The sequence below is a fragment of the Deltaproteobacteria bacterium genome, assembly GCA_016875225.1.
In the GTDB taxonomy this organism is placed as follows: domain Bacteria; phylum Myxococcota_A; class UBA9160; order SZUA-336; family SZUA-336; genus VGRW01.
The window spans coordinates 1-51688 of record VGRW01000019.1; the positions used below are offsets into that span (position 1 = coordinate 1).

Consider the following 51688-nt stretch of genomic DNA (forward strand, 5'->3'; position numbering starts at 1 on the left):
GGTCGACCCTTTCTGTTGGCCCGTTTTGTCTTGCAACTCAACGGTTAACAGAAGTCAGCCGGCCTGTGCTCGTTTGAGTGGTGAGAAATCCAGGCTAGGTCTTCGACCCGCGCGGCTTCCTCGCGAGCACGCGCGCGTAGGCATCGCGCCGCGCGAGTCCGGTCTCTGCGGCGAGCCGGCGCGCGGCATCGCGCGCCGAGAGCCCGGATTCGAGCAGGCGATCGACGCTCGCGTCGACGTCCTCGGCGGTCGTTTCCGGCGGCGCCTGCTCGGCCGGACCCTCCACCACGATCGTGAGCTCGCCGCGCAGATCGTCGAGCGCGAGCTCGCCCAGAACGCCGCGCAACACCGTCTCGTGTCGCTTGGTGAGCTCTCGGGCGAGCGCCACGCGGCGCGGTCCCAGGGCGGCGCGGAGATCCGCGAGCGTCGCGGCCGCGCGATTGGGCGCCTCGAAGAGCACCAGCGACCCGGAGAACGCGGCCAGTGCGGCGATCGTCCGCGAGCGGTCTGCGCCCTTCCGCGGCAGGAACCCGAAGAAGGCGAAGCACCGCGTCGAAAAGCCGCTCGCGACCAGCGCGGCGAGGATCGCCGATGGCCCCGGAACGGGGACGACCGGCACGCCCGCGTCCAGCGCCGCGCGCACGAGCCGCTCGCCCGGATCCGAGACGAGCGGCGTCCCCGCGTCGGAGACCAGCGCGATCGACTCGCCGCGCGCGAGCCTCTCGAGCAGCTCCGGCACCCGCCGGGCCTCGTTGTGCGCGTGCAGCGAGACGCGCGGCGTCGCGATCGAGTAGCGCTGACAGAGCAGCGAGGTGTGGCGGGTGTCCTCGCACGCGATCAGCGAGACCTCGCGCAGCAGGCGCTGCGCCCGCGGCGACAGATCCTCGAGATTCCCGATCGGCGTGGCGACGACGTAGACCGTCGCGCCCGGGTCGGGTACGGTCACCTCGCCTCACCCCGAAGACGAGGCACGTCCATGTCCGAACGACCTCCGGGGCGCGCTCCCGGGCAGCTGCGGGCGCGAGGCGCCGCTGGCGAGGCACTCGCGGCGCGACATCTCGAACGGCTCGGTTTTCGCATCGTCGCGCGAAACGTACACCTTCGGCACGCGGAGCTCGATCTGATCGCGCTCGACGGCACGGCGCTCGTGATCGTCGAGGTCCGTCTGCGCTCGAGCGACCGCTTCGGCTCGGCCGCGGCCTCGGTGGACCGGCGCAAGCAGGCCCGCGTCGCCCGTGCGACCGCCGAGCTGCTCGCACGCGGCGGTCTGCCGCGCTTCTCGTGGGTTCGCTTCGACGTGGTGGCGATCGACGCGGGCGCGACGCCGCCGGTCGTCACGCACTTTCGCGACGCCTTCACGGCGGACCGCCGCTAGAGCTCGACGCTCCTTCCGGCCTGCTCCGTCCACGGCGCCGACGTCGTCACGATCTGGATCACCTGCACGACCGAGGCGAGGCGTTTGAACGCCCGAGCCAGCGCGCGCTGCTCGGCATGGCCGCGCACCGGCAGATCCGGTCCGACCAGGAGCGGGACGCGCCGATCGGCGGCGAGCGCCTCGAGCAGCGCGAGCTGCACGGCGAGCCGCACCAGCTCGCGCTCGCGGTCGGGAAGCGCCGTGTACGGCTGCTCGTCGCGGTCGGCGCCGCGCAGGATCCAGCCGCCCGCGTCTCCGACGCGCGCGCTCGCGAAGACTCCCATCGAGAGCGCGCGCAGGTAGACGGGCAGCACCGGACCCAGCCGCGCGCGAAGCTCTGCTTCGCTGCGATCCAGGAGGCGGGATGCAGCCGAGAGCAGACCCTCGGGGCCGATCGACTCTGGAGCCGGCTCGGGCTCCTCGTCGGGCTTTTCGAACAGATCGACGGCCGTATCCGCGTCGAGCGGCGCCGGCTCGGGCTGGGCGGCTTCGGCCGGCAGAGGGGCGGCCGGGAGCTCGGGGGGCGGAACGTCGGCCGGGCACGCTGCGAGCGCAGCCCGGGCCGCGCGCACCGCCGGAGCCTCCTCGCCGTCCCGAAGCGCTTGCTCGAGCTGCGCGCGTTCTTCGCGACGCTCGGGGGGATAGACCTGCTCGAGCTCCGCGATCCGCCACTTGCGCGTCTGCACGGCTTCGAGCTTCTCCGCGAATCCGCGCGCGGCGGCGCCGAGCTCCTCGGGCGAGCCGACGCCGAGCGCGACCATGATTGCGCGGACCTCTGCCCCCTCGCTCTCGAAGCGCCGCTCCGAGGTGCGCTCCCGGACGCGAAGCACGGCGAGCAGCGTCTCGATCCGGGCGAGCTTCGCGCGCACGACTCGCGTGGTGACGAGCGCGGCGAGAAGCGAGACGACGCCGATGCCGGCGAAGACGTAGCCGACGGGATGGCCAACCGCGCCCGCGGCTCCGCCCGCGATCCCCAGCGCGGAGCCGAGCGCGATCGGCACGAGCAGCCGGCGCGGCGTAGCCCGGAGCCGGGCGCGATCGGCCAGCAGAGCGGAGCGCGTGTCCTCGACCACCGCGCGCTCTTCTTCGTGCTGCGTGGCCAGCGTCCGAAAGGCCCGCAGTCTGGACTCGAGCTCGTCTTTCGGGCCTGCGAGCGCGGAGTGCTTCTCGATCTCCGCCAGGGCACCCTCGTGCTCGCGCTCGAGCTCGGAGAGCTCGTCTTCGAAGAGCTGCAGCTCGCGCAGCCTGGCTTCGTCGCGGACCCGATCCACCGCCGCGCCTCGAAGCGCGCGAGCGAGCTCCGCTTCCAGCCGGGCACGCTCGCGCGCGAGCGCGCCGGCGCGTTGCTCGTGCTCGGCCAGGAGCCGCGCGCGTTCCGCTTCGAGCCGCGCGGCCGTCGCCTCCGGCGTCGGGCCCGGCCGGCTGGCCTCGATGGCCGGCGGGTAGATCGGCTCCCGGCTCGGACCGTTCGGGCCGCGCCCGCCCGCCCCGGCCGAGCCCGAAACGTGGAGCAGCTCGAACTCCTCCGCCGCAGGAAGCCCCAGCGCCGCGAGCTGCGCCTCGATCTCGTGCGGGTCGCCCGAGATCGCCTTCGCCGGCCCCCCGCCCGCCTCGATCCGGCCGAGCGATACGCGCCCGCGCGCGAAGTCCGCGGCGATCAGACAGCCATCGGAGCGGAGCGCGAGCGTCAGCACCGCGCGCCCGCGCGAATCGAGCCGGGTCGCCTCGTTGCAGGCCGGATGCAGGAGCCCGCGAATCAGCGCGAACAGGGCTCGCGCGGCGTCGGGTCCGGAACCACGCAGAACGGTGTAGCCGGGATCGAGAACGAGCTGGTGATCGCCGGTCAGCGAGGTCAGCCCGCGCAGCTGGATCCCGTGGATCCTCATGCGTCCGGAGTCGTCTCTTCCTTCGCCGACGCTGCCGCGGCCTCGCCGCCAGCGGACGCGAACGTGTCGCGCTCCTTGATCCTCGCGGCCTTGCCGGAGAGCTGGCGCAGATACGTGAGGCGCGCCCGCCGGACGCGTCCGCGCGCCTTCAGCTCGATCTTGGCGATCGCAGGCGACTGAAGCGGGAAGATGCGCTCCACGCCCACGCCGTAGGAGACCTTGCGCACGGTGAAGCTGGCCGAGTCGCCGCCACGCCGGCGCTGCAGCACCACGCCCTCGAAGACCTGGATGCGTTCCTTGTCGCCTTCCTTGATCCGCACGTGCACGCGAACCGTGTCACCCGCGCGGAACTCGGGGTGTTCTCGGAGTCCGAGCCGGCCGACTTCGGAGATCTGTCTCATCGCTTCGCTCCCTTGGATTCGAGGAGATCCGGCCGGCGTTCGCGCGTCAGCCGCTCGGCTTCTCGCGCGCGCCAGCGCTCGATCTCTGCGTGATTGCCCGAGAGCAGGACCTCGGGAGTTCCGAGCCCGCGAAACTCGCGCGGGCGGGTGTACAGAGGATATTCGAGCCGATCCCCCGAGAAGGAGTCCGCCTCGGCCGAGATCGGATTGCCGAGCACGCCCGGCACCAGACGCGTCACCGCTTCGGTCACGACCAATGCCGCAAGCTCCCCCCCGGCCAGGACATAGTCCCCGATCGAGAGCGGCTCCGCACCCGTGGCCGCGAAGATTCGCTCGTCGAACCCCGCGTAGCGCCCGCAGAGCAGGACCAGCTGCCGCTCGCCGGCGAGCTCCCGCGCGAGCGCCTGATCGAAGCGGCGGCCACGCGGGCAGAGCGCGATCACCCTGGCGCCGGGCCGCGCGATCGCCTCGATCGCCGCCACGACCGGCTCGCACTTCAGCACCATCCCGTCGCCGCCCCCGAACGGGGCATCGTCGACGCTGTGGTGCCGGTCGCTCGAGAACGAGCGCAGGTCCGTGACCCCCACGTCCAAGAGCCCGTCCCTGCGGGCCTGACCGAGCAGCGAGCCCGAGAGGAAGTGCTCCACCAGCTCGGGGAAGATGGTGACGACGTCGATCCGGGGGCCAGCGCTCATGATCGCGCCTCGGCGATCAGCTCGCGCGGCGGATCGAGCCAGAGCTCGCCGTCCTCGCGCTCGAGCCGCAGGATCCACTCCGAGACCACCGGCAGGAGCAGGTCGGCCCGGCCCTCCCGGCGAATCACCAGCACGTCGGCGCCCGCGGTCGCGAGGATCTCGGCCACGACGCCGAGCTCCGATCCGTCGGCGGCGCGCGCCACGAGCCCGATCAGGTCGCGCCAGTAGTACTCGCCCGCAGGCAGCTCGCGGATCGACTCGGGTGGCACGAGCACCGCCGCGTCGTTCCAGACCCGCGCGCGGTCGCAGGAGTCGATCCCGGAGAGGAAGAGCCGAAGTCGAAGCCGGCCACGGGGGGCGCCGACGGGCTCGGCGCTCTCGACCCTGAACGGGATCGTCCCGGGGCGGGAGCGCAGCGCGATGGTTTCAGCCGAGAGGAGATTCGAGGGGTCGTCCCCGTGCAGCGCGACGAGCAGGCCGCCGTCCAAGCCGTGCGGCCGGAGCACCCGGCCCAGCTCGACCCAGTCCCGGCCGGCGACGCCAGGCGTCGCTTCGATCTCGTTCACTCGTCCGCTCGCTGCCACGGCTCAATCCCGATCGTCCTCGTCGACGTCGCCGTCCTCGTCCTCATCGTCCTCGCCGTGCCCGGCGATGTCGAGGTCCCAGCCATCGCCGCCCACGGCCAGCAGGGTCCGGATGGCCTTGGCCGTCTTGCCGCGCCGGCCGATGATCCGGCCGACGTCGTCCGGGGCAAGCCGAAGCTCGATCACGTGATCCTCGGCGGCGTGGACCTCGACCTCTTCGGGCTCCTCGGCCAGCGTGCGCGCGATGAACGTGACGAGCTCCTTCATCGGCTCGACCTAGCTCGCGCTCGTCGCGCTGGCCTGCGTGGCCTTCTGACGCTTGACCAGCGACGCGACGGTGTCGGAGAGGGTCGCGCCCCGCTCGACCCACTTCGCGAGCGACGCCTCGCGAAGCTCGACCGCGCCCCCGCCGCGCGGGTCGTACGTGCCGAGCTGCTCGAGCACGCGTCCCTGGCGCTTCTTGCGCGAGTCCATGACGACGATGCGATAGGAAGGCGTGTTCTTGGCGCCGGTGCGATAGAGGCGAACGGTGACCATGGCAAGACTCCGAGAGCGTCGAGTTGGCTCGGCCCGGGCGGGCGAAGTCGCGAAGCTATAAGGGCTTCTGGCGGGCGTCAACCTTGGCCGCCCTGGCCGCATCCTTCTCGCGCGAGCACCTCTCGCAGGCGTAGCGGACCACGTGGCGTTGGCCGAGCCGGTCGTAGCCGGTATCCAAGGCGATGCGGCGCACGCGCCTGGCCTCGTGGCCACAGAAATCGCACTTCAAGGTGGTCGTCTTGCGCTCGCCCATCGTCGGCGCGGACGGTAGCACGTCGGATACCATGCCGACCGTGCCGAATGCTGGCGATCCCCGTCGTCCCCCGCGAGGGCGCACCTCCGACGATCCGAAGCGCCGGCGGGGCCCGGCGGAGTCGATCGCCGACCTGCTGCCGCGAATGCTCGAAGAGGTCGGTCTGGGCGCGACCGCGATCGCCGTGCAGGTGATCCGCGCCTGGGACGAGGCGGTCGGGCCGGAATTCCACCCCCACTGCCGCCCGGACGGGGTGCGAAACGGCGTGATCCAGGCGCGCGTGCGCGATTCGTCCTGGATGCAGCGCCTGCAGCTGGAGAAGCCGCGAATCCTCGCGCGTCTGCGCGAGCGACTCGGCGAGACCGCGCCGAAAGACCTGCGGCTCCGGATCGGGCCGGTCGACTAGCCGGGGCCCGCGAGGACCGCCTCGAGCTCGGATCTGGAGAGCGAGCCCTCCCGAAGCAGCTGGAGCCCGCCACCGCCTCGGATCGCGACGACGGTGGACGGCGCGAGCCCCGAGGCGGGCTCGCCGCCGAGGATCGCGAGCTCGGGTCCGAACTCGCGCTCGACCTCGGCGGCGGTCGCGCACGGCTCCTGGCCGCTGCGATTGGCGCTGGTGGAGACGATCGGGCGCCCGGATGCGCGCGCGAGCGCGCTCGCGCTCGACTGCGAAGAGCAGCGGAACCCGACACCGAGCGGTGTGCGAACGCCGGCGAAGCGAGCGTCGGCGACCGGCACGACCAGCGTGAGCGGCCCGGGCCAGAAGCGTTCGGCCAGGAGCCGCGCTTCGGGCGCGAGCGGCGCGGCGAAGCGCTCCAGGGCGGCCAGGTCGGCGATCAGCACCGAGAGGCCGCGCTCGGCGTCGCGGCCCTTCAGCGCGCGCAGCCGCGCCAGCGCTTCGGCCGAGAACGCGTCGGCGCCCAGGCCGTAGACGGTCTCGGTCGGGTACGCGACGAGCTCGGAGCGCGCGAGCCGGAGGACCGCGTCCGCGAGCGGGACGATCAACGCCGAGGCGACGTCGCAGCGCCGGCCGCGATGTCGCGCCGGTAGTGGGCGCCGTCGAAATGCACCCGCGCGGCGAGCTCGTAGGCGCGCGATCTCGCGGCTTCGAGCGTCGCGCCGCGCGCCGTCACGCCGAGCACCCGGCCGCCCGCGGTCTGCCAGCGGCCGGCGACGCGCCGGGTCCCGGAGTGAAACACCTTTGCGTCGGGAAGCCCGGCGAGCGCGTCGAGCCCGCTGATTTCGCGTCCGGTCGGGTAGCCGCGCGGATAGCCCTCGCTCGCCAGCACCACGCAGACCGCGGGGTCGCCGAAGCGCACCGGCGCGGGATCGTCGGGCAGGCGCCCCTCGGCCGCTCCCACGAGGAGCGGCACCAGATCGCTCTCGAGCCGGAACAGCAGCGCCTGCGTCTCCGGATCGCCGAAGCGCGCGTTGAACTCGATCACGCGCGGCCGTCCCTCGTCGATCATCAGGCCGACGAAGAGCGCGCCGCGAAACGGCCGCCCCTCGGCGCGCATTCCGGCGACGGTGGGCCGCACGATCGTCTCGACGATCTCCCGCTCGAGCGCCGCGTCGATCGGGCGGGCCGGCGAGTACGCGCCCATTCCGCCGGTGTTCTCGCCGCGGTCCCCGTCGAGCGCGCGCTTGTGGTCCTGCGCGTGCGAGAACACCGTGAAGCGCTCACCGTCGCAGATCGCGTAGAAGCTCGCCTCCTGGCCCTCGAGCCGCTCCTCGATCACGATCTCGGCGCCCGAGGCGCCGAAGCGCCGCTCGCGCATGACCTCGCCGATCGCCCGCAGCGCCTCGTCGGGTCCGGCGCAGACGAACACGCCCTTCCCCGCCGCCAGACCGTCCGCCTTCACCACGCAGGCGCCGCCGCGAGCGCGCACGTGCGCCTCGGCCGCGTCGGCGTCGCGAAAGCCCTGGAATGCGGCGGTCGGAACTCCGTGCCGCGCCATGAACTCCTTGGCGAAGTGCTTGCTCGACTCGAGCCGCGCGGCCTCGGCGCTCGGGCCGAAGACCGCGACGCCGGCGTCTGCCAGACGATCGGCAATGCCCGCCGCGAGCAGGTCCTCGGGTCCGACCACGACGAGCGAGACGCCCTCGCGCTTCACCGCCTCGAGCAGCGCGCGCGGATCGAGCGGATCGACCGCGAGCCCCTGCGCGTCCTCTGCGATCCCGTCGCTGCCCGGGGCGCAGAGCACCGCGTCGACGAGCGGGCTGCGCGCGATCGCCCAGGCGAGCGCGTGCTCGCGGCCTCCGGAGCCAAGGACGAGCACGCGCATGGTTCCCTCCGAGTGAGGCCCCGATGTACGCGGGTGCGGCGCTGGAATCAAGTCGCGATGCGCGGCACCCGTTTTCCGATCCGCGCCAGAATCTCGTACGAGATCGTGCCGGCCGCCGTCGCCACCTCTTCGACCGGAATCGCGAGCTCGCCGCGCCTGCCGAAGATCAGCACCTCGTCGCCCGGGTCGATCGGCTCGCTTCCGGGCACGGCGGCGGCCGCGAGATCGCACGAGACGCGCCCGACCAGGGGCACGCGACGGCCGCGAAAGCCCACGTCGATCTTCCCGCCGACCGCGCGCGGCAGACCGTCGGCGTAGCCGATCGCGAGCGTCAGGATCCGCGTGGTCTCGCGCGCGACGAAATCCCCGCCGTAGCCGATTCGCGTGCCGGCCCGGACCGTCTTCGCGTGGCAGACGCGCGCGAAGAGGCTCATCACCGGCTCCAGCCGATGCTCGCCCGCGAGCAGCGGCTCGGCGCCCCAGAGCCAGATTCCCGGGCGAACCGCGTCGGTGCCGGGCGCGGACCCGCGCGCGATGCCGGCGGAGTTGTCGAGGTGGACCCAGTCCGGCGCGAAGCCCGCCTCGCGCAAGCGACGGACGAGCTGCGAGAACAGCGCGCGCTGGCGCTCGGTGGTCGGGGCGTCCAGATCGTCCGCTTCGGCCAGATGACTCATCACTCCGTCGAGGCGCAGCGCCCGCGAGGCGCGAAGCCGCTCGAGGAACGCCGGCAGATCCTCGGGCGCGAGTCCGAGCCTCCCCATTCCGGTGTCGAGCTTCAGGTGGAAGCCCGCGGCCCGCCCGACCCGCGCCGCGGCGCGATCGAGCCAGTCGAGCGTCTCGAGCCGGCCCACGACCGGCGAGAGCTCTCGAACGAGCGCTTCGTGCGCCTCGTCGGGCGCGAGCAGCTCGCCGAGAATCAGGATCGGCTCGCGAATTCCGGCGTCGCGGAGCTCGAGCGCCTCGTCGAGCGAGATCACCGCGAACGCGTCGCAGCCGTCGGCGGAGAGCGCGCGGGCTACGGGCACGGCGCCGTGCCCGTAGGCGTCCGCCTTCACGACCGCGATCAAGCGGCGACCGCCGGCGCGCGCGCGGATCGCGCGCGAGTTGCGCACGAGCGCACCGAGGTCGATCTCGGCCCAGGCACGCGTCTTCGCTCCCCCACTCACGCGCTTCAATCTAGGCGAGCTTTCCGCTAACGTCCCGCGCGTGAAGTACGTGCTGAACGGCGAATCACTGGAGACGCCGGAGCCCCTCCGCGTACTCGACCTGCTCGATCGCTTCGATCTCCGGAAGCAGCGGGTCGCGGTCGCCGTGAACGCCGAGGTGGTCCCGAAGTCGCGCTTCGCGGAGGTCTGGATCCGCGACGGCGACAAGGTCGAGGTGATCCACGCCGTCGGAGGTGGAGCTTGAGCCCGTCGTTTCGACTCGGTGACCTGGAGCTGCGCTCGCGGCTGATCATCGGAACCGGCAAGTACAAGTCGTTCGAGGAGAACCGCCGCGCGCTCGACGCGAGCGGCGCCGAGATGATCACGGTGGCGGTGCGGCGCGTCGATCTCGCTTCGCGCGGAGCCGGCTCGCTGCTCGAATGGATTCCGCCCGACCAGTTCCACATCCTGCCCAACACCGCAGGGTGTACGACCGCGAAGGAGGCCGTGACGACCGCGCAGCTCGCGCGCGAGCTGCTCGACACGAAGCTCGTGAAGCTCGAGGTGATCGGTGATCCGCGCACGCTCTTCCCCGACACGGCCGCGACGCTCGAGGCGGCGCGGATCCTGGTCGCCGACGGATTCACGGTCCTGCCCTACATCAGCGACGATCCGGTCGCCTGCATGCGCCTGGAAGAGATGGGCTGCGCGGCGGTCATGCCGCTGGGCGCGCCGATCGGCTCGGGACTCGGGCTTCGCAATCCGACGAACCTGCGCATCATCCTGGAGAGCGTGTCCTGCCCGGTGATCGTCGATGCCGGCGTGGGCACGGCCTCCGACGCCGCGATCGCGATGGAGCTCGGCTGCACCGCAGTGCTGATGAACACGGGCATCGCGAGCGCGAAGGATCCGATCAAGATGGCGCACGCGATGAAGCTCGCGGTCCTTGCCGGGCGCGCGGCCTACGAGGCCGGCCGGATGCCGCGACGGCTCCACGCGCAGGCTTCGAGCCCCGAGACAGGGCTGATCGACCTGTCGTGATCCCGCGCCTCTGCTTCATGAGCGACGGGCCGCGCGGCACGGCGGGCCGGCCGCTGCTCGACGTGATCGAGGCGCTCGCCCGCGGCGGCGTGGGGCTCGTCGTGCTGCGCGAGCGCGACTGGTCGGGCGCGCAGTGGACCGAGGCTTTGCAACGACTCGAACCCGCCCGGCGGCGCGGCCTGCGCGTGGTGGCGAGCCGTCGTCTCGACGTGGCGAGAGCCCTCGGCCTCGACGGCGTTCACCTGGGACGCGAGGCCGTCCCGGTGCGCGAGGCGCGAGCATTCCTGGGTCCGGAAGCGCTGATCGGCTATTCGGCGCACGAAGGCGACGAGGCGCGGCGCGTCGCCGCGGAGGGCGCGAGCTACGTGATGCTGTCTCCGATCTACCCGACGACGTCGAAGCCCGGCGCGGTCGCGCGCGGATGCGCGTGGCTTTCGAAGGCCTGCGAGGCCCTGCCCGTTCCCGCGTTCGCGCTCGGCGGAGTCACTCCGGCGCGGGTCCGCGAGACACTCGCCGCGGGCGCATCCGGGGCCGCTGCGGTCGAGGCGCTCGGCGCCGCGCCCGATCCAGAGGCCGCGGCCCGGGAGTTCCGCCGCGCGCTCGACGCCGGGGTGCCGCGATGAAGCGCCGCGCCCTGCTCGCGCTGCTGGCCTTCGCGATCTGCGGCTGCGCCGCGCTCCCGCGCGCGTTCGCGCGCGACGCTCTCGACGAGCTGCAGGCGCGAATCATCGAGGTGAACCGCAACGTCTCTCCGGCGGTCGTGCACATCGAGTCCGCGGTGCGCGTGAACAACCGCCGCGACCTGATCGAGGGATCCGGATTCCTGATCGACCCGGCGGGCGTGCTGCTCACGAACTGGCACGTGGTCGACCGCGCCGAGAAGGTGAGCGTGATCGTGACCGGACGCGACGGGCGCTACGACGCCGAGATCGTCGGCACCGACAAGCAGACCGACGTGGCCGTGCTCCGGCTCGTCCCGCGCGCCGGCGAACCGCCGTTTGCGCACGCGAAGCTCGGCGACTCGGACAAGCTCTCGGTCGGCGAGTGGGTGATCGCGATCGGAAACCCGTACGGCCTCGAGGGCTCCGTCTCGCTCGGGATCGTCTCCGCGAAGGGCCGCGACCTGCGCACCGAGCAGCTCCTGAACGACTTCATCCAGACCGACGCGATGATCGATCACGGCTCCTCGGGCGGGCCGCTGATCAACCTGCGCGGCGAGGTGGTCGGCATCAACTCGCGCGGCCAGGGCCGCGGGATCGGCTTCACGATTCCGATCAACACCGCAAAGCGCGTCTCCGGCGACCTGCTCGACGCCGGGCGGATCGCGCGCGGCTACCTCGGCGTGACGATCCAGCCGCTGCCACGCGAGCTCGCGCGCTACTGGGGCGAGCCGGACGTGCACGGCGTGGTGGTCGGATCCGTCGCGCGCGGCTCGCCGGCCGAGGCCGCGGGGATCGAGGTCGGCGACGTGCTGACGAGCTTCGACGGAGAGGCGCTCCGCGCGGAGAAGGACGAGGACCTCGGCCAGTTCCAGCGGCTGGTGGCGCTGAAGAGCGTCGGCAAAGAGGTCTCGATCGAGGTCGCGCGCGGCGGCGAGCGCCGCAAGCTTCGCGCCACGCTCGCCGCTCAGCCGAAGTACGTGCCCGACGAGGCGGAGAGCGCGCACGGCTTCACCGTAGAGGAGATCACCGAGGCGAGCTTCCGCCTGCAGCGCCTGCCCCGACGCGAGGGCGTTCTGGTCTCGTTCGTCGAGCCCGGCTCCGAGGCGGCCGAAGCCGGCATGCAGCGGGGCGATCTGATCGTCGAGATCGAGAAGTCCCCGATCGCGACGCTCGACGATTTCCGACGGGCGCTCGGCGCGAAGAAGGACCACCCCTTCCTGCTTCGCGCCCTGCGCGGCGACGACACGCGCTTCGTGCTCGTGAACCCGCGCGCGAAAGCGGAGTCACAACCGGCCGCGACCTCGTCCAGCGTGAGCGAGTGACCGGATCCCGGCAGACACCGCGGCGGATGCTCGGCCTCGCGAGCGCGGCATGGCTCGCGCTCTCGACGAGCGCGTGCGCCCTGACTCCCGGGATCAGCGACAAGCCCGAGCAGCGAGGCAGAAAGAACTACGCGATGACGGTCGAGGCCCTGCGCGCCGAGCCGATCCGCTTCGAGCTCGACGTCCCCTACGATGGCGGCGCGAATGCCCGGCATCGCCTCGACCTGTACCGGCCCGCGAACCCCGCGAGCGCCGCTCTGCCGGTGGTCGTCTTCTTTCACGGCGGCGGCTGGTCCATCGGGGACAAGTCCGACGGCGCCGGCCGGCTCCTGCCGTTGGTCCGCTCCGGCGAGTACGCGGGAGTGTCGGTCGAGTACCGATTCAGCGACGAGGCGCGCTGGCCGGCGCAGATCCACGACTGCAAGGCGGCGATCCGCTGGATCCGCGCGAACGCCACCGCGTACGGGCTCGATCCGGAGCGGATCGGCGTCTGGGGCTCGAGCGCCGGCGGCCACCTGGCGCTGATGACCGGCCTGACCGGTGACGTCGCGGCGCTCGAGGGTTGGGTCGGCCCCGATCCAGGCGTGAGCAGCCGGGTGACCGCCGTCGTGAACTTCTTCGGCCCGGCGGACCTGAACGCGACCCGGGGGCCGTCCGACGAGGACATGCCGCCGGCGAGGCTGATCGGCGGGACCGTGCGCGAGAACCCGGGGCTGGCGACCTCCGCTTCGCCGATCCACTACATCACGCCGGATGATCCTCCGGTGCTCTCGATCCACGGGTCCGATGACGGGACCGTCGCGGTCGACCACTCGGTCGCGCTCGACCGCGCGCTGCGGGCCGCCGGCGTTCCCAGCTACCTGGTGATCGCGACGGGCGCGCGCCACGGGGGCTTTGGCCCCTCCGGGGACGCCCGGGTTCGGGCGTTCTTCGACCGGTTTCTTCGCGACGAGGACGTCGAGATCTCGACCGCGCCGATCGTCGACTGGCCGCCCTGAGGGCGCGCGACGCCGCGCGAGAGCTCAGATCAGCCCGGCCCCTCCCGCGGCACGCGTGCGCCAGAAGCGCGGCTCGCGCGCGAATCGCGCGCGGAAGCGATCGGTGAGCGCGGCCGCGAAGAGGCTGGCCTGCTCGGCCCGGACCAGATGGACCGTGCAGCCACCTAAGCCCGCGCCCGTCATCCGCGCCCCGATGCAGCCCGGCAGCCCCCGCGATTCCTCGACGAGCGCGTCGCTCTCCGGCACGGTCACGTCGTAGTCGCTGCGCAGGCTCTCGTGCGAAGCGAACATCTCGGCGCCCGCTCGCTCGAGCTCGCCGGCCGCGAGGGCGCGGGCGAACTCGCGCACGCGCGCGTTCTCCGAGACCACGTGTCGCGCGCGTCGCAGCGCGACCGGGTCCAGGCTTCGGGCGAGATCCGCGAGCTCCTCGATCGAGAGCTCCGAGAGCGAGGCGAGCTTCCGGCCGAGCGCTCGCCGCGCGCCGGACAGCGCCCGCTCGCAGTCCGCGCGGCGCTGCGCGTAGCCGCCCGAGCGCAAGCCGCGCGAGACGCCGGTGTCGAAGATCTGGATCTCGACTCCGGCGGGGAGCGGAACGCGGCTCGCGACCAGGCTCGCGCAGTCGAGCAGCAGCGCGGACCCGGGCTCGCTACACAGGACTGCGTACTGATCCATGATCCCGCACGGCACGCCCGCGAACTCGGCCTCGGCGCGCTGGCAGAGCCGCGCGAGATCGGGCCGATCGAGCGCAACCTCGGGGCCGCCGGAAGCGGCGAGGAGCGCGAGCGAAGTCGCGGCCTCGAGCGCCGCCGAGCTCGAGAGCCCCGCGCCCTCGGGCAGATCCGATCGGACCGCGATCTCGAAGCCGCTCTCGCGAAGCAGGCCCGCGTCCGCGAGGACCCGCGCGGTGCCGCGCGCGTAGTCGAGCCAGTCGCCCGCGGGTGGCTCGTCGAGCTCGGAGCTCGCGGCGCCGCGCTCGCGCGAGAGGCCGACCACGCGAGAGTCCGACCGCATCCGGACCGCGACCCGCGTCGCGAGCTCGATCGCGGCCGGAAGCACGAGCCCGCCGTTGTAGTCGGTGTGCTCGCCGATCAGATTCACCCGCCCGGGCGCGCGCGCAGCCGCGGCGGGCGGCGCGCCGAACGCGGCAGCGAACGCCGCCCGAAGCTCCAAGCCCCCCTCGCGCGTGTGAGGCTCCATGCGAATCCCCTTCACCCTTGGGAAAATCCGGCGCCTGGCCTAGCGTCCCCACCGGAATTCCCATTATGGCGCGGTTGTTCCTGATCACCCTGATCGCGTGCGCCCTCTGCGCGGACGCGCACGCGAACCAGGCGTCGCGGCGGACTCCCGTGGTCGCGGCCGCCGAGAGCGGGGCTCCCTCGACCGTGAACATCATCTCCACGCAGCAGGTCGCGGACAGCGGCAATCCGTTCGTCCGCGGCGACCCCTTCTTCGACGAGTTCTTCCGCCGCTTCATGAACCCGCGACCGAGCACGACCCAGAGCCTGGGCACCGGCGTGATCATCAACAGCGACGGCTACGTGCTCACCAACGAACACGTGCTCGCGGGAGCGACGCAGATCCGGGTCAGCCTGGCGGACGGGCGCAGTTTCGACGCAGAGCTGGTCGGCGGCGATCCGGCCAGCGACCTCGCGGTCGTGCTCGTCCACGCGAACGAGTTGCTCCCCGCCCCGAAGCTGGGCGACTCCGACGAGGTGATGATCGGAGAGACCGTGGTCGCGATCGGAAACCCCTTCGGGCTGAACCACACCGTCACGACCGGCGTGCTGTCGGCCGTGAACCGCTCGATCCGCGGCGACGGACGCGAGTACCACGGCTTCCTGCAGACCGATGCCAGCATCAATCCCGGGAACTCGGGCGGCCCCTTGCTCAACCTGGACGGCGAGGTGATCGGGATCAACACGGCGATCCTCGGAAACGCCCAGGGCATCGGCTTTGCGATTCCGATCAACCGCGCGCGCCGCATCGTGGACGACCTGATCCGCCACGGCGAGGTCGTTCCCGCCTGGCTCGGCATCTGGCTGCAGGAGCTCACCCCGAAGCTGCGCGAGGCGCTCGACGTCGGCGCGGCGGCGGGAGTGCTGATCTCGAGCGTCTACGAGGGCTCGCCGGCCTCGGCGGCGGACGTGCGCCGGGGCGACGTGCTCGAGATGGTCGACGGAACGCCGATCCGCACCCGCCGCGACTTCTACGAGATCGCGCGCAGCCTCACGGTCGGCCAGCCCGTGAAGCTCGCGCTCGCCCGCGCGGGAGCTCGCCTCTCGCTCGAGGTCGAAGCCGAGAAATTCCCCGAGACTCGCGCCGACGAGTTCGCGCAGATTCTGCTCGGACTCGAGCTCGCCGACCGCAGCGACGCGCTGGCTCGCCGGCACGGGATTCGCGCGGAGCGCGGGATGTTCGTCGCACGCGTGATCCCGCACAGCGCCGCGGAGGCGCGCGGACTTCGCCCCGGCGATCTCGTGCTTCAGATCGGCCGCGATCGGATCGATGAACTAAGCGCGCTCCGGCGGGCGATCCCGAAGATTCTCGGCCAGGACGGCGTCGTAGTCGTGGTGCAGCGCGGCCAGCAGTACGGCAGCGTGATGCTCGAGCTCTGGTGAACCGAAGCCCCGAACCCAAGGGAGAAGAATCGATGTCCGGTCTTTCCGCACTCCGTCCGATCGCGATCGGAGCCCTGGCGCTCTGCGTCGCCGCAGCCACGCCGCTCGCGCCGAGCGCGCGCGCGGAGCTGTCGAAGCCCTTCTGGACCGAGGGCGAGCCGGGCGACGCATCCGCGCGACCGGACTCGCTCGCGGATCTGGCGGAGAACGTCTCGCCCGCGGTGGTCAACATCAAGGTCGAGCGCAAGCAGACGCTCCGCAGCGGCCCCGAGGAGCTCTTCGAGGAGTTCTTCGGGCAGCAGCGGCCGGGGGGGAAGCCCCGTAAGAAGGGGCCGCGCGAGTTCAGCGTGCCATCGTCGGGCTCCGGCTTCGTGGTCTCGGGCGAGGGGCTGATCGTCACGAACAACCACGTGGTCGAGAACGCCGAGAAGATGGTCGCGGTCTTCGAGGACGGGACCGAGCTCGAGGCGAAGGTGGTCGGCCGCGATCCGAAGACGGATCTGGCGCTGATCAAGGTCGAAGCCCCGAAGCCACTGCGCGCGGTTCCGCTCGGCGACTCCGACGGCCTGCGGGTCGGCAGCTGGGTCATGGCGATCGGAAATCCCTTCGGCCTCGACCACACCGTGACCGTCGGGATCCTCTCCGCGAAGGGTCGCTCGAACTTCGGCGGCGAGCAGATCGCCGGGCCCTACGACGACTTCCTGCAGACCGACGCGAGCATCAACCCCGGAAACTCAGGCGGCCCGCTGATCGACATGAAGGGACGCGTCGTCGGCATCAACACGGCGATCGCCGCGAACGGACAGGGCATCGGCTTCGCGATTCCGATCAACATGGCGAAGAGCCTGCTGCCACAGCTTCTGGAGCACGGATCGGTGACGCGCGGCTGGCTGGGCGTGCAGATCCAGCGCGTCACCCCGGCGCTCGCGAAGACCTTCGAGATCGAGAACGCCAAGGGCGCTCTGGTCGGCCAAGTCTTCGAGAACAGCCCGGCTTCGAAGGCGAAGATCGAGCGCGGCGACGTGATCACGAGCTTCGACGGCAAGCCGATCGAAGACTACGACGACCTGCCGCGAATCGTCGCCTCGACGCCTCCCGGCAGCGCGGTCGAGGTGCAGGTGCTCCGCGACGGCAAGCCGCGCAAGCTGAAAGCCACCCTCGAGAAGATGAAGGACGAGGAGATCCAGCCCGCCAGCGACGAGTCCTCCGAGATGAACTGGGGCTTCGAGGTCCAGGCGATGAACGAGGAGATCGCGGGCCAGCTCGGCCTCTCGATCGGATCGAAGGGCGTCGTCGTCTCCGCGGTCGAGCCCGAGTCCGCCGCCGCGCGCGCCGGGCTGCGAGCCGGCGACGTGATCATCGAGGCGAACCGCACGGCGGTCGGCTCGCCGAAGCAGCTGAAGGAAGCACTGGCGAAGGACGAATCCTCCGCCGTGCTCCTGGTTCAGCGCGGCGACGGGACGCTCTACCTGGCGATCGAGCGGGAGAGATAGACAGGCGCTAGCGCACCGAGAGCCCCGCCCAGCGCTTCAGCTCGCGGCGGGCGATCACCATCTTGTGGACCTCGTCCGGGCCGTCGGCGATCCGCAGCGAGCGGCCGTTGCGCCACATCGAGGCGACCGGTGTGTCGTCGGAGACGCCGAGCGATCCCATCACCTGGATCGAGCGGTCGCAGACGTCCATCAGCAGGTTCGCCGCGATCACTTTCACCATCGAGATCTCCTGCGCGGCCTCCTTCTTGCCGACGGTGTCCATCTTCCAGGCGGTGTAGAGCGTGAACAGACGCGCCTGGTCGATCTCCATCTTCGAGGTCGCGATGAACTCCTGGACGAACTGCTTGGTGCCGAGCGGCTCGCCGCCGACCTTCCGGTTCGCCGCGTAGTTCACCATGATCTCGTAGGCCCGCTGCGAGCCGCCGATGCAGCGCATGCAGTGATGGATCCGTCCCGGGCCCAGGCGCGCCTGCGCGATCGCGAAGCCCGCCCCTTCGGGGCCGAGTCGATTGTCGACCGGAACGCGGCAGTCCTCGTATCGGATCTCGCAGTGGCCGCCGCCGCCGGAGTGCCCCATCACCGAGACCGAGCGCACGATCTTGAAGCCGGGCGTCGTCGTCGGCACCAGGATCATGCTCGCGCGCTGGTGCGGCGGCGCCGATGGATCGGTCACCGCCATCACGATCGCGAACTCCGAGCCGATCGCGCCCGACGTGAACCACTTGTGGCCGTTCAGCACGTAGCTGTCGCCGTCGCGCTTGGCGAGCGTCTGAAGCTGCGTCGGATCGGCGCTGGAGACCTCGGGCTCGGTCATCGAGAAGCAGGAGCGGATCTCGCCGTCGAGCATCGGCTGCAGGTACTTCTTCTTCTGCGCGTCGCTCCCGAACTGCGCCAGGATCTCCATGTTGCCCGTGTCGGGCGCCGCGCAGTTGAAGATCCGCGAGGCGATGCCGCTGCGGCCCATGATCTCGGCGAGCGGCGCGTACTCGAGATTGGTGAGCCCCGCGCCGTGCTCGGCGTCGGGCAGGAACAGATTCCATAGCCCGATCTTCTTCGCCTTCGCCGCAAGCTCGACGATGATCTCGGGCATGTGGTGGGGATTGCCCGACGCCTCGACCTGCTCCATCGCCACGCGCTCGGCCGGGTAGACGTACTCGTCCATGAAGCGATCGAGCTGCCGCTGGATTTCCTTGACCTTCTCGCTCGGCTCGAAGTCCATCGCGAAGCCTTCCTTCTCTTGTTCGGCGAAATCCTACTCGATCCGGCGTCCGAGAGTGGGCTCGTCAGTCGCCGGAGTACTTGGGCGGGCGCTTCTCCAGGAAGGCGCGCACGCCCTCGCGAAAATCTCCGCTCTGGCTGGCGAGGATCTGGTTGCGGTCCTCCATCGCGATCGCCGCTTCGAGCGTCGGCGCGTCGACGCTCCAGTTCAGGCAGTCCTTGGTGAGACGGACGCCGACCGGGGAGTTGCGCAGGATCGCCTCGGCCATCTCGCGCCCGGCGCGCTCGAGCTCCGCGTCGGGCACCACGCGCGAGACCAGGCCCGTCTGCAGCGCGCGCGGCGCTTCGATGAAGTTTCCGGTGAGCAGGAGCTCCGAGGCGACCGACGCGCCGACGATCCGCGGCAGGAAGTACGACGACCCGATGTCGCACGCGCCCAGGCCAATGCGGATGAACGCGGCGTTCATCCGCGCGCTCTCGCCGGCGATGCGGATGTCGCTCGCGAGCACGAGCGCGAAGCCGCCGCCCGCAGCCGCGCCGTGCACCAGCGCGATGAACGGCTGCGGGACGCGCCGCATCTTGATCACGAGCTCGGCGATCTTGTGCTGGCCGCGCAGGCTGGCCGAGACGCTGGGCCTCACGGTCGCGCCGCCGCCGGCCTGCTCGCGCAGATCGAGACCCGAGCAGAATCCCCGCCCCGCGCCGCGCAGGATCACCAGACGCGCATCCGTATCGTCGTGGAGCTCGTCCAGAAACGCGTGCAGCTCGTCGATGAGCTTCGGGCTCATCGCGTTCAGCGCCCGGGGTCGGTTCAGCGTGCAGAAGACCAGGCCGCCGGGCTCGCGCGTGACGAGCAGTGTTTCGTAGCCGTCGGACATCTCAGGTTCCTCCAGTTCGGTGGCCGTCTCGATTCCGATCGAAGAGCACACCGGGATTCAGCACCCACGCGGGATCGAGCTCGGCCTTCGCCGCGCGCAACACCCGCGCGAATCCGTCCGGCCGCTCGCGATCGAACCAGCTGCGGTGATCGCGTCCGACCGCGTGGTGGTGGGTGATGGTTCCGCCCTCGGCCAGGATGATCTCTCCCGCGACGCGCTTCACCTCGTCCCAGAGCTCGAGCTCGCCGCCGCGAGGCGCGGGCGCGAGCATGGAGTAGTACGGCGCCGGACCGTCGGGGTAGACGTGCGTGAAGCGACAGGTGATCGAGCCCGCGCCGCAGAGCCGCACGAGTGTGTCGCGGACCTCGCTCATCAAGCGCGCGTGCAGGCGATCGAAGCGATTCCAGGTGACCGCGGTCTCGAAGGTCTCGCAGAAGATCCCGATCGCGATCAGCGCGTCGCGAACGTACGGCGCTCCGATGAATGCGTTGCGCCACGCGCCGGCCGCGCCCTCGCGCGAGGCGCCCGCGTCGGAACGCGTGCGGACCGCGTCGTCGGGCACGATCCCGCCGTGGTCCCGGCAGATCTCGACGGCGCGCGCGATCCATGCGTCGAGCGCGTGGTCGGCCGACTCGAAGCCGAGCACCAGGATCGAGTCCCCGCCGGTGGCACCGGCCGACGTCGCCGCCTCTCCGGGATCGAGCAAACGGCAATTCGCGGGCTCGAGCCCCGACTGGCCGAGCGCGCGGACCGCCGCGACACCCGCCTCGAACTTCGCGAAGCGGACGCTCGCGTTCGCGCGCAGCGTCGGCCGATCCTGGAGCCGCATCCACGCCTCGGAGATCACGCCCAGCGTCCCCTCGGACCCGATGAAGAACCGGTCCGCGGACGGTCCTGCGCCGGAGCCCGGGAGCCTTCGCGTCTCGATCACACCCGACGGTGTCACCACGCGAAGCGCCTCGACGAACTCGTCGATGTGCGTGTAGTGCGTGGCGAAGTGGCCGCCGCTGCGGGTCGCGATCCAGCCGCCGAGCGAGCTGAACTCGAACGACTGCGGGAAGTGGCGCAGCGTGAGGCCGTGCGGGCGCAGCTGGTCCTCCAGCGCCGGCCCGAACACGCCTGCCTGGATTCGCGCGGCGCGCGACGCTCGATCGACCTCGAGCACGCGATCCATGCGCCCTAGATCGACCGTGATCACCCCGCGGTAGTCGCCGCCCACGTCGGTCCCGACGCCGCCCACCACGCTCGATCCGCCGCCGAACGGCACCGCCGCCAGCCGCTCGCGCGAGCAGAAGTCGAGCAGTGACTGGATCTCGGTCTCGTTCCGGGGAAACGCCACCAGGTCGGGCGGCGTGAGGAACTCGCGCCGCAACGTGCGGACGATGTCGCGGTAGCCCTGGCCGTGCGCGTGACGCGCGCGCTCCCAAGGCTCGTCGCTCAGGATCTCGGCGAGCGCAGCGGGCGCGCGCACGCGCGGCGCTGGCAGCGAGATCTCGGAGATCTGCGGGTACGGAACCGGCGCGAGGTCGGAGCGCCCGAAGCGCTCGCCGAGGCCGCGCGCGAGGCGCGCCCGCGCCGCCTCGTCGGGCCCCTCGTCCTCGTAGCCCCAGCCCCAGAACTTCAGGCGCTTCACCGGCGCATTATGAACGGGAGGCTCGCGTGCGGCCATCGCGCTAATCTGGCGCGGAATGTCGGGACCGGAGCGCATTCGCGACCTGCCGCGAGGACTGCTGGTGCTCGCGCTGCTCCCGGCGAATCTGATCTTCTGGAGCGCGGCCGCGCTCGTCTACTCGTTCTGCGGCGCGAGCCCCCGTGCAGCGAACCGCTGCTACCGCGACTTCTCACGCTCGAGCCTCTTCGTCGCCGGCACAGACGTCGAGCGGCACGGGATCGAGAATCTCGCGGCCGGCCAGGCGTACGTCGTGGTCTCGAATCACGAGAGCAACTGGGATCCGCCCACGATCATGGCCTCGCTTCCCGACCTGGTGATCCGCTTCGTGATGAAGACGCAGCTGCTGAAGATCCCCGTCTTCGGCCCCGCGCTGCGCCGCACCGGGAACATCCCGGTCGAGCGCACGCGCACCGGCGGGGACGTGAAACGGCTGCAGGAGGGAATGTCCGAGCGCGATCCGGAGGTCTCGATCCTGTTCTTCGCCGAGGGCAACCGCTCGCGCGACGGGTCGTTCGGCCCGTTCAAGATGGGCGCGTTCGCGACCGCGCTCGACTTCGGCCTGCCGATCCTGCCGGTCGCGGTCGCGGGGACCTTCCCGATCTGGCGCCCGGATACGATCTGGGTCCGGCGCGGCTCCGTCGCGCTCGAGATCGGGGCGCCGATCCCCGTCGAGGGTCTAGGCACCGAGGACCGGGCTCTGCTTCGCGAGCGCACGCATGCCGCGGTCGGCGAGCTGCGCCGTCGCGCGCGGGCGCGGCTCCGGGCGCGCGGGATCGACCCGGGGGGCATCGACTGAGGTAGCATTGCGCGATGGAACCACGCTCGATCCGTTTGCCCGGCACGCATGGCCTCCACCTGCACGCGCTCGAGTGGAGCCGTGAAGGGACGCTGCTGCTGTTCCTGCACGGCTTCTCGAACGACGCCCACGTCTGGGACTGGGTCGCTCCGGTGCTCGCGCCGCACTACCGCGTCGTCGCACTCGATCAGCGCGGACACGGTGACTCGGACCGCGATCCCGAAGGCCGCTGGGACCACGAGACGATGGCGCGCGACGCGAACGCGGCGATCGAGTCACTGGGCGCGAGCCGCGCGGTGATCGTCGGCCACTCGCTCGGCGGGCGCGTCGCGATGCGCTTCGCCGGGCTGTTTCCCGAGAAGCTCGCGGGGCTGGTGATCGTGGACTCCGCTCCAGATCTCGACGCGCGCGGCACCACGAGGATCAGCCTCGACGTGAAGCAGCAGGACTGGTCGTTCGCCAGCGTCGCGGACTACGAGCGCGTGCTCCAGCGTCAATACGCCGCGACCCGCCCCGAGATCCTGGCGAAGCTCGCCGTGCACTGGACGCGCCCGCGCGGCGACGGGCGCTTCGAGCTGAAGCTCGACCCGGCGTTCACGAAGGCGCGAGCGAACGTCTCTGCGGAGGAGCTCGCGGCCTGGTCCGAGCAGGAGGCGAAACACCTCTGGGCGGCGCTCGCGAAGCTGCCCTGCCCCGCGCTGGTCGTGCGCGGCGCGGCGTCCGACGTGATGAGCGCCGAAGTCGCGGACAAGATGGTGGACGACGTGATTCCGAACGCCGTGCTGGAGACCATCGCGCGCGCCGGTCACTCGGTCATGCTCGACAATCCGGAAGCGTTCGAGAAGGCGCTCACGGGCTTCGTTCTGGGAGACTGAGCTCGGGCTCCGTTTCGTGAAGGTGCCGCAGGAGGATCCGACGGATCTCCTCGATCGCCGTCGGATTGCCCTGCGCCGAGTGACCGGACCGGATGATCTTCTCGGACTCGACGCCTTCGATGTGCGCGCTCGTGTACCGGACCACGCCGTCGCTCGCCTCGTCGAGCTCGTCGGTGTCGTCCACCGCGATGATCGAGTTCGCGGCGATGCCGGGGGCAATCGGCAGCGCGGCCAGCGTGCGGATGAACCCGCTCGACGGAGCCATGTTGTCGATGCTCGTCGGAATCGTGTCGAAGGAGCGCAGCGCGCGGGCGCCCCGGTTCATCGTCACCACCTCGACCATGCGTCCGGTGAGCTCGCTCGGCAGCGAGACGAGCGAGCTAGCGATCCGCCCGAGCGTCATCCCCGCCAGATAGCTGCCGCGGTGCGGCGTGCAGACGAAGATCACGCGTTTCACGAACGGCTCCGGCGTGAAGAACGCGGAGCGGCGCAGGACCTCGCGCGTCTCGTCGTTCATCTGCAGCTCGTCGATCGATCGCTTCGCCGTGAGCTTCCAGAAGCGGTCGCCGCTGTCGACCGCGGTGAGCTTGGTCAGAAGCCCTCCCTGGCTGTGTCCGATCACGACCATCCGCCGCAGCGCCGCGTCGGTCCCGAGCGGATCGAGCTCGCGCAGCGCGCTCTCGAGCGCGTGACGCAGCAGACCGGCGGAGTACCCGATCGGGTTTCCGGTGTTGTACATGTACAGCCAGACTTGGTAGTGGTCCCAGATCTCGCGGTCGATCTCGAGCTCGTTCACCAGATCGGCCCAGCGCGCGGGGCTCGACGCCGTTCCGTGTACCAGCACGATCGGAATCCGGCCGGGCCGGTAGGGATGCACGAGCAGCAGACCGTCGTCGTCCGCGCCGCTCTGCGCGTTCGGTCGGAACGCGCCGGACAGGAAGCCCGCGAGCTCGAAATCCCACCAGGGCGAATCGCCGAGCATGTAGGCGAGCGCCGAGCTGGTCTCGAACTCGAGCGGCCAGGCGACGCCGTCGACCTCGACCTCGAGCACGTCGTCCTGCGAGTAGAGCTCGAGCGTTCCCGCGAGCCAGCCGTCGCTCAGATCCGCCCGCGGCATCTCGAGCCGCAGGAACGCGGTGATCGGCACCTTGACCAGATCGGGGATGCGCCGGTTCGCGGCTTCCTGACGCTCGACCTGGCCCGGCGCCACGCGCGCGACCAACGGCGCGCCGATCCCCGCGCGCCGGTAGCGATTGCGCAGGCCGCGCACCCGCAGGTCGGCGGCGGGGACCAGCTCCTCGAGCCGGTACCCCGCCCACTCGAGCCCGTCGCTCTGCAGCGCCACGTCGAGCACGCCGAACGGCAGGATGCGCGGCCCCGATTCGAGCTCGAGCGTGCTGCGGCCGGCGGCCCTCAGCCCCTCGGCGAGCGCGCGATTGTACAGATCGCATGCGACGCGAACCCGCGGGTCGCTCGCCCCGAGCGGCGCCGAATCGCCGTCGCCCGGAAACAGCAGCGCGTAGGCGTAGACGGCCGCGGCCAGGTAGTAGCTGCGGTCGCCGGAGGCTTGCGCGTGCGCGTAGGAGAGCTCGGAGAGCGCGAACAGGCGGTACTGCGCGCCGGCGTCGCCGATGCGCCGGTGCAGGACCTCGAGCGCGACGCGCGGCTCGCGACGCCAGCGCTCGTAGAGATTCTGCCGCTGCAGGACCTGCGTCGAGAGCAGGCTCGGCTCGCCCGAGTTCAGCACGTTCGAGGTCAGCTCGCGCTGGATCGAGGTCGGGTCGGCGGGCGAGACGCCGACGGGCGCGCCGAGGCAGCCCGCGAGCGCGAGCACGGCGCAGCTCAGGCCGGCGGCGGTGGAGCAACGGATGCGACGCGCGTTCATGGTGCGGGCGCAGGGTAAGGCGAGGGACAGCCCGCAACCAGCCCTCGGCTAAGATGCCGACGGAGGAGCGAAGCATGGAGCTGGTCGAGCTCGAGGAACGCCTTGCGCCGTTCGCGCGCGAGAACTACTCCGACCCGGAGGCCTCGGTCCGCGACGTGCACAAGATGCCCGGCCACGCCGGCTTCGCCTACGGATTCTCGGTGGTCTCGCGCGGGAGCAAGGAGAGCTGGTTCCTGCGCCTGCCGCCCCCGAACGTGCAGTGGAAGGGGACGGCCGACGTGCTGCGCCAGGTCGCGGTACTTCGCGCGCTCGACGGAGGCCCGGTTCCGCACTGCTCGGTGAAGTGGGCCGGCGCGGATCTGGGCTGGTTCGGCCGTCCCTACTTCGTGGTGCCGAAGCTCGAGGGCGACGTGCTCCGCTTCGGCCCAGGCCAGTGGGGCGAGAAGCTCGGCGAGACGCAGCGCCGCGAGATGGCCCGGCGCGCGATGACGGCGCTCGCGAACATCCACCGCGTCGATTGGCGCGCCAAGCTCGATTACCTGGGCGCGCCGGTTCCGTTCGAGGACGACGTCGTCCGCTGGGACCGCTTCGTCGAGCGCGCGGCCGACCCGGAGTCCATGCGGCTTCAGCCGGAGGTGCGCGCGAAGCTCCTGGCGCGTCTGCCCGAAGACGCGCCGATCGGCCTGTTCCACGGCGACTACAACTGGATGAACACGTTCTGGTCGCCGGACGGCCGGCTGCTCGCGGTGATCGATTGGGAGCTTTGCGGAATCGGAGCGACACTGAACGATGTCGGATGGGTCGCCACGTTCAACGATCCCCTGGCCTGGGCGAGCGACGCAGCTCCGACGCCGATCCTGATCCCCGCCGACGAGCTGATCGCGCTCTACGCACGCGCCTGGGGCGACCCGCTTCCCGACCTCGGCTGGTTCCGCGCGCTCGCCGCGTACAAGTTCGCGATCATCACCGGCCTGAACCTGGGCCTGCACCGGCGCGGCAAGCGCCACGACCCGCTCTGGGAGATCACGGGCCGCTCGATCGTTCCCCTGCTCGAGCGCGCAAGAGCGCTCCTGACCTCGGGCCCGTAGTCGTGGCGCGCGGCGCGCGCAGCTACTGCGTGGCTTCCGCCGCCTTCCTCGCCGCTTCCTTCGCGACCTCCTCGGCCTTCTTCGCGGCTTCCTGAGCCGCATCCGACGCCTCTTCGACGGCGTCCTGCACGCCTTCGGCGGGTCGCCGGTCGAGCGCGTCGTTCACCGCGTCCTCCGCCTTCTCCACCGCGCTCTTCTCCTGGCAGGCCGAAAACGCGAACAAGGCCAGCGCAACCGTGAGAATTCGGACGAGCTTCATGCCTCCACCTCCGGCTGGATCCTAGCACCCTCGCGGCGAGCTACACCGAGATTTGTCGCAGGATGTCGCCTGGGTTGAAGTACACCCGCTCGCAGACGATTCCGTCGTCGTCGAAGATGAAGAAGGCCATCATTCGCGTGCGGAACGCGCGACCGGTCGGCTCGAGCGCGCCGAGGCGCCCCAGGTGGGTGCCGAGCAGCCAGAGCTCCACGATCACCGCGTCGTCGGCGTGGCGAAGCGAGATCAGCTCGTTGCGCTGGTCCGGAAAGCTGCTGCGCGAGGCGCGGAAGTACTCGCGCACCGCCGCCTCTCCGTCGTGCACCTGTCCGGTCGCGATCAGCTCGTAGCGCGGGTGAGAGAACGTCGCGAGCGTGGTGTCGAAGTCGTGCTCGTTCTCCGACTCCATGTGCCGGCGCACCACGGCCTCGCGAAAGGCACGCACGTCGCCGGGTTCGAGGCTTCGCGGGTGATCCGGCAATGCGACCTCCTCCGATCTCAGACCGGCTCGAGATCGCGACGCGGCGCGGCCGGGAGCTCGACCGCGATCGAATCCCCCGCCCGCACGTCCCCGCCCGCGATCACGACGCTCATGACGCCCGCCTTGCGCACGAGCCGGCCGGCCGCGTCGCGAGCCAGCGTCGCCGCCATCAGACCCTTCGCGATCCCGTCGAGCTGCGGGCACGGGTTGCGCAGGCCGGTCAGCTCGACGACGGCGTCGTGACCCAGCCGGAGGCGCGCACCTACGGGCAGATCGAGCAGCCCGATCCCTCGCGTCGTCACGTTCTCGCCCATCTGCCCGGGCGCGATCTCGAAGCCCTGCACGGCGAGCTCGTCGAAGAGCTCGGCGTGGATCAGGTGGACCTGGCGGAGATTCGGCTGGCTCGGATCGCGCGCCACGCGCGAGCGGTGCTTCACGGTCACTCCGTGGTGCGCGTCACCCGCGACGCCGAGCCCCGGCTCGAGTCGGATGCTCGAGCGCGTGGGCTTCGCCATCGTGTGGGTCGCGCTGCGACTCACGGCGATCACCTCGCCCGAGCTCAGCGCCCGCGCTCCAGCGCGAGCGGGCCCGGTCCCATCGCGGCGATGAACAGGAACACGAACGCGTACAGCGCCGCGAGCTCTCCGCCGTTCTGGATCGGCAGCGCTCCCCGCGACTGGTGGAACATGAAGTACGCGACGGCCATCTGCCCGCTGCAGAGGAACGCCGCGATCCTCGCGCGCACGCCGAGCATCACGAGCGCGCCGCCGACGAGCTCGATCACGCCGCCGAACCAGATCAGCGTGAAGAGCTTTGCGGTGGCGCCGGGATTTCCCCCGTGGCCGCCGAAGGCCCCGAAGAGCTTCTGCGCCCCGTGGCAGCCGAACATCAGCCCCGAGGAGATGCGCAGCAGGGCATGCGAGAGCGGACCGATTCGCGCGAGCAGTGCTTCCATCGTTCACCTCACTCCGACCAGGCAAAGCGCGTGCCCTGCGGCGTTTCCCGGCGCACGAGCGCTCCGAGCGCGAGCACGCGGTCGAGCTCCGCGGCCGCGAACTCGGGCTTCACGCTCGCCGCATCGACCACGGCCGAGACGAGCCCTCCGACGGCATCCCCGCGGAACGCGGGGAGCCCCTCGATCACGTCGTCGAGCAGGAGCTTCCAGAGCAGCTGCTGCCGCAGCCGCCGCAGATACATCTTGCGCTCGAATGCAGGCAGCTGGTCTCTCGCGAACAGGTGGTCCTGGTACGCGAGGTAGCGCTGCATCGTGTCGTCGTATTCGTCGGCGACGCGCTGGATCGCCTCGGTCGAGGCGCCCCTCGTGCGCGTCACGACGTGGTTCGCGTCGTACTTCGTCCAGTCGTCCGTGAGGATCTCGAGCCCGTACTCGGCGGCGCGCTCGCGCACCTCGGTGCCGGGGAACGGCGCCAGGATGTGGAAGCCGTAGAGCGAGCCGAACTCGGAGTGCAGCTCGCCTGCGAACTCGACCGTCTTGCGCAGGCTCTCCTCGGTCTCGCCGGGCAGCCCGATGATGAACGACGCGAGCGCGCTGATCCCGGCGGCCTGCGTCATTCGCATCGCCTCCTTCACCTTGGCCAGGTTCGACTTCTTCTTCACCAGGTCGAGGATTTCCTGGCTCCCGCTCTCGACGCCGAAGCAGATCGCCTGGCATCCCGCGCGCGCCATCGTCTCGACGACCTCCGGGCTGATCGTGTCCACGCGCGAGAACGCGTTCCAGCGGATTCCCGTGTTGCGGCGCTCCAGCTCGCCGCAGACGGCGAGGAAGTGGCTGCGGTAGAGCGTGAAGAGATCGTCCTCGATCGAGATCTCCGTGAAGCCTAGGTCCGCGAGCTCGCAGATCTCGTCCACGCATAGCGTCGGATTTCGGTAGCGCACCTGCCGGTCGGTCCGCTGTGGCGCGGAGCAGAACACACAGGCGTACGGGCAGCCGCGGCTCGTGATCACGCTGGCGTGGCTGTCGAAGGCCAGATAGCGCGCGAGCGGCACGAGATCGCGCGCCGGTCCCGGCAGCCGATCGAGGTCGTCCACGTAGCCGCGCGGGGGGGTGCGGCGGATGCGGTCGCCGTCGCGGAGCGCGAGCCCGCGCACGTCGCGCAGGTCCATCCGGCCCTCGAGCGCGCGCACCAGCTCGATCATGGTGTGCTCGCCCTCGTTGATGGCGATGTAGTCGAGCGCCGACAGATCGCGGAAGCTCTCCTCGATCGCGAAGGAGACGTGCGGCCCGCCCATCACCACGGGTACCGCGCCGTCGCACTTGCGCACGACCTCGGCGATCGCGGAGGCGATGTGGTGATTGAGCGTCACCGACGTGATTCCCACCACCTGCGGCCGGAAGCGCGACATGCGCCGCTCGATCTTCTCGGGCGTGGTGCGCGCGAGCATCAGGTCGAGGATCTCCACCTCGTGCCCCTCGGCCCGCAGCGCCGAAGCGACGTACGGAAGCGTCACGAGCAGCCGTGGGAACTCCTCGAACGGGTACGAGGGATTGATCAAGAGCACGCGCATGCGATCTCCCACGCCTCTCAGGGCAGTGCGGGCAGCTTCTCGCCGGCGAAGAAGCGCCGCGGATTGTGCACGAGCAGATTCTCGACGTCGTCCTTGGTCGCGCCGCCATCGAGCAGGCGCGGCACGATCCGGCGCGTGAAGTGCGACGGCGTCCACACCTTCTCGATCTCGTCGAGCAGAGACTTCGCGATCGGCTGGCCGCGCCAGCACCAGACGGTGTCGTGCGAAACCACCACGCGCTCGCCCGCGCCGCGCCGGATCAGCCGCAGCAGCGACTCGACGCGCTGCGCGTCCGGATGGATCAGGTCGAGCCCGAAGCGGTCGAAGCCGAGGTAGGTGCCGCCGGCGACCAGGCGGTCGTGGTACGCGGCGTCGGACGTTCCGCAGGAGTGGCCGATCACGATCCGGTTCGGCGCGGCGCCTGCGCCGGTCAGGATGCCCTGCTGCTCCGGCCCCATCGTGCCGCGATCGGTGTGCGTGGTGATCGGCGCTCCGGTGACGACCGACGCCTTCGCGGCCGCGCGCATCACCGACGTCTCGTAGTCGGTGATCGCGGCGAAGCCAGAGGCCACCTTGATGATTCCCGGCTTGATCCCGGTGCTTGCGACGCCCTGCTCGAGCTCGCGGATGAACAGCTCGGCCATCGCCTCGTCCTGGGCGCCGCCGAACGCCGAGCGCGTCTTCCAGTGCGCCGCCCCGCCCTCGGACTCGTAGTAGAGCCCGGTGGCCGCGACGATCTGGAAGCGCGCGCGCTGCGCGACCTCGGCGGTGAGCTCGATGTCGCGGCCGAGGTCGCAGGGGCACGGGTCGACGATCGAGGTGATCCCCTCGGCCTTGATCTCCTCGAGCTTGTCGACCGCGCGCGCGATCATCTCGCGGCGGGACGGGCCGGGTCGGATCCAGTCCGCCTCCCAGCCCGCGTAGCCGACCAGAACGTGCTCGTGCATCAGCGTGCGTCCGAGCTGCTCGGGCGCGATCGGACCCGTGACGGTCTGGACGTTCGCGCTCATCGGTGCGCCCTCGCCTTGAACGGCGCGAGATCGCGCGTCGCCTGGCGCGCGTCGATGCCCAGCGGCAGGATCGCGAGCGCCGGCGTGTCCACACCCGCGTCGACGTAGCGCTGGATGTGCGCGCGGCACTCCTCGGGCGTGCCGTGGACGATCAGCTCGTCCACGACCTCGTCGGGAATCGCGGCGATCGCCGCCTTCCGGTCGCCCTTCTTCCACGCCTCCCACATCGCCGCGAGCTTCGGCCCGCGCCCGAGCCACTCGTGGAACGCGGCGTAGACGGGAACGTTCAGGTACGCGGCGATCGCGAACTTGGCCATCGCGCGCACCTGCGCCTTGTCGGGATTCGGCGCGACGAAGATGCGCGCGACGATCTCCTTGTCGGGCCCGGCCTCGCGGACGATCGGCGCGACCTTCTTCACGTCGTCGGCGGAGAGCCAGTTGATGATCGCGCCGTCGCCCACCCGGCCGGCCAGGCGCAGCATCCCCTGGCGCAGCGCCGCAACCAGGATCTTCGGCTGGGTCTCGAGCTTCACGCCCAGTCGGAAGCCCTGAACCGAGAAGCTCTCGAACTCCTCGCTGATCTTCTCGCCCGCCAGCGCCTTGCGCAGGAACTTCACCGTGTCGCGCACGCGCTGGTAGGGCTTGGTGAAGGGAATGCCGTTCCACTTCTCGACGATCACGTCCGACGAGGTGCCGATGCCGACGACGAAGCGGCCGGGCGCGGCCTGGCACATCGAGGCGACGCTCATCGCCATGAGCCCCGGTCCGCGCGTGAATGCGGGCAGGATCGCGACGCCGAGCCGCAGGTTAGGCGCCCAGATCGACGCGAGCGCCAGCGGCGTCAGCCCGTCGTAGCCGCCGGCCTCGGCCGACCAGAGGTCGGTGTAGCCGAGCTGCTCGAGCTCGTGGATCCACTCGCGCTGCTCGGCGAGCGGGACTCCGTCGAGCGGGATCGTCATGCCGTAGCGGTTCATCGCGTCGTGCCTCCCGTTCGCCGCGATCATACACGCGCGGCGCGCGCGACCGCGTGCGGTGGTAGAGTCGGGCAGCAATCGCGGAGAGAACGATGGCTTCGACCCGTACAGCGACGATCCTTCGGCTCGACGATGGGCGCGAGATCGCCTTCGCGGAGATCGGCGATCCGAAGGGCACTGCGGTCTTCGCGTTTCACGGCACGCCCGGCTCGCAGCTGCTGTTCCGCCCGCTGGACGACGCCGCGCGGCGGCTCGGCGTGCGGCTGATCGCGCCCGATCGGCCCGGCTACGGGCGCAGCGACTACGTCGCCTACCGCCGGCTCCTGGACTGGCCGAGCGACGTCTGCGCGATCGCCGACTTTCTCGGCATCGAGAAGTTCGGCGTATTCGGCGTCTCGGGCGGCGGGCCGCACGCGGCGGTCTGCGCGCATCAGCTCGCCGGGCGTCTGCTCGGCGCGGCGATCGTGTGCGGGATCGCCGAGACGCTAAGCGAGGAGGATTCGCGCGGCATGATGCCGATGAACCGGCTGCTCTGCCGGCTGGCGCGCAGCTCGCCCTGGCTCGCCTGGCCGGTCTTCGCACTGATGACCCTGGGCCTGCGCTTCTTCGGCCCGGCGGTCCTGCGCCAGATGATGAAGCAGCTCCCGGCGCCGGATCGGCGCGCTCTCGAGCAGCCCGCGCTGCAGCAGGCCTTCCTCGAGGAGGGGCGGCGCGCATCGCGCACGAACGCGCGCGCCACCGCCCAGGACTTCGCGCTCTTCACCCGGCCCTGGGGCTTCCGGCTCGAGGACGTCCGGGTTCCCGTCGACGTGTACTGTGGCGAGCTCGACGTGAACGTTCCGGTCGCGCACGGGCGCAGGCAGGCCGATCGCATCCCGAACGCGAAGCTGCACTGCTTCGAGGACGAGGCGCACCTGCTCTTCGTCGCGCACGCGGACGAGATCCTGCTCGCCGCGGCAGGGCGCGGCTGATGCTCACCGGGCTGCGCGTCGTCGAGCTCGCGGTCTGGGTCGCCGGCCCCGGCGCCGGCGGCATCCTCGCCGACTGGGGCGCGGACGTGGTGAAGGTCGAGCCGCGCGAGGGCGACCCGGCGCGCAGCCTGTTCATGCATCTCGCCGGCCTGAAGGAGCCGAAGTCGCCGCCGTTCGACCTCGACAACCGCGGCAAGCGCAGCATCGTGCTCGATCTGCGCGCGCCCGACGGCCTTGCTCTGCTGCGCAGGCTGGTCGCGGACGCGGACGTTTTCCTGTCGAACCTGCGGCCCGAGGCGCTCTCGAAGCTCGGCCTCGACTACGAGCGGCTAGCGAAGGACTGTCCCCGATTGGTGTACGCGAGCGTCACCGGCTACGGGCTTCGCGGCCCGGAGCGCGACCGCGCGGCCTACGACGTGGGCGCGTTCTGGGCGCGCAGCGGCGCCGAGCACATCATGTTCCCGACCGATGTCGAGCCGCAGGGGGTGCGCGGCGGCTTCGGCGATCACGTGACGGCGATGGCGCTCGTCTCCGGAATCATGGCCGCGCTGTACCAGCGCGAGCGCAGCGGGCGCGGGCAGCTGGTCTCGACTTCGCTGCTGCGCACCGGGCTGTACTGCGTGGGCTGGGACACGGGCATCCGCCTGCGCTTTGGCACCGTCGCGCCGACCGCGCCGCGCACGCAGCCGCTGAACCCGGTGCTGAACCAGTACCGCAGCCGCGACGCGCGCTGGTTCTGGCTGCTCGGCCTGGAGGCCGAACGTCACTGGCCCAAGCTCGCGCGCGTGATCGGCCGGCCCGAGCTGATCGGCGATTCGCGCTTCGCGGACGCGCGCGCGCGGCGGCGCGGCTCGGAAGAGCTCACCGCGATCCTCGATGCGGCGTTCGCGCAGCGCGACCTCGCCGAGTGGGGGCGGCTCTTCGACGGCGAGGATCTCTGGTGGGCGCCGGTGCAGACGCAGGACGAGGTCGTGGTCGACCCGCAGGTGCGCGCGATCTCCGGCATCGTCAGCGTTCCCGACTACGGAAACGAGGGCAGCTTCGAGGCGGTGGCCACACCGCTCGAGTTCTCCGACTTCGCGGTCGGGCCGCAGGGTCCGCCGCCGCGGCTCGGCGAGCACACCGACGAGGTCCTGCGCGAGCTCGGCTCGTCCGACGAAGAGATTGCCGCGCTCCGCGCGCGAGGAGTCGCAAGATGAAGACCGCGAAGGATCGGTTCGACCTCTCCGGCCGGGTGGCGATCGTCACGGGCGGCAGCCGCGGTCTGGGCAGGGAGATGGTGCTCGCGTTCGCGCAGGCCGGCGCGGACGTCGTGATCGCGAGCCGCAAGCTCGAGGCCTGCAGCGAGCTCGCCAAAGAGGTCACGCGCACGACCGGACGGACCGCGTTTCCCTACTCCTGTCACGTCGGCCGCTGGGAGGAGCTCGACGGCCTGGTCGACGCCTCGTACCGGGAGTTCGGCAAGGTCGACGTGCTGGTGAACAACGCCGGCAAGTCGCCGCTCTACGACCACGTCGCGAACCTCACCGAGGCGCAGTACGACTCGGTGCTCGACCTGAACCTGAAGGGGCCGTTCCGGCTGATGGCGCTGGTCGGCACGCGAATGGCGCAGGGCGCCGGCGGCTCGATCATCAACATCTCGAGCATCGGCGCGATCCGCCCCACGGCCGGCATCATCCCGTACTCGGGCGCGAAGGCGGCGCTGAACGCCATGACGATCGGCTTCGCGCACGCGTTCGGCCCGAAGGTGCGCGTGAACTGCATCATGCCGGGGTCGTTCCTGACCGACATCTCGAAGGCCTGGGACATGAAGGCGTTCGCGCAGCAGGCGCGTCACATCGCGCTGCGGCGCGGCGGCGAGCCGAACGAGATCGTCGGCGCGGCGCTCTACTTCGCGAGCGACGCGTCGAGCTACACGACCGGCGCGGTCCTCTCCGTCGACGGCGGCGTGCCCTGAGTGAGCCGGCTCGACCGCGCCTTCTTCGCGCGCTCCGCGCTCCGGGTCGCGCCGGACCTGCTCGGCTGCCGGCTCGTGCGCGTGCTTCCCGACGGCGCGCGGCTCGAGGGGAGCATCGTCGAAGTCGAAGCGTACCTGGGTGACGGCAGCGACGAGGGCTCGCACAGCCACCGCGGCCCGACGCTCCGCAATCGCGCGATGTTCGGCCCGCCGGGACACTTCTACGTGTACCTGAGCCACGGCCTGCACTTCTGCGCGAACGCGGTCTGCGAGCCCGAGGGCAGCGGCGCCGCGGTCCTGATTCGCGCGGTCGAGCCGATCCGTGGCGAAACGCGAATGCGCGAGCGCCGCCCGGGTCGCGACGGCGTCGAGCTCACGAACGGCCCCGGGAAGCTCGCCGCGGCCTTCGGCATCACGCGCGATCACGACGGTGCCTGCGCGCTGCGCGGCGCGCTGCGGATCGAAGCCCGGCCGCGGGCCTTCGAGCCGCGGATCGCGACGAGCCCGCGGATCGGCCTCGGCAAGGCGGCATCGCTCCCCTACCGATTCTTCCTGCGCGAAAACCCCTGGGTCTCGCGCCGCGCTGGCCGAGCCGGACCGGCTGTCCCTATCATCGCGGCGCCGTGCCAGACGAGGGAATCGAGATGAGCCCGAAGCGAGCGCTGCCCGCGCGCGAGCGATTCCTGCGCGCGGCGCGCGGCAAGCCGGTCGACCGCCCGCCGGTCTGGCTGATGCGGCAGGCCGGACGCTACCTGCCGGAGTACCGCGAGCTTCGCGCGCGGACGAGCTTCCTCGACATGTGCGATCGGCCCGACCTGGCCACCGAGGTCTCGCTGCAGCCGTTCCGGCGCTTCGGCATGGACGGCGTCGTGGTCTTCTCCGACATCCTGCTTCCGCTTCGCGGCGCGGGGCTGGCGCTCGACTTCGCGCCGGGTCCGATCGTCGCCGACCCGATCGCGAGCCTGTCCGACCTCGCGCGACTCGACGGCGAGATCGAGCCCTCGGTCGCGCCGACCTGCGAGGCGATCCGCCGCCTGCGCCGCGAGCTCGGCGAGAAGGCGGCGGTGCTCGGCTTCGCCGGCGCGCCGTGGACGCTTCTGGCCTACGCGACCGAGTCGAAGCTCTCGCGCGATCTCGACGTGCTCTCCGCGCTCTCCTGGCGCGACCCCGCGCTTCTCGACCGGATGCTCGATCGGATGGTCGAGATCTGCGCCGAGACGCTCCGGCTCGAGATCGCGGCCGGCGCCGACTGCGTGCAGATCTTCGACACCTGGGCGGGAATGCTCTCGGCAAGGCGCTTCGAGCGCACCGCCGGCCGAGCGCTTCGCGAGGTGATCTCGCGCCTGGGTCCCGATCGCCCGCCGGTGATCGTCTTCGCGCGCGGCGCTGCGCACCTGCTCGACGAGCTCGCGGGGCTGGGCGCGGACGTCGTCTCGCTCGACTGGCGCGTCGACCTGGCGGCGGCCGCGTCGGGGATCGGGCAGCGCGTCTCGCTGCAGGGGAATCTCGACCCGACCGCGCTCTTCGCGCCGCCCGCCGACCTGGCGCGCCTGACCGGCGAGCTGGTGCAGGCCGGCCGGAAGGCGCGCGGACACATCGTGAACCTCGGCCACGGCGTGCTCCAGCGCACCCCCGTCGAGGCGGTCGGAACGTTCGTGCGGACGGTCCAGGAAGCGGCGCCGTGACTCGCGCCGAGACCGTCGTCGTCGGCGCGGGCATCGCGGGGCTCGCGTGCGCGACCGAGCTGGTCGAGCGCGGCGCGCAGGACGTGCTCGTCCTCGAGGCCGCGCCGCGCGCGGGCGGCGCGGCCGAGACCGTGGTCCGCGGCGACTACACCGTAGAGCGTGGACCCAACACCGTGCGCGGAACGCCCGGCCTCGAGCGGCTGGCGAAGTCCGTGGGGCTCGAGCTGATCGCCGCGAAGCGCGCTGCTCCGTGCCTGGTCTCGAACGGCGCGCTCGTGTCGCTGCCGCCGTCGCCCGGGAAGCTGCTCTCGGGGTCGCTTCTGCCCTGGCGCGGGATCGCCGGCGTGCTCGCCGAGCCGCTGCGCCCGGTCCGACCCGGCCCGAAGACGGTCCGCGATCTGGTCGTGGAGCGCTTCGGCGAGACGGTCGCCGGCCGCTTCGCCGACCTGCTGACGCTCGGGATCTACGGCGAGAGCGCCGACCGCGTCGGCTTCGAGTCCGCGTTTCCGGATCTGGCCGCCGCGCTCGAAGGCGCGGGCGGGCGCTTCTCGCGGCTGGCGCTGCAGCGGCTGCGCGCGCGAGGCAGCGGACCGACACGGATGGGTGTCGTGTCGACCGCGCACGGCCTGGGGGGTCTCTGCGACCGGCTGGCCGCGAAGCTCGGCGAGCGGCTGCGAACCTCGACGCCGCTACTGCGCGCGCGCGGCCGCTCGGGCGGCTTCGAGCTCGAGGTCGGCGAGCGCGGCGAGACGAAGCTCGCCTGTCGCAACCTGGTTCTCGCGATCTCGCCGACCGCGGTCGCGCGGGCGCTCGAGCTGCCGGCGGCGGCGGCGCTGCTCGCCTCGTACCGCGCCGTGCCCCAGACGCTGGTCACGTTCGCGCTCGAGGAGCCCGCCTGCGCGGAGCGCTGGCCGGGCCTGGGGTTCCTCGCGCCGTCGCGCGAGCGGCTGCCGATGCTCGGCTGCCTGTTCCCGAGCAACCTCTTCGAAGGCCGAGCGCCGCGCGGCTCGCTGCTGCTCTCCGTCTTCGCCGCGCGCGAGCTGCGCGCGGAGCCCGACGCGGTTCTGGTGCGCGAGATCGCCCCCGTGCTCACGCGCCTGCTCGGCGCGCGCTCGGCGCCGCGCCTTCTCGACGTCGCGCGCTATCCCGAGGGCATCTCGCTCTACGACGTCGACCACCGCGCGCGCACGCTCCGGCTGAAGAGCGCGCTCGCCGAATCGGGCGGGCCGATCCTCTGCGGTGTCGGCTACGACGGCGTGGCGTTCGGGGCAGCCGCGGAGTCGGGGCTCGCCGCCGCAGCCGCGCTCGCGAAGCGCGCCTAGGGATCTGCGAGCGGGCCGCGCTGCACCACCGGGCGCGCGCGGCGAATCCGCTTTCGCGCGCGCTCGGGCAGGCGCCGCAGATCTTCGAGGATCAGGTAGCCGCTCGGCACCACGAAGAGCGTGATTCCGGCGGCGACCAGCACGCCGAACGCGAGCGAGATCGCCATCGGGATCAGGAACTGCGCCTGCATGCTGCGCGCGGACATCAGCGGCGCCAGGCCGAGGAAGGTCGTCGCCGAGGTGAGGAAGATCGGCCGGAAGCGCGCCACCGCCGACTCGCGCACGGCCTGCTCGAGCTCCACGCCTTCCTCCCGGCGCTGGTTCACGTAGTGCACCAGCACCAGGCTCGCGTTCACGACCACGCCCGAGGCCGCGACCAGCCCCGTCACCGACATCATCGCCATGTCGCGACCGAGCAAGAGATGCCCGCCGATCGCGCCCACGAAGCCGAACGGGATCACCGACATGATCAGGAGCGGCTGGGAATAGGAGCGCAGCGGGATCGCGAGCAGCGCGTAGATCGCGAAGAGCGCGATCACGAACGATCGACCCAGCGAGCCGAAGACGCGCTGCTGCTCCCGCTGCGTGCCCTCGAGCCGGTAGCTCAGGCCGGGGTAGTCGGCGAGGATCTCCGGAAGCGGTCCGGACTCGAGCGCGGCGACGATCGCCGTCTCGGTGGTGAGCTTGCGATTCACGTCCGCGGTCACGTTCACGACCCGCTGCCGGTCGGAGCGGCGAATGCTCGCGAAGCCGCGGCCGAGATCTGCGCTCGCGACCGTGCCGAAGGCGACCTCGCTTCCGTCGGGCGTGCGGATGCGCATGTTCTCCAGATCGCCCAGCGCCCGCCGCTCCTCCGCCGGGTAGCGCACCATCACGCGCACGTCGTCGCGCCCGCGCTGGATGCGCTGCGCCTCCTCGCCGTAGAACGCCTGCCGGACCTGCCGGGCCAGATCGAGCTGGGTGAGCCCCAGCGCCTCGGCCTCGGGGTGGATCTTGAGCTTGATCTCCTTCTTCCCGGCACGGAAAGAATCCGCGATGTCGGTGACACCGGGATAGGTCGCGAGCTGGCCCTTCAAGCGCTCGGCGGCCTCGCGAAGCGCGCCAATGTCGGCGCCCTGAAGCTGCACGTTCACGGCCTCGCCGGCGGCGAAGAGCGCCGAAGCGAACAGCAGCTCGACCGCGTCCGGCACCGGCCCGGTGAGCTCGCGCCAGCGCGCGGCGATCTCGCTGCTGCGCAGCGTGCGCTCGTCCGCGGGCACGAGCTCGAGCGTCACCTCGCCCAGGTGCGAGCCCACGCGCGCGCGCGAGGTGGGCGGCGGGCCGCCGCCGGCGCCGCCGCCCGCGGCGAACGGCTGCTCGCCGACCGACGCGCTGGAATGGACGACGTGGCTCGAGCCGCCCAGATCGTGCTCGCGATCGAGCTCGGCTGCGAGCGCGAGCGCCGCGTTCTCGATCTGCCGCACCGCCTCCGCCGTGACGCTCGCCGGTGTACCCTGGGGCATGGTGAGCTGCGCCGAAACGTAGTCGGCCTCGATCGGCGGGAAGAACGAGAAGCGGAGCCGGCCGCTCGCGACGGACGCGACCGCGAGCAGCAGGAGCGCCACCGCGACCGATACCGTCGCATAGCGCCACGAGAGACTCGCAGCGAGCCAGCGCGAGTACGTGCCGCCGAGGAACGCCTGGAAGCGCGCGTCGAAGCGGGTCTGGAAGCGCACCCAGGCGTCCATCGCGCGCGCGGCGCGCGCGCCCAGGCGCGAGCCGCCCGCGCGGCGATCGTGCCCGTGTCCGAGGTGCGAGGGAAGCACGAGCTGGGACTCGATCAGCGAGAAGACCAGGCACACGATCACGACGGTTCCCATCACCGACATGATCTGTCCCATGGTTCCGGGAACGAAGAGCAGCGGCGAGAATGCGGCCACCGTCGTCAGCACCCCGAAGATCACCGGCACCGTCACCTCGCTCGTGCCGCGGATCGCCGCGTTCAGCCAGTTCTCGCCCGCCTGCTGATGGGTGAAGACGTTCTCGCCGACCACGATCGCGTCGTCGACGAGCATGCCCAGAACCATGATGAAGCCGAAGGTCGAGATCGAGTTGATCGAGTAGCCGAGCGACGGCATCACGAAGAGCGCGCCGAGCAGCGCGACCGGCACCCCCATCGAGACCCAGAGCGCGACGCGCGCGCGCAGGAACAGCATCAGGATCGCGACCACGAGCACCAGCCCCTGGATGCCGTTCGAGTACAGGGTCGAGAGCCGCGCGCGCAGACCCACCGACGAGTCGCGCCAGACGCGGATCGAGATGCCCTCGGGCATGCGCGGCTGCGCGGCCTGCACGTAGCGCTTCACCGCATCCGAGATCTCGATCACGTCCTGATCGCCGATCCGGTACACGCGCACCATCACGGCGGGCTTGCCGTCGAAGCGCGCGCTCTGGTCGGTGTCCTCGAAGCCGTCGACCACCTGCGCGACGTCGCCGAGCTTCACGCGCGTGCCGTCGGCGCGCGACAGCACGACCAGCTCCTCGAACTGCCGGCCGACGTAGGCCTGGGTCTTGGAGCGCAGCAGGATCTCGCCGCCCTCGGTCTTGATCGTCCCGCCCGGCAGGTCGAGCGACGAGCGGCGCACGGCCTGCGCGACCTGGTCGAAGCTCAGCCCGTGGCGGCGCAGGTTGGCTTCCGGAACCTCGATCGAGATCTCGTACGGCCGGGCGTTGGTGACCTCGACCTGGGTGATGCCCGGCTCCGCCGCGAGCTCGTCGCGCACGCGCTCGGCGAGCTGCTTCAGGCTGCGCTCGTCCGCGTCGCCGAAGATCGCCACGTCGGCCACCGAGCGGCGGATCGTGACCTGCGAGACGATCGGCTTCTCGGACTCGTCCGGAAGCGTGTCGAGCGCGTCGACCTTGTTCTTCACGTCGGCGACCGCGCGGGTCACGTCGGCGCCCTGCAGGAGCTCCGCGCTGACCACGCAGGAGCTCTCGCTCGACGTCGAGAGGATCTTCTCGATCCCCTCCACGCCGTCGAGCTCCTCTTCGATTCGCACGCAGACGCCTTCTTCGACCTCCTCGGGCGCTGCGCCGCGGTACTCGACCGACACGATGACCATGTCGATCTGGATGTCGGGCATCTCCTTCTGCGGGATCGCGGCGGCGCTGAGCAGGCCGCCGATCACGACCACGCCCATCAGCAGGTTCGCCGCGACGGGGTTGCGCGCGAACCAGGCGACCGCTCCGCTCATCGGGTCCGCCCCGGAGCGGCGACGTCGACGTCCGACGCGACGCGGATCTGCATGCCGTCGACGACCGTCTCGAGCGGCGAGACGCAGACGCGCTCGCCGTCCGTGAGCCCGGTGCGGATCACGACCTCGTCGCGAAGCGCGCGCAGGATCTCGACGTCGCGGAAGCGCAGGCGCCCCTCCGCGTCGACCACGAGCACCTGCGAGTCGCCGCGAATCGCGGCCCGGGGCAGCACGGCGACGGAGCTTGCGAGCTTGCCCTGGATCGCCGCGCGCACGAAGAGGCCGACCGCGAGGGGAGTGCGCTCCTCGCCCCCGGTCCGGCCGTAGGGATCCTCGACGCGCGCCACCACGTGGACCATCCGGCTGCGCGGGTCGATCTCGCCCTCGGTGCGGACGACGCGCCCGGTCCACTCGTGCTCCTCGCCGCCGAAGCGCGCGTAGAGCTTCACCTCGGGGCCGAGCGCCTCGGTCGCCTCGCCGCGCCAGAACAGCGGCAGCTCGAGGAACGCGAGCTCCTCGTCGGGAACCGGCAGCCTCACCTCCGCCCAATCCACCGCGTAGAGCGTCGCGACCGGCGCGCCGCGGGTCACGAACTGCCCGACGTCCACCTTCTCGTCGCGAACCCGCCCGGCGTAGGGAGCGAGCAGGCGGGTGCGCGTGAGATCGCGCTCGGCCTGCACGAGCGCGGCGCGCGCCTCGCGAACCGCCGCGGCGGCGACGGCCTGATTGCGCACTGCCTCGTCGAGCTGGGCCGCGCTCGCGAAGTCGCGCTCCGCGAGCGCGCGGCGGCGGACGAGCTCGGACGCCGCGCGCGCCTCTTCGCTCGCGGCGCGCGCCACGGAGGCGCGCGCGCGTTCGAGCGCGATCTCGTAGTCGCGCGGGTCGATGCGCACCAGCAGATCGCCCTCGGCGAAGAACCCGCCCGAAACCAGCGAGGGCGAGATCTCGAGCACCGTCCCCGAGACCTCGGGGATCAGCGCGCTCTCCGTGCGCGGCGCGACCGTGCCGTGCGTGATCACCTCGAGCGAAAGATCGCGAAGCGCGACCTGCATGACGCGAACCAGCGGCACGGCCGCCTCCGGCGACTTCGTCTCGACCTCGGGTCGGGTCGCGATCAGGACGATGGCCCCCAGCACCCCCAGCGCGAGCACGGAGAGCGGAACGACCAGGCGGGCAGACGGCTTCATCGCAGGGCCTCCTCGGAAGCAGCAGCAGCGGCACGGCGCGCGCGAACTTTCGGGCGAGCGGGCGCGCGGAGCCCGGCCGCGAGAAACGCGATCAGCTCGTCGAGCACGACGCGTTCTGGAATCCCGGGTTCGAGTCCCGTGAAGGACCGCGAGTGTCGGTGGCGGCCGGCCAGGAAGTGCAGCATCGCCCCGATCACCATCTGGAAGCGCAGCGCCGTCGCCGTCGCGTCGGCCCGGCCGAGCGCGCGCGCGATCGCCGCGTGAAACCGCCGGGCGCACTCGCCGAACAGGCTCTCGATCAGCTCCGGCATGCGCTCGTGCGGCTCGCGGAAGAGCAGCGTCGCGACGTCGCGCGACTCGGGCTCCGAGCTAGCCGACGCGAAGGCCGGCTCGAGCAGCGCCGCGAGCACCGGCTCCAGCCGGCGCGGCTTGCCCGCGCGCCAGTCCGCCTCGATCCGGTCGAGTCGCCGCAGGCGCTCGGCGTTCACGGGCCCGACGTGGCGCTCGAGCACCGCGCGGAGCAGCTCGTCCTTGCCGCCGAAGTGGTACCCGACCGCGGCCAGGTTCACGCGCGCGGAGCTGGTGAGCTCGCGAAGCGACGCGCCGCGGAAGCCGCGCTCCAGAAAGAGCCGCTCCGCGGCGTCGAGGATCCGCTCGCGCGTGCCTCTCGGGGGAACCGACTCCGCCATCCGACCCGCTCCGATTCAAACGTACGTTCGAATCATACGCGGGTCCGGCCCGATCGGTCCAGCCGGCGCGATGTCGCCCGGCTCGCGCCGCGCGTCAGCGCGGTGGATACTGCGCCCGTGCGCGGCGAAGCCAGAGCGCGGATCCTGCTCCTGCTCGCGCTCTGCGTCGCCGCGTGCAGCGCCGAGCGCGAGCCGGCCGCGCCGATCGCGCTCTCCGACGCGAACGCGCGCGCCTATCAGTCCGCCTGCGCGAGCTGCCATTCGCGGCCGGGGATCGGCGCGCCGCTCACCGGCGTCGACGCGGACTGGCGCGAGCGAAGGAAGCAGGGCCTGGACACCCTTCTCGTGCACACGGTCGAAGGCTTTCGCGGCATGCCGCCGCTCGGCACCTGTGGACTCTGCTCGGAGGGCGATCTGCGCGAGCTGATCCGCTACATGGCGGGGCTGCCATGAAGGGGCCCGGTCTCTCGCGCCGCGAGCTGCTTCGCGGCGCGCTCGCGGCGGGCGCGGCGCTGCTCTTGCCGCAGACGCGTGCGCGCGCGGCAGACCCGCTGCCGCCCGTGTGGCTCGATGGCGGCCCCCTGCCCTGGCGCAACTGGTCCGGCTTTCAGCACTGCCGCCCCCTGCTGCGGCTCGGGCCGGCGAGCGAATCCGAGCTGCTCGAGATGCTCGGGCACGCGAGCGCGCCGATCCGGCCCGCGGGCGCGGGTCACTCGTTCAGCGGGCTCGTGCCGAGCGACGGCTCGCTGCTGTTCCTGGACGGGCTCGCCGGCATCGCCTCGGTCGACGCGGCCAACCTGCAGGCCGAGGTCTGGGCCGGTTCCCGGCTCGGGGCGCTGGGCCCCGCGCTCGCGGCGCACGGACAGGCGATGCCGAACCTGCCGGACATCCACTACCAGACGCTCGGCGGCGCGATCGCGACGTCCACGCACGGCACCGGGGTGTTGCTCGGATCGCTCTCGTCCTGCGTGGTCGGGCTCTCGATCGCCACGCCGCGCGGCGAGCTTCTGGACTGCGACGCCTCGCGCAACGCCGAGCTGTTCCATGCCGCGCGCACCTCGCTCGGCGCGCTCGGGGTCGTCACGCGCTTCCGGCTGCAAAACCAGCCGACGTTCCGGCTGCGAGAGAAGACCGCCTGGCGGGATCTGGACGAGGTGCTCGCGAACCTCGCGCGCGATCGCGAGGCGAGCCGCAGCTACGAGTTCTACGCGTTCCCGCACGCGAACGTCGCGCTCGCGATCGCGACCGACGAGACCGACGCAGAGCCGTACTCGAGCGGCGAGGACGATCCCGACGGGCTCGCGCTGCTGCAGACGCTCTTCGACCTGACGCGCCGGCTGCCGGGGATCGGCACGCCGATCTACGACGCGCTGCTGCGCCGATCGGGAACCAGCGAGCACGCCGGCGAGTCGCATCGCGTGCTGACCCATCCGCGCACCACGCGCTTCAACGAGATGGAGTACACCGTGCCGGCCGAAGCCGGGCCCGAGTGTCTGCTCGAGGTGCTCCAGACGATCCGCGAGCGAGAGCTTCCGATCTGCTTTCCGATCGAGTGCCGCTACGTGCGCGAGGACGACGTCTGGCTCTCCATGTTCCACGAACGGCCGGGGTTCTCGATCTCGGTGCACCAGTTCGCCGACCGGGACTTCTCGGAGTACTTCGCCGCGGTCGAGCCGATCTTCTGGAAGTACGAGGGACGGCCGCACTGGGGAAAGCTGCACACGCTCGACGCCGCGCGGCTCGCCCCGCTCTACCCGCGCTTCCGCGAGTTCCAGGCGCTGCGCCGCTCGCTCGACCCGCACGGGCGGCTGGTGAATCCGCACCTCGCAAGCGTCCTCGGCATCTAGAAGTCACTCGCGCAGTCTCTGGGAGGATCGCATGCCTCGCTTCGCTGGAATCGCGCTCCGGGTGCTCGTCGTCCTGCTCGCGCTCGGCTTCGTCGGGTACCGCTACCTGCTCGGGCGCGAGCCGGTCCCCGAGCAGAGCGGCTACGCGATCGACCTCGACGAGATCCGCCGGCTCGCGGCCTCGCTTCCGGGCGAGCGCGCGTCGCACGTGAACCACGAGCAGATCGCCGAGGCCCCGCTCCCGCGCGGCGCGGTCTTCGCCGGCGAATCGCTGCGCACGCCGCACCCGATGTCGCACGGCGCCTACCAGCTCGTGTTTCCGGACGGCTATCTCGTGATCGACTCGGGCTTCGACGCCGCCGGGCTGCGCGAGATGAGTCCCGGGGCCGCGCTAGACGCCGAGGGGCATGCCGCGATCCAGCGCGCGCTCGCGGGCGCGCGCACGATCGTGATCACGCACGAGCATCTCGACCACCTGATCGGGATCGCGCGCTTCGCGGAGCCGGAAACGCTCCCCGGAAGACTGCGGATGACGCGCGAGCAGCTCGCGAACGCCGACGAGCTCGACGCGATCGGCTTTCCGGATTCACTCCGCGCCGCGCTCGCGCCGCTCGACTACGAGCGCTACGCCGCGGTGGCGCCCGGCGTCGTGCTCGTGAAGGCGGCCGGCCACACGCCCGGCAGCCAGATGGTCTTCGCGCAGCTCGCCGACGGAAGCGAGTGGCTCTTCCTCGGCGACGTCGCCTGGCACATGGACCAGATCCGCCTGCTCTGGTACCGGCCGCGGCTCGTGACCGACTTCTTTTTGGGCGAAGACCGCGACGCGGTGCTCGCGCAGTTCCGCGCGCTGCACGCGCTGACCGCGACCGGGACCGTGCGGCTCGTCGCATCGCACGACGTCGACCAGCGCAAGGAGCTCGTCGCATCGGGTAAGCTCGGCGCCCACTTCCAGTTCTGAGGCACGCTCCATGTCCACGACTCCGCCACGAGAGCCGCGCCGGGCTCGCCCCGTGCCCACACCCGAGACGCAGTTCCATTGGGACGGCGCTCGCGCCGGCGAGCTGCGGCTCCAGCGCTGCCGCCCGTGCCAGCGCGCGTACTTCCCGCCGCGCCCCTTCTGCCCGCGCTGCGCGAGCCGCGACGTCGAGATCGTGCGCGCGAGCGGCCGCGCGACGCTGTACAGCTACGTGATCCACCACCGGCCGGTGCCGGGATTCACGGCGCCCTACGCGATCGCCGTGGTTGCGCTCGAAGAGGGCCCGCGAATGATGACCAGCCTGGTCGGCCTGCCGCAGACGCCGGAGGCGCTGGTTCTCGACATGCCACTCGAGGTCTCGTTCCAGAAGCTCGACGACGAGATCTCGCTTCCCGTCTTCGGGCCCGCGGGGAGCGGATCGTGAGGCGCCGCGCGGTCGCGATCGTCGGAGCCGCCGAGACCACCGCGCTCGGCGTGATTCCCCATCTCTCTCAGATCGGCCTGCACGCCGACGCCGCGCTGAACGCGCTCGCGGATTGCGGGCTCGCCCCGAGCGACGTCGACGGCATCGCGACCGCGGGCGAGTCGCCGACCGCGATCGCGCTGGCGCTCGGGATCACCCCGACCTGGGTCGACGGCACCGCCGTGGGCGGCTGCTCGTTCATGCTGCACGTTCGCCACGCGGCGGCCGCGATCGAGGCGGGGCTGTGCAAGACGGTGCTGATCACGCACGGGCAGAGCGGCCGCTCGCGCGTCGGCGCCGGGGGCTTCGGCTTCGCGCCGTCGAGCCTGCAGGGGCAGTTCGAGGCGCCGTACGGCATCGCCGGCCCGCCGTCGCTCTTCACGATCCCGTGCCTTCGCTACATGAAGGACTTCGGTCTCACGCACGAGCAGCTGGCCATGGTCGCGGTGGTGCAGCGCGAGTGGGCCGCGAAGAATCCGCGCGCGATGCACCGGGACCCGATCGGCGTCGAGGACGTGCTCGCCTCGCGCGTGATCGCCTGGCCGTTCCACCTGCTCGAGTGCTGCCTGGTGACCGACGGCGGCGGAGCCCTCGTGCTGGTCTCGGCCGAGCGCGCGCGCGACTTCCGGGAGAAGCCGGTCTTCGTGCTCGGCACCGGCGAGAGCGTCGAGACGCCGATGGTCAGCCAGATGGAGGACTTCACCACGTCGCGCGCGTTTCGCGTCTCGGGCCGGATGGCGTTCGCCGAAGCGGGGATCGGCCCGCGCGAGGTGGATCACCTGATGATCTACGACGCGTTCGCACACCTGCCCATCTACGGGCTGGAGGACCTCGGTTTCGTGCCACGCGGCGAGGCCGGCCGGTACATCTGGGATCGGAACACCGCCCCGGGCGGAGAGCTGCCGCTGAACACCAACGGCGGCGGGCTCTCCTACACGCACACGGGCATGTACGGGATGTTCGCGCTGCAGGAGTCCGTGCGTCAGCTGCGCGGCAGGGCGGCGGCACAGGTTCCCGACGTGCACGTCTCGGTGGCGCACGGCGTGGGCGGGATGTTCGCGGCGGCGGGAACGGTGATTTTGAGCAACGAGCCCGGCTGAGGCGCGCGGGAGTTTTGTTAGGATCAGCCGGTCCGTGTCGCAAGATCACTGGGAGGTTGGTGTGTCAGACTTCGCAAGAATGATCGAGATAGGCGTCGTAGTCGTGGTGGTCACCGTCGCGGTGGTCTGGGCCGTCGTCGGAGCCATAAAGACCCGTCGCGGAGCCTGACGCCTACACGCAGACGTCGTCTGCGACGAGGGTCGCGACCTCGGCCGGCTCGATCCCGAGCCAGCGCCCGAGCACGTCCTCGGTGTCGGCGCCGAGCAGCGGCGACGCTCCCGCGGTGACGTTGGGGGTGCGGCTCGGACGCACCGGGTTGCCGATGTGCCGCTCGGGGCCGATCTCTGCGTGCGTCACCGTGACGATCGCACCGCGCGCGGCCAGGTGCGGATCGGCGCGCGTGTCGTCCGGGCTCTGGACGATGTGCGCGGAGATTGCGGCCGCCTGGAGCGACTCCGCGACGTCCTCCGCCCGGCGCGACGCGGTCCACTCCGAGACCCGCGCGTCGATCTCGTCCCGTGCGGCGAGCCGGAGCTCGAGCGTGGAGAGCCGCGCGGCGTCGACCCAGCCGGCCACCGCGCAGAACCGCCGCCACTCCTCGTCGCTCGCGACGGCGAGCGCCACCCAGCGGTCCTCGCCCTCGCAGCGATAGACGCCGTGGGGAACGGCCCAGTCCACCGCGTTGCCGCGCTGGCGCGCGGGCCGTCCGGTGCACGGGCCCTCCAGGTAGAGCTCGCCGAGCAGGAACGCCGCCGCCTCCGTCTGCGCCATCTCGATCCGCTGGCCCACCCCGGAACGGCGCCGGTGCTCGAGCGCCGCGAGCACACCGAGCGCGGCGAGCTTGCTCGCGATGTGGTCGGGGTGGTTGAGTGAGGATCCCGCCGGGTACGGCGCCTGCGGGTGGTTCCAGAGCCAGTTCACTCCGGAGAAGGACGAGTTCAGCGGGCCGAACGCCTGCGCGCGGCCGAGCGGGCCGCCTTCACCGAAGCCCTGCGACTGCACGTAGATCACGCGCGGGTTCACGCGGCGCACGCTCTCGTAGTCGAGGCCCCATTTCTCGCACACGCCCCCGCGGTTGTTCTCGACGATCACGTCGGCGCGGCGGCACAGCTCGAAGGCGATCTCGCGTCCGCGTGTGCCGCGCAGGTCGAGACACACGCTCTTCTGCCCGCGGCACTCGGTGTTGAACGTCCAGGCGCGGTTTACGGCGCCGGGCTCCAGCGTGACCGCGCGCAGGAAGTCCAGGTTCGCCCGCGACTCGATCTTGATCACCTCGGCGCCGAGCTCGGCCAGCGCCCAACAGGCTTCCGGGCCCACCGCGCCGACGCCGAGGTCCACCACACGGACGCCGGCAAGCAGCGGGCCGCTAGCTGCGGCCGCCGGTCCGGGCGCCACGGCGGCGCGCGGCGCGAAGCCGGTCCGATCGTCCTCCCCGGGCGCGGGCGCCGGGCGGCGCAGCGTCGCGGGCGTCTCGGAGAAGTTGAGCGCGAGCGGCGCAAACGGCGCGGCGCCGAGCTTCGGGAAGCCGGTGCTGCGAAAGAAGCCGCGCTCGCGGGTCTGCTCCTCGCGCACGAAGTCCTCGGGCGGATTCACCGGCGCGAGCGGCGTGCCCAGCCGGCACGCCTCGGCGAGCAGGTCCGCGCGCTTGCGCTCGCGCAGCGCGTCGCAGGCGATGATGCGCAGCACGTCGGCGTTGAGCATGCGGACCGCCGGCTGCTCCCATTCCGGGCCCATCAGCACCTCGGGTCGGCCGAGCAGCTCGAGGAACGCGCGCCAGTGGCGCACGGTGCCGGGCAGGACGCGCACGTGCCCATCGGCCGCCTCCAGCACCAGATAGGTGCCGTCCGCGTTTCGCGGCGGCGCCTTGGGCAGGATCGGGTAGCGGCGCGCGTAGTCCTCGAGCGGAACGGACCACGGGTTCATCCCGTGCAGCGCGGCCTCCTGCACCGACACCTCGACGGTCTGTCCCTCTCCGTGGCGCGCGCGGTCGAGCAGCGCCGCCACCGCGCCGAGCGCGGCGTAGATCGAGGCGCAGTCGTGCGCGGCATAGCCCGGCAGCGCGCACGGCGGCAGCTCCGGAAAGCCGCACGGATGCAGCGCTCCGGACGCCGCGAAGGCGACCAGCGGCTCGGCGCGCCAGCTCGCGCGCGGGCCGCTGAGCCCGAAGTCACCCACCGCCACGTGCACCAGCTCCGGGTGCCGCGCGCGCACGGCCGCAGGCTCGAGCCCAAGCCGGGCGCGGCGCTCGGGCGAGAAGTTCTCGATCAAGAGGTCCGCCCCATCACAGAGCTGTGTCAGTCGCTCCCGCCCGGAGGAGGACCCGAGGTCGATCACCGCGCCGCGCTTGTTCGCGTTGCGGAACAGGAACGGCAGGGAGCCGTCCGGCGCCGCCTCGTCGCCCGCGAACGGGGGCACGAGCCGGCCGGGGTCGCCGCCGGGGGGCTCGACCTTGATCACGTCGGCGCCGAGGTCCGCGAGCATTCGCCCGGCGAGCGCGCCCCGGATGTCGGTCAGGTCGACGACTCGAACGTGCGAGAGCGGAGGGGCGGTCACGCGCCCGATCGTACGCGAGCGCGTACGGGCGAGGCGAGCAGGTTTTTCGCTTCCCGGCCGGGCCGGAGACACGGGTCCTAGAACCCCGCGAGCGCGGCGAAGCGGGCGCGGTGGAAGGCCGCGTCGCCCAGCGTGAGCTCCGCGACGCGCGCGCGCTTCAGGAACAGGCCGATCTCTTCCTCATCGGTGACGCCGATCCCGCCGAACATCTGCACGGCCTCGTTGCCGATCAGGTGGATCGCGTCGGAGACGCGCGCCTTGGCGATGCTCGCGAGCTGCGGCAGGTCGGCGCGGCCCTCGTCGATCGCGCGCAGCGCGTCGAGCACGATCGAGCGCGAGAGCTCGACCTCGACGAACATGTTCGCCGCGCGGTGCTTCAGCGCCTGGAACGAGCCGATCGGCACGCCGAACTGCTTGCGCTCCTTCAGGTAGGCGATCGTGCGCTCGAAGGCCTCCGCGAGCGTGCCGAGCATCTCGGCCGAGAGCCCCACCGCCGCAAGATCGAGCACGCGATCGAGCACGTCCGCGCCGCGCCCCTCGGCGCCGAGCAGGGCCGCGCGATCGAGCTCGACACCTTCGAAACCGAGGTTCGCGGCGTTGCGGCCGTCGACCATGATCGTGCGCGTGACCTCGAGCCCGCGCGCCGCCTTGGGCACGAGGAAGAGCGACAGGCCGTCGCGCTCTCCGGAGCTCCCGGAGGTCCGCGCGACCACGACGATCTGGTCCGCCACGTGCCCGTCGAGCACGAAGCTCTTGCGCCCGGTGAGGCGCCAGCCGCTCGCGCTCGCCTCGGCGCGCGTCGCGACCGCGTACGGCGCGTGGTGCGACCCTTCCTGGAGCGCGAGCGCGAGGATCCGCTCGCCTTTGGCGACGGCGGGCAGGATCTCCTTGCGCTGCAGCTCGTTGCCTCCGAGCAGGACGGCGTTCGCGCCGAGCAGCGAGGTCGCGACCAGCGGCGTCGCCGCGAGCGTGCGGCCGCACTCCTCGAGAACGATGCCGAGCTCGGCGTAGCCGAGCCCCGCGCCGCCGAGATCCTCGGGCAGGACGATGCTCGCCCAACCGAGCTCCGCCATCTGCTTCCACAGCGGGCGCGAGAAGCCGACCGGATCCTGCTCGTCGCGCAGGCGGCGCAGCTCCTTCACGGGCGAGTGCTCGGCGATGAACTCGCGCGCGGTGTTTCGCAGCAGCTCCTGCTCTTCCGAAAGTGCCAGTGACATGGTGGATTCCTCTCCGACCGCGCTCAGTCCGGAAGACCGAGAACGCGCTTTGCGATCACGTTGAGCTGCACTTCGGACGTCCCGCCCTCGATCGAGTTGCCCTTCGAGCGCAGCCACTCGCGCGTGGTGCCGAGCTCACGGGGATTGAAGCCGGCGCCCTCCCAGCCGAGCGCCTGCGAGCCGAGCACCTTCACGAGCAGCTCGCAGCGGCGCTTGTTCAGCTCGGTGCCGTAGAGCTTGAACATCGACGATGCCGCGCCCGGTCCCTGACCCGACTTCGCCTCGTCGCCGGAGCGGCGCAGAGACGTGACGAAGCAGCGCGTGTCCATCAGGTGCTGCGCGACGGAATCGCGGATCGCCGCGTCGGCGATGCGGCCGCCCTCGCTGCCGCAGTACTCCTTCGCGAGCTGCTCGAGCGACGCGGCGCTTCCCCCGCCGCCGCCCAGGCCCATTCCGGCGATCATCTCGCGCTCGTGCTGGAGCAGCGCCTTCGCGATCGTCCAGCCGCCGTCGACCTTCCCGACCAGGTTCTTCTTGGGGACTCTCACGTCCTGGAAGAACGTCTGGCAGAACGGCGAGGAGCCGCTGATCAGCTTGATCGGCGAGACCGAGACGCCCGGCGACGCCATGTCGAAGAGCAGGAAGCTGATTCCGTCGTGCTTGGGCGCGGTCGGGTTGGTGCGCACCAGGCAGAAGATCCAGTCCGCGTAGTTCGCGTAGGAGGTCCAGATCTTCTGGCCGTTCACCAGGTAGTGGTCGCCCTTGTCCTCGGCGCGCGTCTGCAGACCCGCCAGGTCGGAGCCGGCGCCGGGCTCGGAATAGCCCTGACACCAGCGGATCTCGCCGCGCACGATCTTCGGCAGGTGCTCGCGCTTCTGCTCCTCGTTTCCGTACTGGAGCAGCACGGGACCGAGCATGGTCAGGCCGAAGCTGTTCAGCGCCGGGCGGCAGTGCAGCCGGCGCAGCTCCTCGGCCAGCACGCGCGCCTCGGGCTTCGAGAGCCCGCCGCCGCCGTACTCCTTCGGCCAGGTCGGCGCCGTGAAGCCGCGCGCGGCCATGCGGTCGAGCCAGAGCTTCTCCTCGGGGTTCGTGTAGACCTTGTTGCGTCCGCCCCAGTTCACGTCTTCTTCGGAGCCGAGCGGCTTGCGCATCGACGGCGGGCAGTTCGCTTCGAGCCACTTGCCGATCTCGGCGCGAAACGTTTCGAGATTCTCCAAGGCGAGGTCCTCCGACGGGGCCACGCGCCGGTCTGGCGGGGCGGCGGTATCGTAAGCGCCCGACGGCGGCCGCCGCAACCGAGGCGGCGACCCTTGCCGCGCCCGCCGCGTTCGGCTCTCCTAGGAGCCTGACCCAAGACTCTCTCGCGCGCTAGCATGGCGAGGATGGGTGAGAGAGGCGATTTCAAGGGGTACGAGCAACACCAGGGTTTGTTGCTTCCGGTATATATCAGCGACGCTCTGGATCGTTCGGACGTGACCTTCTTCATCGACGAAG

General features: G+C 71.5%; 51 protein-coding genes. 23 read left to right on the top strand and 28 right to left on the bottom strand.

The features are described 5' to 3' along the window. Positions 1–94: 94 nt before the first annotated feature. The gene (gene rsmI / locus FJ108_06910; protein ID MBM4335626.1) at positions 95–946 is read right to left on the bottom strand and encodes a 16S rRNA (cytidine(1402)-2'-O)-methyltransferase; all 852 of its coding nucleotides are present in this window, start codon (positions 944–946) and stop codon (positions 95–97) included. A 30-nt stretch (positions 947–976) separates the two neighbouring features. Between rsmI and FJ108_06915 the strand changes: the two genes are divergently transcribed. Then, positions 977–1375: a YraN family protein gene (locus FJ108_06915; GenBank protein ID MBM4335627.1), complete on the top strand. Its 399-nt coding sequence runs from the start codon at positions 977–979 to the stop codon at positions 1373–1375. Here FJ108_06915 and FJ108_06920 read toward each other — a convergent pair. From FJ108_06920 to rpsP, 6 genes are read right to left on the bottom strand one after another with little or no spacing between them, the layout of a single operon-like run. Further along, positions 1372–3300, bottom strand: a complete 1929-nt coding sequence (locus FJ108_06920) for a hypothetical protein (protein ID MBM4335628.1) — start codon at positions 3298–3300, stop codon at positions 1372–1374. The two genes, FJ108_06915 and FJ108_06920, sit on opposite strands and share 4 nt — an antisense overlap. Then, the gene (locus tag FJ108_06925; GenBank protein ID MBM4335629.1) at positions 3297–3701 is read right to left on the bottom strand and encodes a 50S ribosomal protein L19; all 405 of its coding nucleotides are present in this window, start codon (positions 3699–3701) and stop codon (positions 3297–3299) included. The genes FJ108_06920 and FJ108_06925 overlap by 4 nt, the downstream gene beginning before the upstream one ends. Further along, a complete protein-coding gene (gene trmD, locus FJ108_06930; GenBank protein ID MBM4335630.1) occupies positions 3698–4396 on the bottom strand; it encodes a tRNA (guanosine(37)-N1)-methyltransferase TrmD in 699 nt (232 codons plus the stop codon). The genes FJ108_06925 and trmD overlap by 4 nt, the downstream gene beginning before the upstream one ends. Continuing rightward, positions 4393–4980, bottom strand: a complete 588-nt coding sequence (rimM, locus tag FJ108_06935) for a 16S rRNA processing protein RimM (GenBank protein MBM4335631.1) — start codon at positions 4978–4980, stop codon at positions 4393–4395. Before rimM ends, trmD begins: the two co-directional genes overlap by 4 nt. A 3-nt stretch (positions 4981–4983) precedes the next feature. Further along, the gene (locus FJ108_06940) at positions 4984–5247 is read right to left on the bottom strand and encodes a KH domain-containing protein (GenBank protein ID MBM4335632.1); all 264 of its coding nucleotides are present in this window, start codon (positions 5245–5247) and stop codon (positions 4984–4986) included. 9 nt (positions 5248–5256) lie between these two features. Further along, positions 5257–5517, bottom strand: coding sequence for a 30S ribosomal protein S16 (gene rpsP / locus FJ108_06945; protein ID MBM4335633.1), 261 nt, complete (start codon positions 5515–5517; stop codon positions 5257–5259). A 182-nt stretch (positions 5518–5699) separates the two neighbouring features. Here rpsP and FJ108_06950 point away from each other — a divergent pair, with 182 nt between their 5' ends. Beyond that, positions 5700–6176, top strand: coding sequence for a DUF721 domain-containing protein (locus FJ108_06950; protein ID MBM4335634.1), 477 nt, complete (start codon positions 5700–5702; stop codon positions 6174–6176). Here the strand turns inward: FJ108_06950 and FJ108_06955 are convergent. From FJ108_06955 to alr, 3 genes are read right to left on the bottom strand one after another with little or no spacing between them, the layout of a single operon-like run. Further along, positions 6173–6868 (bottom strand): threonylcarbamoyl-AMP synthase, encoded by a 696-nt coding sequence (locus FJ108_06955; GenBank protein MBM4335635.1) that lies wholly within the window; start codon positions 6866–6868, stop codon positions 6173–6175. The two genes, FJ108_06950 and FJ108_06955, sit on opposite strands and share 4 nt — an antisense overlap. Continuing rightward, positions 6772–8055 carry a phosphoribosylamine--glycine ligase gene (gene purD, locus FJ108_06960; protein MBM4335636.1) on the bottom strand — a complete coding sequence of 428 codons (1284 nt, stop codon included), beginning with the start codon at positions 8053–8055 and terminating at the stop codon, positions 6772–6774. Before purD ends, FJ108_06955 begins: the two co-directional genes overlap by 97 nt. Before the next feature lie 47 nt (positions 8056–8102). Beyond that, a complete protein-coding gene (alr, locus tag FJ108_06965; GenBank protein ID MBM4335637.1) occupies positions 8103–9230 on the bottom strand; it encodes an alanine racemase in 1128 nt (375 codons plus the stop codon). Between the two features lie 31 nt (positions 9231–9261). Between alr and thiS the strand changes: the two genes are divergently transcribed. Genes thiS through FJ108_06990 form a run of 5 tightly spaced genes read left to right on the top strand, consistent with a single transcriptional unit; the run spans position 9262 to position 13223 of the window. Then, positions 9262–9465 carry a sulfur carrier protein ThiS gene (gene thiS, locus FJ108_06970; protein MBM4335638.1) on the top strand — a complete coding sequence of 68 codons (204 nt, stop codon included), beginning with the start codon at positions 9262–9264 and terminating at the stop codon, positions 9463–9465. Beyond that, the gene (locus FJ108_06975; protein ID MBM4335639.1) at positions 9462–10241 is read left to right on the top strand and encodes a thiazole synthase; all 780 of its coding nucleotides are present in this window, start codon (positions 9462–9464) and stop codon (positions 10239–10241) included. The genes thiS and FJ108_06975 overlap by 4 nt, the downstream gene beginning before the upstream one ends. After that, entirely contained in the window at positions 10238–10864 is a 627-nt protein-coding gene (locus FJ108_06980; protein ID MBM4335640.1) for a thiamine phosphate synthase, read from the top strand. The genes FJ108_06975 and FJ108_06980 overlap by 4 nt, the downstream gene beginning before the upstream one ends. Further along, positions 10861–12225: a PDZ domain-containing protein gene (locus FJ108_06985; protein ID MBM4335641.1), complete on the top strand. Its 1365-nt coding sequence runs from the start codon at positions 10861–10863 to the stop codon at positions 12223–12225. The genes FJ108_06980 and FJ108_06985 overlap by 4 nt, the downstream gene beginning before the upstream one ends. After that, entirely contained in the window at positions 12222–13223 is a 1002-nt protein-coding gene (locus FJ108_06990) for an alpha/beta hydrolase (protein ID MBM4335642.1), read from the top strand. The genes FJ108_06985 and FJ108_06990 overlap by 4 nt, the downstream gene beginning before the upstream one ends. A gap of 24 nt (positions 13224–13247) precedes the next feature. On the opposite strand, the gene galK is transcribed toward FJ108_06990, so the two are convergent. After that, positions 13248–14420, bottom strand: a complete 1173-nt coding sequence (gene galK, locus FJ108_06995) for a galactokinase (protein MBM4335643.1) — start codon at positions 14418–14420, stop codon at positions 13248–13250. Between the two features lie 65 nt (positions 14421–14485). Here galK and FJ108_07000 point away from each other — a divergent pair, with 65 nt between their 5' ends. Together FJ108_07000 and FJ108_07005 are read left to right on the top strand one after the other, a co-directional pair. After that, complete coding sequence (locus FJ108_07000) at positions 14486–15841, top strand: PDZ domain-containing protein (protein ID MBM4335644.1); 1356 nt, start codon at positions 14486–14488, stop codon at positions 15839–15841. A gap of 32 nt (positions 15842–15873) precedes the next feature. Further along, positions 15874–17334 carry a DegQ family serine endoprotease gene (locus FJ108_07005; protein MBM4335645.1) on the top strand — a complete coding sequence of 487 codons (1461 nt, stop codon included), beginning with the start codon at positions 15874–15876 and terminating at the stop codon, positions 17332–17334. 7 nt (positions 17335–17341) lie between these two features. Here the strand turns inward: FJ108_07005 and FJ108_07010 are convergent, their stop codons facing one another. The 3 genes from FJ108_07010 to FJ108_07020 form a co-directional block, all read right to left on the bottom strand. After that, a complete protein-coding gene (locus FJ108_07010; GenBank protein ID MBM4335646.1) occupies positions 17342–18553 on the bottom strand; it encodes an acyl-CoA dehydrogenase in 1212 nt (403 codons plus the stop codon). Between the two features lie 64 nt (positions 18554–18617). Then, positions 18618–19430, bottom strand: a complete 813-nt coding sequence (locus tag FJ108_07015) for an enoyl-CoA hydratase/isomerase family protein (GenBank protein MBM4335647.1) — start codon at positions 19428–19430, stop codon at positions 18618–18620. Position 19431: 1 nt separating this feature from the next. After that, the gene (locus FJ108_07020) at positions 19432–21099 is read right to left on the bottom strand and encodes an FAD-binding oxidoreductase (GenBank protein MBM4335648.1); all 1668 of its coding nucleotides are present in this window, start codon (positions 21097–21099) and stop codon (positions 19432–19434) included. A gap of 19 nt (positions 21100–21118) precedes the next feature. Between FJ108_07020 and FJ108_07025 the strand changes: the two genes are divergently transcribed. Together FJ108_07025 and FJ108_07030 are read left to right on the top strand one after the other, a co-directional pair. After that, on the top strand, positions 21119–21898 hold the full coding sequence (locus FJ108_07025) for a 1-acyl-sn-glycerol-3-phosphate acyltransferase (protein ID MBM4335649.1): 780 nt from the start codon (positions 21119–21121) through the stop codon (positions 21896–21898). Positions 21899–21912: 14 nt separating this feature from the next. Further along, positions 21913–22773: an alpha/beta hydrolase gene (locus FJ108_07030; GenBank protein ID MBM4335650.1), complete on the top strand. Its 861-nt coding sequence runs from the start codon at positions 21913–21915 to the stop codon at positions 22771–22773. Here the strand turns inward: FJ108_07030 and FJ108_07035 are convergent. Then, positions 22748–24127, bottom strand: a complete 1380-nt coding sequence (locus tag FJ108_07035; GenBank protein ID MBM4335651.1) for an alpha/beta hydrolase — start codon at positions 24125–24127, stop codon at positions 22748–22750. The genes FJ108_07030 and FJ108_07035 overlap by 26 nt on opposite strands. A 95-nt stretch (positions 24128–24222) precedes the next feature. On the opposite strand from FJ108_07035, the gene FJ108_07040 reads away from it, so the two are divergent. Next, the gene (locus FJ108_07040) at positions 24223–25746 is read left to right on the top strand and encodes a phosphotransferase family protein (protein MBM4335652.1); all 1524 of its coding nucleotides are present in this window, start codon (positions 24223–24225) and stop codon (positions 25744–25746) included. Between the two features lie 22 nt (positions 25747–25768). Here the strand turns inward: FJ108_07040 and FJ108_07045 are convergent, their stop codons facing one another. The 7 genes from FJ108_07045 to FJ108_07075 all read right to left on the bottom strand — a co-directional run bounded on the left by FJ108_07045 (position 25769) and on the right by FJ108_07075 (position 30993). Continuing rightward, a complete protein-coding gene (locus FJ108_07045; GenBank protein MBM4335653.1) occupies positions 25769–26005 on the bottom strand; it encodes a hypothetical protein in 237 nt (78 codons plus the stop codon). A 40-nt stretch (positions 26006–26045) separates the two neighbouring features. Further along, positions 26046–26411 (bottom strand): hypothetical protein, encoded by a 366-nt coding sequence (locus FJ108_07050; protein ID MBM4335654.1) that lies wholly within the window; start codon positions 26409–26411, stop codon positions 26046–26048. Between the two features lie 89 nt (positions 26412–26500). Continuing rightward, complete coding sequence (locus tag FJ108_07055) at positions 26501–27031, bottom strand: MOSC domain-containing protein (protein ID MBM4335655.1); 531 nt, start codon at positions 27029–27031, stop codon at positions 26501–26503. A gap of 11 nt (positions 27032–27042) precedes the next feature. Continuing rightward, positions 27043–27438: a DoxX family protein gene (locus tag FJ108_07060; protein ID MBM4335656.1), complete on the bottom strand. Its 396-nt coding sequence runs from the start codon at positions 27436–27438 to the stop codon at positions 27043–27045. A gap of 8 nt (positions 27439–27446) precedes the next feature. Further along, positions 27447–29009 carry a radical SAM protein gene (locus FJ108_07065; protein ID MBM4335657.1) on the bottom strand — a complete coding sequence of 521 codons (1563 nt, stop codon included), beginning with the start codon at positions 29007–29009 and terminating at the stop codon, positions 27447–27449. Between the two features lie 17 nt (positions 29010–29026). Beyond that, positions 29027–30019 carry a phosphotriesterase-related protein gene (locus FJ108_07070; protein MBM4335658.1) on the bottom strand — a complete coding sequence of 331 codons (993 nt, stop codon included), beginning with the start codon at positions 30017–30019 and terminating at the stop codon, positions 29027–29029. Continuing rightward, positions 30016–30993: an LLM class F420-dependent oxidoreductase gene (locus FJ108_07075; protein MBM4335659.1), complete on the bottom strand. Its 978-nt coding sequence runs from the start codon at positions 30991–30993 to the stop codon at positions 30016–30018. Before FJ108_07075 ends, FJ108_07070 begins: the two co-directional genes overlap by 4 nt. A gap of 92 nt (positions 30994–31085) precedes the next feature. Between FJ108_07075 and FJ108_07080 the strand changes: the two genes are divergently transcribed. Genes FJ108_07080 through hemG form a run of 6 tightly spaced genes read left to right on the top strand, consistent with a single transcriptional unit; the run spans position 31086 to position 36928 of the window. Continuing rightward, positions 31086–31964, top strand: a complete 879-nt coding sequence (locus FJ108_07080) for an alpha/beta hydrolase (protein MBM4335660.1) — start codon at positions 31086–31088, stop codon at positions 31962–31964. Continuing rightward, positions 31964–33163 carry a CoA transferase gene (locus tag FJ108_07085; protein MBM4335661.1) on the top strand — a complete coding sequence of 400 codons (1200 nt, stop codon included), beginning with the start codon at positions 31964–31966 and terminating at the stop codon, positions 33161–33163. Before FJ108_07080 ends, FJ108_07085 begins: the two co-directional genes overlap by 1 nt. Next, positions 33160–33921: a glucose 1-dehydrogenase gene (locus tag FJ108_07090; GenBank protein MBM4335662.1), complete on the top strand. Its 762-nt coding sequence runs from the start codon at positions 33160–33162 to the stop codon at positions 33919–33921. Before FJ108_07085 ends, FJ108_07090 begins: the two co-directional genes overlap by 4 nt. Further along, positions 33922–34569 carry a DNA-3-methyladenine glycosylase gene (locus FJ108_07095; GenBank protein MBM4335663.1) on the top strand — a complete coding sequence of 216 codons (648 nt, stop codon included), beginning with the start codon at positions 33922–33924 and terminating at the stop codon, positions 34567–34569. Then, positions 34545–35606 carry a uroporphyrinogen decarboxylase gene (gene hemE, locus FJ108_07100; protein MBM4335664.1) on the top strand — a complete coding sequence of 354 codons (1062 nt, stop codon included), beginning with the start codon at positions 34545–34547 and terminating at the stop codon, positions 35604–35606. The genes FJ108_07095 and hemE overlap by 25 nt, the downstream gene beginning before the upstream one ends. Beyond that, positions 35603–36928 carry a protoporphyrinogen oxidase gene (gene hemG / locus FJ108_07105; protein MBM4335665.1) on the top strand — a complete coding sequence of 442 codons (1326 nt, stop codon included), beginning with the start codon at positions 35603–35605 and terminating at the stop codon, positions 36926–36928. The genes hemE and hemG overlap by 4 nt, the downstream gene beginning before the upstream one ends. Here the strand turns inward: hemG and FJ108_07110 are convergent. The 3 genes from FJ108_07110 to FJ108_07120 are packed head-to-tail and all read right to left on the bottom strand — an operon-like array spanning position 36925 to position 42037. Continuing rightward, positions 36925–40161, bottom strand: coding sequence for an efflux RND transporter permease subunit (locus FJ108_07110; protein ID MBM4335666.1), 3237 nt, complete (start codon positions 40159–40161; stop codon positions 36925–36927). The genes hemG and FJ108_07110 overlap by 4 nt on opposite strands. Then, entirely contained in the window at positions 40158–41348 is a 1191-nt protein-coding gene (locus FJ108_07115; GenBank protein MBM4335667.1) for an efflux RND transporter periplasmic adaptor subunit, read from the bottom strand. Before FJ108_07115 ends, FJ108_07110 begins: the two co-directional genes overlap by 4 nt. Then, complete coding sequence (locus tag FJ108_07120) at positions 41345–42037, bottom strand: TetR/AcrR family transcriptional regulator (GenBank protein ID MBM4335668.1); 693 nt, start codon at positions 42035–42037, stop codon at positions 41345–41347. Before FJ108_07120 ends, FJ108_07115 begins: the two co-directional genes overlap by 4 nt. Positions 42038–42154: 117 nt before the next feature. On the opposite strand from FJ108_07120, the gene FJ108_07125 reads away from it, so the two are divergent. Genes FJ108_07125 through FJ108_07145 form a run of 5 tightly spaced genes read left to right on the top strand, consistent with a single transcriptional unit; the run spans position 42155 to position 46423 of the window. Beyond that, the gene (locus FJ108_07125) at positions 42155–42490 is read left to right on the top strand and encodes a cytochrome c5 family protein (protein MBM4335669.1); all 336 of its coding nucleotides are present in this window, start codon (positions 42155–42157) and stop codon (positions 42488–42490) included. Beyond that, positions 42487–43884, top strand: a complete 1398-nt coding sequence (locus FJ108_07130) for an FAD-binding protein (protein ID MBM4335670.1) — start codon at positions 42487–42489, stop codon at positions 43882–43884. The genes FJ108_07125 and FJ108_07130 overlap by 4 nt, the downstream gene beginning before the upstream one ends. Before the next feature lie 31 nt (positions 43885–43915). Then, positions 43916–44842, top strand: a complete 927-nt coding sequence (locus FJ108_07135; GenBank protein ID MBM4335671.1) for an MBL fold metallo-hydrolase — start codon at positions 43916–43918, stop codon at positions 44840–44842. Between the two features lie 10 nt (positions 44843–44852). Next, the gene (locus FJ108_07140) at positions 44853–45284 is read left to right on the top strand and encodes a DNA-binding protein (GenBank protein ID MBM4335672.1); all 432 of its coding nucleotides are present in this window, start codon (positions 44853–44855) and stop codon (positions 45282–45284) included. Continuing rightward, the gene (locus tag FJ108_07145; protein ID MBM4335673.1) at positions 45281–46423 is read left to right on the top strand and encodes a thiolase; all 1143 of its coding nucleotides are present in this window, start codon (positions 45281–45283) and stop codon (positions 46421–46423) included. Before FJ108_07140 ends, FJ108_07145 begins: the two co-directional genes overlap by 4 nt. A gap of 172 nt (positions 46424–46595) precedes the next feature. On the opposite strand, the gene FJ108_07150 is transcribed toward FJ108_07145, so the two are convergent. From FJ108_07150 to FJ108_07160, 3 genes are read right to left on the bottom strand one after another with little or no spacing between them, the layout of a single operon-like run. Beyond that, positions 46596–49049, bottom strand: coding sequence for a CoA transferase (locus FJ108_07150; protein ID MBM4335674.1), 2454 nt, complete (start codon positions 49047–49049; stop codon positions 46596–46598). 5 nt (positions 49050–49054) lie between these two features. Further along, complete coding sequence (locus FJ108_07155; GenBank protein ID MBM4335675.1) at positions 49055–50194, bottom strand: acyl-CoA dehydrogenase; 1140 nt, start codon at positions 50192–50194, stop codon at positions 49055–49057. 23 nt (positions 50195–50217) lie between these two features. Then, positions 50218–51411, bottom strand: coding sequence for an acyl-CoA dehydrogenase (locus tag FJ108_07160; protein ID MBM4335676.1), 1194 nt, complete (start codon positions 51409–51411; stop codon positions 50218–50220). Positions 51412–51688: the final 277 nt, after the last annotated feature.

Bases quoted from the DNA above. Each gene is read 5' to 3' on its own strand.
- FJ108_07060 (MBM4335656.1), bottom strand. From the start codon at position 27,438: ATGGAAGCACTGCTCGCGCGAATCGGTCCGCTCTCGCATGCCCTGCTG.
- rpsP (MBM4335633.1), bottom strand. From the start codon at position 5,517: ATGGTCACCGTTCGCCTCTATCGCACCGGCGCCAAGAACACGCCTTCC.
- FJ108_07040 (MBM4335652.1), top strand. From the start codon at position 24,223: ATGCGACGCGAACCCGCGGGTCGCTCGCCCCGAGCGGCGCCGAATCGC.
- FJ108_07135 (MBM4335671.1), top strand. From the start codon at position 43,916: ATGCCTCGCTTCGCTGGAATCGCGCTCCGGGTGCTCGTCGTCCTGCTC.
- FJ108_07080 (MBM4335660.1), top strand. From the start codon at position 31,086: ATGGCTTCGACCCGTACAGCGACGATCCTTCGGCTCGACGATGGGCGC.
- galK (MBM4335643.1), bottom strand. From the start codon at position 14,420: ATGGAGCCTCACACGCGCGAGGGGGGCTTGGAGCTTCGGGCGGCGTTC.
- FJ108_07020 (MBM4335648.1), bottom strand. From the start codon at position 21,099: ATGGCCGCACGCGAGCCTCCCGTTCATAATGCGCCGGTGAAGCGCCTG.
- FJ108_07000 (MBM4335644.1), top strand. From the start codon at position 14,486: ATGGCGCGGTTGTTCCTGATCACCCTGATCGCGTGCGCCCTCTGCGCG.
- FJ108_07110 (MBM4335666.1), bottom strand. From the start codon at position 40,161: ATGAGCGGAGCGGTCGCCTGGTTCGCGCGCAACCCCGTCGCGGCGAAC.
- FJ108_07085 (MBM4335661.1), top strand. From the start codon at position 31,964: ATGCTCACCGGGCTGCGCGTCGTCGAGCTCGCGGTCTGGGTCGCCGGC.
- FJ108_06925 (MBM4335629.1), bottom strand. From the start codon at position 3,701: ATGAGACAGATCTCCGAAGTCGGCCGGCTCGGACTCCGAGAACACCCC.
- FJ108_07155 (MBM4335675.1), bottom strand. From the start codon at position 50,194: ATGTCACTGGCACTTTCGGAAGAGCAGGAGCTGCTGCGAAACACCGCG.
- FJ108_06940 (MBM4335632.1), bottom strand. From the start codon at position 5,247: ATGAAGGAGCTCGTCACGTTCATCGCGCGCACGCTGGCCGAGGAGCCC.
- trmD (MBM4335630.1), bottom strand. From the start codon at position 4,396: ATGAGCGCTGGCCCCCGGATCGACGTCGTCACCATCTTCCCCGAGCTG.
- FJ108_07050 (MBM4335654.1), bottom strand. From the start codon at position 26,411: ATGGAGTCGGAGAACGAGCACGACTTCGACACCACGCTCGCGACGTTC.
- FJ108_07015 (MBM4335647.1), bottom strand. From the start codon at position 19,430: ATGTCCGACGGCTACGAAACACTGCTCGTCACGCGCGAGCCCGGCGGC.
- purD (MBM4335636.1), bottom strand. From the start codon at position 8,055: ATGCGCGTGCTCGTCCTTGGCTCCGGAGGCCGCGAGCACGCGCTCGCC.
- FJ108_07070 (MBM4335658.1), bottom strand. From the start codon at position 30,019: ATGAGCGCGAACGTCCAGACCGTCACGGGTCCGATCGCGCCCGAGCAG.
- FJ108_06915 (MBM4335627.1), top strand. From the start codon at position 977: ATGTCCGAACGACCTCCGGGGCGCGCTCCCGGGCAGCTGCGGGCGCGA.
- FJ108_07130 (MBM4335670.1), top strand. From the start codon at position 42,487: ATGAAGGGGCCCGGTCTCTCGCGCCGCGAGCTGCTTCGCGGCGCGCTC.
- FJ108_07005 (MBM4335645.1), top strand. From the start codon at position 15,874: ATGTCCGGTCTTTCCGCACTCCGTCCGATCGCGATCGGAGCCCTGGCG.
- FJ108_07120 (MBM4335668.1), bottom strand. From the start codon at position 42,037: ATGGCGGAGTCGGTTCCCCCGAGAGGCACGCGCGAGCGGATCCTCGAC.
- FJ108_07140 (MBM4335672.1), top strand. From the start codon at position 44,853: ATGTCCACGACTCCGCCACGAGAGCCGCGCCGGGCTCGCCCCGTGCCC.
- FJ108_07030 (MBM4335650.1), top strand. From the start codon at position 21,913: ATGGAACCACGCTCGATCCGTTTGCCCGGCACGCATGGCCTCCACCTG.
- FJ108_07045 (MBM4335653.1), bottom strand. From the start codon at position 26,005: ATGAAGCTCGTCCGAATTCTCACGGTTGCGCTGGCCTTGTTCGCGTTT.
- FJ108_07115 (MBM4335667.1), bottom strand. From the start codon at position 41,348: ATGAAGCCGTCTGCCCGCCTGGTCGTTCCGCTCTCCGTGCTCGCGCTG.
- FJ108_06985 (MBM4335641.1), top strand. From the start codon at position 10,861: ATGAAGCGCCGCGCCCTGCTCGCGCTGCTGGCCTTCGCGATCTGCGGC.
- FJ108_06920 (MBM4335628.1), bottom strand. From the start codon at position 3,300: ATGAGGATCCACGGGATCCAGCTGCGCGGGCTGACCTCGCTGACCGGC.
- FJ108_07090 (MBM4335662.1), top strand. From the start codon at position 33,160: ATGAAGACCGCGAAGGATCGGTTCGACCTCTCCGGCCGGGTGGCGATC.
- FJ108_07010 (MBM4335646.1), bottom strand. From the start codon at position 18,553: ATGGACTTCGAGCCGAGCGAGAAGGTCAAGGAAATCCAGCGGCAGCTC.
- FJ108_06950 (MBM4335634.1), top strand. From the start codon at position 5,700: ATGCGGCGCACGCGCCTGGCCTCGTGGCCACAGAAATCGCACTTCAAG.
- FJ108_07075 (MBM4335659.1), bottom strand. From the start codon at position 30,993: ATGAACCGCTACGGCATGACGATCCCGCTCGACGGAGTCCCGCTCGCC.
- FJ108_07025 (MBM4335649.1), top strand. From the start codon at position 21,119: ATGTCGGGACCGGAGCGCATTCGCGACCTGCCGCGAGGACTGCTGGTG.
- FJ108_07065 (MBM4335657.1), bottom strand. From the start codon at position 29,009: ATGCGCGTGCTCTTGATCAATCCCTCGTACCCGTTCGAGGAGTTCCCA.